Annotated in this window: 44 protein-coding genes and 1 tRNA gene (1 of these 45 running past the window's edge); 34 read left to right on the top strand and 11 right to left on the bottom strand. The window is 59.7% G+C overall.

Going from position 1 to position 57,671, the window contains the following annotated elements; all coding sequences use genetic code 11:
• Nucleotides 1–301 precede the first annotated feature (301 nt).
• The 20 genes from RWL87_RS03915 to RWL87_RS04010 all read left to right on the top strand — a co-directional run bounded on the left by RWL87_RS03915 (nt 302) and on the right by RWL87_RS04010 (nt 24,240).
• Nucleotides 302–1,417, top strand: coding sequence for a hypothetical protein (locus RWL87_RS03915; protein WP_313968984.1), 1,116 nt, complete (start codon nt 302–304; stop codon nt 1,415–1,417).
• 182 nt (nt 1,418–1,599) lie between these two features.
• Nucleotides 1,600–2,637 (top strand): HAD-IIA family hydrolase, encoded by a 1,038-nt coding sequence (locus RWL87_RS03920; RefSeq protein WP_313968985.1) that lies wholly within the window; start codon nt 1,600–1,602, stop codon nt 2,635–2,637.
• Entirely contained in the window at nt 2,630–2,797 is a 168-nt protein-coding gene (locus RWL87_RS03925) for a GTPase (RefSeq protein ID WP_313968986.1), read from the top strand. The genes RWL87_RS03920 and RWL87_RS03925 overlap by 8 nt, the downstream gene beginning before the upstream one ends.
• 96 nt (nt 2,798–2,893) lie before the next feature.
• Nucleotides 2,894–3,622, top strand: a complete 729-nt coding sequence (locus RWL87_RS03930; protein ID WP_313968987.1) for a TlyA family RNA methyltransferase — start codon at nt 2,894–2,896, stop codon at nt 3,620–3,622.
• Nucleotides 3,623–3,867: 245 nt separating this feature from the next.
• Nucleotides 3,868–4,872, top strand: a complete 1,005-nt coding sequence (locus RWL87_RS03935; protein ID WP_313968988.1) for an NAD kinase — start codon at nt 3,868–3,870, stop codon at nt 4,870–4,872.
• 19 nt (nt 4,873–4,891) lie between these two features.
• Nucleotides 4,892–6,610 (top strand): DNA repair protein RecN, encoded by a 1,719-nt coding sequence (gene recN, locus RWL87_RS03940; RefSeq protein WP_313968989.1) that lies wholly within the window; start codon nt 4,892–4,894, stop codon nt 6,608–6,610.
• Nucleotides 6,611–6,928: 318 nt separating this feature from the next.
• Nucleotides 6,929–8,623, top strand: coding sequence for a CTP synthase (locus tag RWL87_RS03945; protein ID WP_313968990.1), 1,695 nt, complete (start codon nt 6,929–6,931; stop codon nt 8,621–8,623).
• A 146-nt stretch (nt 8,624–8,769) separates the two neighbouring features.
• Nucleotides 8,770–9,444 carry an NUDIX hydrolase gene (locus tag RWL87_RS03950; protein ID WP_313968991.1) on the top strand — a complete coding sequence of 225 codons (675 nt, stop codon included), beginning with the start codon at nt 8,770–8,772 and terminating at the stop codon, nt 9,442–9,444.
• A 102-nt stretch (nt 9,445–9,546) separates the two neighbouring features.
• The gene (locus tag RWL87_RS03955) at nt 9,547–10,866 is read left to right on the top strand and encodes a tyrosine recombinase (protein WP_313968992.1); all 1,320 of its coding nucleotides are present in this window, start codon (nt 9,547–9,549) and stop codon (nt 10,864–10,866) included.
• 94 nt (nt 10,867–10,960) lie between these two features.
• A complete protein-coding gene (locus RWL87_RS03960) occupies nt 10,961–11,821 on the top strand; it encodes a ParA family protein (RefSeq protein ID WP_049345304.1) in 861 nt (286 codons plus the stop codon).
• Nucleotides 11,822–12,013: 192 nt separating this feature from the next.
• Nucleotides 12,014–13,036, top strand: coding sequence for a ScpA family protein (locus tag RWL87_RS03965; RefSeq protein ID WP_298699649.1), 1,023 nt, complete (start codon nt 12,014–12,016; stop codon nt 13,034–13,036).
• Entirely contained in the window at nt 13,029–14,066 is a 1,038-nt protein-coding gene (scpB, locus tag RWL87_RS03970) for an SMC-Scp complex subunit ScpB (RefSeq protein WP_313968993.1), read from the top strand. Before RWL87_RS03965 ends, scpB begins: the two co-directional genes overlap by 8 nt.
• A gap of 87 nt (nt 14,067–14,153) precedes the next feature.
• Entirely contained in the window at nt 14,154–15,314 is a 1,161-nt protein-coding gene (locus tag RWL87_RS03975) for a pseudouridine synthase (protein WP_005507699.1), read from the top strand.
• A gap of 18 nt (nt 15,315–15,332) precedes the next feature.
• Complete coding sequence (locus tag RWL87_RS03980) at nt 15,333–16,502, top strand: prephenate dehydrogenase (RefSeq protein ID WP_298699644.1); 1,170 nt, start codon at nt 15,333–15,335, stop codon at nt 16,500–16,502.
• Between the two features lie 54 nt (nt 16,503–16,556).
• A complete protein-coding gene (cmk, locus tag RWL87_RS03985) occupies nt 16,557–17,249 on the top strand; it encodes a (d)CMP kinase (protein ID WP_313968994.1) in 693 nt (230 codons plus the stop codon).
• A 111-nt stretch (nt 17,250–17,360) separates the two neighbouring features.
• Complete coding sequence (gene der / locus RWL87_RS03990; RefSeq protein ID WP_049361980.1) at nt 17,361–18,941, top strand: ribosome biogenesis GTPase Der; 1,581 nt, start codon at nt 17,361–17,363, stop codon at nt 18,939–18,941.
• Between the two features lie 240 nt (nt 18,942–19,181).
• Nucleotides 19,182–19,255: transfer RNA gene (locus RWL87_RS03995), tRNA-Pro, on the top strand.
• Between the two features lie 595 nt (nt 19,256–19,850).
• Nucleotides 19,851–21,488 carry an L-lactate permease gene (locus tag RWL87_RS04000; RefSeq protein ID WP_313968995.1) on the top strand — a complete coding sequence of 546 codons (1,638 nt, stop codon included), beginning with the start codon at nt 19,851–19,853 and terminating at the stop codon, nt 21,486–21,488.
• Between the two features lie 494 nt (nt 21,489–21,982).
• The gene (locus tag RWL87_RS04005; protein WP_313968996.1) at nt 21,983–23,605 is read left to right on the top strand and encodes an L-lactate permease; all 1,623 of its coding nucleotides are present in this window, start codon (nt 21,983–21,985) and stop codon (nt 23,603–23,605) included.
• 245 nt (nt 23,606–23,850) lie between these two features.
• Nucleotides 23,851–24,240 (top strand): DUF1304 domain-containing protein, encoded by a 390-nt coding sequence (locus RWL87_RS04010; RefSeq protein ID WP_313968997.1) that lies wholly within the window; start codon nt 23,851–23,853, stop codon nt 24,238–24,240.
• 121 nt (nt 24,241–24,361) lie between these two features.
• Here RWL87_RS04010 and RWL87_RS04015 read toward each other — a convergent pair whose 3' ends face one another.
• The gene (locus tag RWL87_RS04015) at nt 24,362–25,150 is read right to left on the bottom strand and encodes a DNA-3-methyladenine glycosylase I (RefSeq protein ID WP_311450479.1); all 789 of its coding nucleotides are present in this window, start codon (nt 25,148–25,150) and stop codon (nt 24,362–24,364) included.
• Between the two features lie 214 nt (nt 25,151–25,364).
• Entirely contained in the window at nt 25,365–25,976 is a 612-nt protein-coding gene (locus RWL87_RS04020; protein ID WP_311648061.1) for a methylated-DNA--[protein]-cysteine S-methyltransferase, read from the bottom strand.
• 323 nt (nt 25,977–26,299) lie between these two features.
• Between RWL87_RS04020 and RWL87_RS04025 the strand changes: the two genes are divergently transcribed.
• Nucleotides 26,300–26,908 (top strand): hypothetical protein, encoded by a 609-nt coding sequence (locus tag RWL87_RS04025; protein WP_311648059.1) that lies wholly within the window; start codon nt 26,300–26,302, stop codon nt 26,906–26,908.
• Nucleotides 26,909–27,035: 127 nt separating this feature from the next.
• Here RWL87_RS04025 and RWL87_RS04030 read toward each other — a convergent pair whose 3' ends face one another.
• The 4 genes from RWL87_RS04030 to RWL87_RS04045 all read right to left on the bottom strand — a co-directional run bounded on the left by RWL87_RS04030 (nt 27,036) and on the right by RWL87_RS04045 (nt 32,496).
• The gene (locus tag RWL87_RS04030) at nt 27,036–27,341 is read right to left on the bottom strand and encodes an N-acyl-D-glutamate deacylase (RefSeq protein WP_311648057.1); all 306 of its coding nucleotides are present in this window, start codon (nt 27,339–27,341) and stop codon (nt 27,036–27,038) included.
• A 666-nt stretch (nt 27,342–28,007) separates the two neighbouring features.
• Nucleotides 28,008–29,564: a glycerol kinase GlpK gene (gene glpK / locus RWL87_RS04035; RefSeq protein WP_070629538.1), complete on the bottom strand. Its 1,557-nt coding sequence runs from the start codon at nt 29,562–29,564 to the stop codon at nt 28,008–28,010.
• A gap of 42 nt (nt 29,565–29,606) precedes the next feature.
• Nucleotides 29,607–30,404, bottom strand: coding sequence for an MIP/aquaporin family protein (locus tag RWL87_RS04040; protein WP_005507711.1), 798 nt, complete (start codon nt 30,402–30,404; stop codon nt 29,607–29,609).
• A gap of 346 nt (nt 30,405–30,750) precedes the next feature.
• Nucleotides 30,751–32,496 carry a glycerol-3-phosphate dehydrogenase/oxidase gene (locus RWL87_RS04045; protein ID WP_313968998.1) on the bottom strand — a complete coding sequence of 582 codons (1,746 nt, stop codon included), beginning with the start codon at nt 32,494–32,496 and terminating at the stop codon, nt 30,751–30,753.
• A gap of 122 nt (nt 32,497–32,618) precedes the next feature.
• Between RWL87_RS04045 and RWL87_RS04050 the strand changes: the two genes are divergently transcribed.
• The 3 genes from RWL87_RS04050 (at nt 32,619) to RWL87_RS04060 (ending at nt 36,007) form a co-directional block, all read left to right on the top strand.
• Nucleotides 32,619–33,566, top strand: a complete 948-nt coding sequence (locus RWL87_RS04050) for a sugar-binding transcriptional regulator (RefSeq protein ID WP_049359844.1) — start codon at nt 32,619–32,621, stop codon at nt 33,564–33,566.
• Between the two features lie 252 nt (nt 33,567–33,818).
• Nucleotides 33,819–35,195: a hypothetical protein gene (locus RWL87_RS04055; protein WP_049326872.1), complete on the top strand. Its 1,377-nt coding sequence runs from the start codon at nt 33,819–33,821 to the stop codon at nt 35,193–35,195.
• 11 nt (nt 35,196–35,206) lie between these two features.
• Nucleotides 35,207–36,007: a transcriptional initiation protein Tat gene (locus tag RWL87_RS04060; protein WP_313968999.1), complete on the top strand. Its 801-nt coding sequence runs from the start codon at nt 35,207–35,209 to the stop codon at nt 36,005–36,007.
• Nucleotides 36,008–36,190: 183 nt separating this feature from the next.
• Here the strand turns inward: RWL87_RS04060 and RWL87_RS04065 are convergent, their stop codons facing one another.
• Nucleotides 36,191–37,117, bottom strand: a complete 927-nt coding sequence (locus RWL87_RS04065) for a LysR family transcriptional regulator (RefSeq protein ID WP_105360686.1) — start codon at nt 37,115–37,117, stop codon at nt 36,191–36,193.
• 511 nt (nt 37,118–37,628) lie between these two features.
• Here RWL87_RS04065 and RWL87_RS04070 point away from each other — a divergent pair.
• The 6 genes from RWL87_RS04070 (at nt 37,629) to RWL87_RS04095 (ending at nt 47,323) form a co-directional block, all read left to right on the top strand.
• Nucleotides 37,629–41,120, top strand: coding sequence for a bifunctional proline dehydrogenase/L-glutamate gamma-semialdehyde dehydrogenase (locus tag RWL87_RS04070; RefSeq protein ID WP_313969000.1), 3,492 nt, complete (start codon nt 37,629–37,631; stop codon nt 41,118–41,120).
• A 361-nt stretch (nt 41,121–41,481) separates the two neighbouring features.
• Nucleotides 41,482–41,874, top strand: a complete 393-nt coding sequence (gene gcvH, locus RWL87_RS04075; RefSeq protein WP_294627101.1) for a glycine cleavage system protein GcvH — start codon at nt 41,482–41,484, stop codon at nt 41,872–41,874.
• Between the two features lie 595 nt (nt 41,875–42,469).
• On the top strand, nt 42,470–43,243 hold the full coding sequence (locus RWL87_RS04080) for a MerR family transcriptional regulator (protein ID WP_070830439.1): 774 nt from the start codon (nt 42,470–42,472) through the stop codon (nt 43,241–43,243).
• A 714-nt stretch (nt 43,244–43,957) separates the two neighbouring features.
• Nucleotides 43,958–44,602 (top strand): MerR family transcriptional regulator, encoded by a 645-nt coding sequence (locus RWL87_RS04085; RefSeq protein ID WP_294627099.1) that lies wholly within the window; start codon nt 43,958–43,960, stop codon nt 44,600–44,602.
• A 191-nt stretch (nt 44,603–44,793) separates the two neighbouring features.
• Nucleotides 44,794–45,606 carry a ParA family protein gene (locus RWL87_RS04090; protein WP_313969001.1) on the top strand — a complete coding sequence of 271 codons (813 nt, stop codon included), beginning with the start codon at nt 44,794–44,796 and terminating at the stop codon, nt 45,604–45,606.
• 259 nt (nt 45,607–45,865) lie between these two features.
• Entirely contained in the window at nt 45,866–47,323 is a 1,458-nt protein-coding gene (locus RWL87_RS04095) for a mycothione reductase (protein ID WP_313969002.1), read from the top strand.
• An 85-nt stretch (nt 47,324–47,408) separates the two neighbouring features.
• Here the strand turns inward: RWL87_RS04095 and RWL87_RS04100 are convergent, their stop codons facing one another.
• Both RWL87_RS04100 and RWL87_RS04105 read right to left on the bottom strand, forming a co-directional pair.
• A complete protein-coding gene (locus RWL87_RS04100; protein WP_313969003.1) occupies nt 47,409–49,577 on the bottom strand; it encodes an AMP-binding protein in 2,169 nt (722 codons plus the stop codon).
• Between the two features lie 152 nt (nt 49,578–49,729).
• Complete coding sequence (locus RWL87_RS04105) at nt 49,730–50,596, bottom strand: alpha/beta fold hydrolase (protein ID WP_313969004.1); 867 nt, start codon at nt 50,594–50,596, stop codon at nt 49,730–49,732.
• A 224-nt stretch (nt 50,597–50,820) separates the two neighbouring features.
• Here RWL87_RS04105 and RWL87_RS04110 point away from each other — a divergent pair, with 224 nt between their 5' ends.
• The gene (locus RWL87_RS04110; protein ID WP_313969005.1) at nt 50,821–51,570 is read left to right on the top strand and encodes a lysophospholipid acyltransferase family protein; all 750 of its coding nucleotides are present in this window, start codon (nt 50,821–50,823) and stop codon (nt 51,568–51,570) included.
• 355 nt (nt 51,571–51,925) lie between these two features.
• Nucleotides 51,926–53,290, top strand: a complete 1,365-nt coding sequence (locus RWL87_RS04115; RefSeq protein ID WP_313969006.1) for a class II 3-deoxy-7-phosphoheptulonate synthase — start codon at nt 51,926–51,928, stop codon at nt 53,288–53,290.
• Nucleotides 53,291–53,459: 169 nt separating this feature from the next.
• Here the strand turns inward: RWL87_RS04115 and RWL87_RS04120 are convergent, their stop codons facing one another.
• Entirely contained in the window at nt 53,460–55,160 is a 1,701-nt protein-coding gene (locus RWL87_RS04120; protein WP_313969007.1) for a serine/threonine-protein kinase, read from the bottom strand.
• A gap of 248 nt (nt 55,161–55,408) precedes the next feature.
• On the opposite strand from RWL87_RS04120, the gene RWL87_RS04125 reads away from it, so the two are divergent.
• Nucleotides 55,409–55,777, top strand: coding sequence for an Rv2175c family DNA-binding protein (locus RWL87_RS04125; RefSeq protein WP_070616602.1), 369 nt, complete (start codon nt 55,409–55,411; stop codon nt 55,775–55,777).
• A 126-nt stretch (nt 55,778–55,903) separates the two neighbouring features.
• Here the strand turns inward: RWL87_RS04125 and RWL87_RS04130 are convergent, their stop codons facing one another.
• A complete protein-coding gene (locus tag RWL87_RS04130) occupies nt 55,904–57,136 on the bottom strand; it encodes a polyprenyl synthetase family protein (protein WP_313969008.1) in 1,233 nt (410 codons plus the stop codon).
• A gap of 185 nt (nt 57,137–57,321) precedes the next feature.
• Here RWL87_RS04130 and dinB point away from each other — a divergent pair, with 185 nt between their 5' ends.
• Nucleotides 57,322–57,671: the start of a DNA polymerase IV gene (gene dinB, locus RWL87_RS04135; protein ID WP_313969009.1), read on the top strand. It continues 1,045 nt past the right edge of the window; the window shows 350 of its 1,395 coding nt (coding positions 1–350); its start codon is at nt 57,322–57,324; its stop codon lies beyond the right edge, outside the window.

Raw genomic sequence — 57,671 nt, forward strand, 5'->3', positions numbered from 1 at the left:
GGTACTGCACTTTTGTGGGTGTGGGAGAGTAGGTCACCGCGGGTTTTTTATTCAATAGCCCCGGCTTCGCCGGGGCTATTTTTGTTTGGGGAGGTCGTTAGACCTCCCCATTTGTCTTTAACATCCCATCAGTACGGGTGCACGGAAGGTGTTCTCTATACTAAAATGGTATGGCTTATGTTTAGGCATTAGCGGGTGTATCTAAGCACCCCTCATAGAGTTGATGCCTCAGGCAGCGGTTCGCCCGAATCGACTGCATACCCTACCCGCCCACACTGGCGGATACCTCCCAAGGAGATTCATGTCTGAGACCCCCCGTCACGAGTCTAACGGCTCCGGCCCCCGCCAGCACCGCAAGAACAGCGGAGGAAAGGACTTCCGCTCCAAGAAGGGCGGCAAGAACTTTGGCGGCAAGGGCGGTTTCAATCGTAACGACCGCGGAGGCAAGAAGTTCGACGGCCGTCGCTCCGACTCCCGTTCCAAGGCACCTCGCTCCAACGGTCCCGAGGCTGAAGCACCTCGCGAAGAAGTACGCAGCATCGGTGGCCGTGCAGGCTACCGCCCCACAAAGCCCAAGGCACCGGAAATTGACGACGACATCACCGGTCGCGAGCTGGACGGCGCAACCTTCCGTCAGCTGCGCGCCCTGGAGCCGCGCAACGCAGAAACTGTTGCAAAGCACCTCGCCATGGCTGGTCGCTACCTCGACATCGACCCCGAATTCGCACTGGAACACGCGGTTGCTGCATCCCGCAGCGCAGGCCGTATTGCGGCAGTACGCGAAGCAGTCGGCGTAGCCGCATACGTGGCAGAAGACTTTGAACTGGCGCTGCGCGAACTGCGCACCCACCGCCGTATCAGTGGCTCCGTAGACCACCTGGCACTGCTGGTGGACTGCGAACGTGCGCTCGGCCGCCTGCCCAAGGCAATGGAAATGATTGCTGAATTCAAGAAGGAAGAGCTGCCCGCCAACGTGCGCGTAGAGCTTGCCATCGTTGAATCCGGTATCCTCAGCGATCAGGGCAAGAAGTCTGAAGCTGTTGTAGCGCTGCAGATTCCTCAGCTGAACCCTAAGCGTGCCTTCGAGTACAGCCCCCGCCTGTTCAGCGCATACTCCGACGCGCTGGCTAACGCAGGCCGTAACCAGGAAGCAGAACGCTGGGCACGCCTCGCGTTCATGGCGGAAGCAGCACTGGGCCAGGGCAACTTCGCAGAACCCGAAATCTTCGATATGTTCGGTGAAGCAGGCCTCTTCGAAAAGGAAGAGAAGTCTGTAGAAATCACTGAGCCTGCAGAAGAGACTGCTGAAGCTTCCGCAGAAGAAGCGCCTGAGGCTCAGGAAGAGGTAGCTGAGGCTGAGAAGACCGAAGCCGCTGAGTCCGAGGCTGAAGAAGCAGAGGAAACTTCCGTAGAATAAGACGGCAGAGAATCTAAGGATTCTGAATACTTGACCTCAGTGTCAGCAACCGCTGGACGCACCCCTGAACGGGGGAGGCGTCCAGCGGTTTTGCACATAATCGCCGGAAGGCACCAACGCTGGAGTGTCTAACAGGTACGATTAATAGCGACAACCGCCAGAGACCCCGAGAGGAACACTCTATGACCACGAATGCACTCCTATCCCGCTACGATGCCCTCCTCTCCGACCTGGACGGCGTAGTCTACGCAGGCCCCTTCGCAATCGAAGGTGCGCCCGAAGCCCTCAACCGCGCCGAAGAAGAACTCAACGTACCGGTCATCTTCGTCACCAACAACGCATCGCGCTCCGTAGAGTCCGTTGCAGAACACCTACGTGAACTGGGTGTGCATACCCGCGCAGAACGAGTCGTCAGCTCCGCACAGGCAGGCGCCGCACTGCTCGCACAGCACGTACCCGCAGGCTCCAAGGTGCTCATCACCGGCACCGATGCCCTTGCCGACTGCGTTCGTGCGGTAGGCCTCGAAACCGTACTCAAGGAAGAAGAAGGTCCCGTAGCCGTCATCCAGGGCTTCAACCCGAAGATCGGCTGGGAAGACCTTGCGGAAGCCGCCTACACCCTCGCAAACCCTGAGGTACTGTGGATTGCCACCAACACCGACCAGACCATCCCCAAGGAACGCGGCCAGGCACCCGGTAACGGAACCCTCGTAGCTGCCGTAGCAACCGCCTCCCGTCGTACCCCGCTTGTTGCTGGCAAGCCCGAAGCGCCCATCTTCCACACCGCGGCAAAGGCCGTGAACTCCAGCCGCCCCGTCATCGTGGGTGACCGCCTGGACACCGACATCCTCGGCGCCAACAACGCAAAGATGGACGGTGCACTCGTCCTCACCGGCGTACAGACCTACCAGGACGTCATCGAGGCTGTGCCGGACCAGCGTCCGACCTATATTCTGCGTACCCTCGAGGACTTCTTCGCACCCTACCCCGAAATTGAGGTGCTCTACGAAGGCTACGAAGTCACCGCAACCGGCCCCACCTGGCAGGCACGAGTCCGCGGTGAAAACCTGAGCCTGACCGGCCCCGAGGTTGAAGACGCCGAAGCATTCGCGGGCAGCGAGAGCGAAGCCGAAGCATGGCGTGTAGCCTGCGCAGCATGGTGGGCGGCAAACCCCGAACAGGGCGCACGCCCCAACATCCAGGGGATTCCCGGTGCCTAAAGACCAGGACACTAACAACAAAGCGGCGGAAACCACTGAGCTTGACGCAGAATTCGAGCGTCAGCTGGCGGCGACCCTCGCCATGGACCCTGTAGAGCGCGTCAAGCGCCTCGAAACGATGAGCGAGCAACTGGAAAAGGACCTCGAAAACCTCTCCTAGCTTGCGGCGGTGAACCCTCAGAACGTTATCGTCTGAGGGTTCACCGTTACTAGATAACCCCGTCACCAGACGACGACAGAAAGAAGACAAGGATACGTGCGCCTCGATAAATACCTGGTCGAAGCCGGATTCGTGAGCTCCCGAACCCTCGCCGCAAAACTCATCGCGGCAGGAGACGTGCAAGTCAACGGCAAGGTTGCACGCAAGGCATCTATGATCGTGGGCCCGGAGGACACCCTCTACGTGCGCCAGAGCGAGCTGACCGAATACGTCAGCCGCGCAGGCCACAAGCTCGCCGGTGCCCTTGATGCGTTCCCCGATATTGAGGTGGAAGGCAAGCGTTGCCTGGATGCGGGCGCATCTACGGGAGGCTTTACCGACGTGCTACTTCGCCGAGGAGCCGCCCATGTGGCCGCTGTGGACGTGGGACACGGACAGCTCGTGGATGCACTACGCGAAGAACCACGAGTCGGCGTGTACGAGGGGCTCAACGTTCGTTACATGAAGCCCGAAGATATTGGCGGGCAGGTTGAGCTGACGGTCTCCGATCTTTCGTTCATCTCGCTGACCCTGGTCATGGAGGCGCTAGCAAACGCCACCGGAACCGGCGGCGACCTGGTGCTCATGGTCAAGCCGCAGTTCGAGGTCGGTAAGCACCGCATCGGACGCGGGGGAGTGGTCTACGAAGAATCCGCCCGACGTGAAGCTGTGGAGAAAGTGCAGGCCTCTGCGGAGAGTCACGGATTGCGCGTGATGGGTATGGAACCCAGCCCGCTCCCCGGACAGGACGGCAACGTGGAGTACTTCCTCTGGTGCCGAAAATAAATAGTGTTCTAGGCAGTCTGAGAAAAGCCGCCCGGTAACGCAGGAAGCGTTAAGTGTGGGGTTTCTCGGGCTGCCGTGCTATTCACGGGCATTTTAGAGATGTCCAACTGTACGTTATTCGAAATAATTTTCTAAAAATAGGGTAGTTTAGAAAATCTTCGAGAACATATTCGGTATGATAGGTGTAGATACACCATCTCAATACCCCAATATCACCGCCCCAACACTGATGGGAGAGAGTCGTCATGGCAGAACAGGAAAGCCGGGCAGCACAGGAAGCGGTCGCGCAGACGGCCGCTACTGGTGCGCGCCAGGTATCTGAAGGGTCGACGGAACATCACCGTAAAATCCTCGTCTTTGCCCACGTGGGACGCAAAGAAGCACGAGACGCCGCCCGCCAGGCGTGCACCCAGCTCTATGAAGCGGGACTTGCGCCCGTCATGACTCGCTCCGATCTGGAGACTCTGAGCGAAAACTGGGACGAGCCCGTCCCCGTGCAGGTCGTGCACGAATCCGTGGCGCTCATCGATATTGAACTCGGCGTGGTGCTCGGTGGTGACGGCTCGATTCTTCGCGCCGCCGAAATGGTGCGCCGAACCAGCATTCCGCTCATTGGCGTGAACTTGGGACACGTCGGCTTCCTTGCCGAATCCGAAGAGAGCGACCTGAACGAAACCGTTCGCTGCATCGTCAACAACGAATACACCGTTGAAGAACGCATGGCAATCGACGTGGAAGTCTGGAACGACGGTAAGCGCGTGCACAGCGATTGGGCGCTGAATGAAGCCAGCGTCGAAAAGGGCAACCGCGAAAAAATGATTGAAGTCATTATCGAGGTGGACTGCCGCCCGCTCAGTAGCTTCGGCTGCGATGGCGTGGTCATGGGAACCCCCACCGGTTCGACCGCCTACGCTTTCTCCGGTGGCGGCCCGGTCGTCTGGCCCGAAGTTGAAGCGATTCTCATGGTGCCGCTCTCGGCTCACGCGCTCTTCGCGCGCCCGCTAGTGGCAGCGCCGACCTCCACCCTGGCGGTAGAAATGATGCCCGGAAACGGTGCCTCCGGCGTGCTCTGGTGCGATGGTCGCCGAACCGTGGAACTGGACCCCGGCTCCCGTATTGAGGTGCGACGCTCTGAAAAGTCGGTGCTGCTCGCCCGTATTCACCCGGCTCCCTTCTCGGAGCGACTGGTGCGTAAATTTGAGCTTCCGATCCGTGGCTGGCGAGGTCCGCAGGATACTGAGAAGCACTAAAGAAAAGGAATGAACGTTCGTGATTGAGGAAATCCATATTCGAGACCTCGGCATCATCACCGATGCGAGGCTCCCCCTCGAACCCGGATTCTCCGTGCTGACGGGCGAGACCGGCGCAGGTAAAACCATGGTCGTCACCGCCCTCGGCATGCTCCTGGGCGCCCGCTCCGACGCATCCAGCGTGCGCAACGGTGCCAAGAGCGCCCTCGCCGAAGCAGTGATTCGCCTGCCCCACGGGCACCGCGCCCTCGAACTTGCCGAAGAAGCCGGCGGCACCGCTGAGGATATCGACGAACAGACCTCCGAACTGCTTCTGGCACGCACCGTCAACGCCTCGGGACGCTCCCGCGCCCACGTCGGCGGTTGCTCCGCACCCATCGGAACCCTGGCACAGATTGGTCAGACTCTTGTCGCAGTCCACGGCCAGTCCGATCAGTTGCGCCTCAAGTCTGCGGCGGAGCAGCGCCAGTCCCTCGACCTGTATGCCGGCGAAGAGCTCGCCAACCTGCTTGAGAAGTACCGCGAAAACTACGAGCGATACCGTGCTGCCGCTGCGGAGCTGAAGGAGGTGCGCGAAAATTCTCGGGCACGCGCCCTCGAAGCGCAGACTCTGCAGGGCGCCCTCGAAGAAATCAGTGCCGTCAACCCGCAGGCAGGGGAAGAAGAAGAGCTCAAGGCCGAAATGGTGAAGCTCATGAACGTGGAAGCGTTGCGTATTGCTTCTGCGACCGCTTCCGCGGCACTGAGCGGTAGCGAATACTCCACCGGCGATGAGCAGAGCGTCATGAGCCTGCTCGATGCAAGCCGCTCCGCACTACAGGCACAGGCAGATGCTGACGAGGAGCTTGCCTCCCTCGCGGCACGCGTCAACGAACTGCTGATTCTGACCACCGACATCTCCTCGGACTTGTCCTCCTACATGGCTTCCCTGGATGTTGAGGGTCCAGAGCGTCTGGCACAGGTACAGACTCGTCGCGCCCAGCTGGCGACTCTCACCCGCAAGTACGGTGCCGATATTGCCGAGGTCCTCGAATGGGCTGAAGAATCCCGCGCACGCCTGGAGACCCTGGTGGACGATCCGCAACGACAGGAGACTCTCGAAACCGAACTGGTGCAGCTACGCAAGGTACTCGGCGCCCAGGCAGAAGAGCTGACCGCCCTGCGCCGTGCCGCAGCGCAGAAGCTGGCAGATGCCGTCAGTGAAGAGCTCACCGCTCTTGCTATGCCGAACGCATCCCTGGTTGTGGAAGTTGCCGAAGCTGAAAAGTTCTCGGTGCACGGTCGAGATACCGTGACCTTCATGTTGGCACCGCACCGAACCGCCGTGCCGCGCCCGCTCGGTAAGGGTGCCTCCGGCGGTGAGCTCTCCCGCGTGATGCTCGCTCTGGAAGTAGTGCTTGCCGAAGTGGACCCCGTACCCACCTTCATCTTCGACGAGGTGGACTCCGGTGTGGGCGGTAAGGCAGCTATCGAAATCGGTCGCCGCCTCGCCATGCTTGCCCGGCACGTGCAGGTTCTGGTGGTTACCCACCTGCCGCAGGTTGCCGCCTTCGCGGATCAGCACATCCTCGTGCTGAAGAATGATGACGCGTCCCTCTCGAAGGTCAAGGTGCTTTCCGAAGAGGAACGCGTGGTGGAGCTGGCGCGAATGCTCTCCGGTCACGACCAATCAGAATCGGCGCGAGAACACGCCCGAGAGCTGCTGGCAGCCGGTCGAGAAGTGCCGCAAGGACGCTAAACCTCGGCGAATAATAGCGACGACCGAATGCTCGGAAGAGGTACCTTTCGGCGAATAGACCACTAAAGATATTGAGGAGCGCGCAAACGCCTCAGAAAGTTGTCGGTGCATCCCACACCGGTGACCGATAGCGACGCATGGAGCGCAGAGGATGTGAGATACTCTGTGAATGCTCCTACACGTGCTTCTACACGGCGCGGCGGGAATATTAAAGCCCCCGCTCCGTTTACAGTGGTGATAAGGACAAATAGGGGAGGGATAGCCGCCTGAGAGAATCCTCTCGCGGCATAACCCTCTGCTTGGATAGCAGACAAGAAAATGGTAGGCTTAAATTCCGTGGTGAATGAAAAAAATAACGCTCTGAACGCGTCCTCTAACGACAAGGTAACCCGCCAGATTTTCGTGACCGGCGGCGTTGCATCTTCTCTCGGTAAGGGCCTATCGGCCTCTTCCCTCGGTCAGCTTCTTCGCGCACGTGGCCTCTCTGTGACCATGCAGAAGTTCGACCCCTACCTGAACGTCGACCCCGGTACGATGAACCCCTTCCAGCACGGTGAAGTCTTTGTCACCGACGACGGTGCTGAAACCGACCTCGACATCGGACACTACGAGCGCTTCCTGGACGAGAACCTCGACCAGTCCGCTAACGTGACCACCGGCCAGGTCTACTCCTCCGTCATCGCAAAGGAACGCCGCGGCGAATACCTCGGCGACACCGTCCAGGTTATCCCTCACATTACTGACGAAATCAAGGCCCGCATGCGTCACGCAGCGGAAATTGAAAACGCACCCGACATCATCATCACCGAAATCGGTGGTACCGTCGGCGATATCGAGTCCCTGCCCTTCATGGAAGCAGCACGCCAGGTACGCCGCGATGTCGGTCGCAAGAACGTCTTCTTCCTGCACGTCTCCCTGGTGCCCTTCATCGGCCCCTCCGGCGAGCTCAAGACCAAGCCGACCCAGCACTCCGTCGCAGCACTGCGCGGCCTGGGCATCCAGCCTGACGGTCTGATTCTGCGCTGTGAGCGTGAGGTCCCCGCATCGCACCGCTCCAAGATCGGTAACGCATGCGACGTGGACACCGACGCAGTCATCTCCTGTGCCGACGCACCCAGCATCTACGACATCCCCAAGACCCTGCACAGCCGGAAGCTCGACGACTACATCCTCGACTACTTCGGCATTGAAGCTCCCGCACCGGACTTCACCCAGTGGGACCGCCTGCTCGACGCAGTGCACCGCCCCGCAGCAGAGGTCAACGTTGGTCTGGTCGGTAAGTACATCGACCTGCCCGACGCATACCTGTCTGTCTCCGAAGCTCTGCGTGCCGGCGGCTTCGCAAACAACGTGAAGGTCAACATCAAGTGGGTTGCGGCCGACCTGTGCGCAACCGACGAAGATGCAGACCACCAGCTGCGCAACATGGACGCAATCCTCGTGCCCGGCGGCTTCGGCATCCGCGGCCTGGACGGCAAGATTGGCGCCCTCAAGTACGCACGTGAGCACAAGATCCCGACCCTGGGTATCTGCCTCGGCCTGCAGTCCATGGTCATCGAGTACGCACGCAACGTACTGGGCCTGCGCGAAGCATCTTCCACCGAGTTCGACCCGGAAACCTCCGTACCGGTCATCGCAACTATCGAAGAGCAGAAGCAGTTCGTCGAAGGTGCAGGCGACCTGGGCGGCACCATGCGCCTGGGCCTGTACAAGGCAAACCTCGTGCCCGGCTCTCAGGTTGCTAAGGCATACGGTGCAACCGAGGTGGCAGAACGTCACCGCCACCGCTACGAGGTGAACAACGAGTACCGCGAGCAGCTTGAAGAAGCAGGCCTGCTCATCTCCGGTACCTCCCCGGACTCCTCGCTGGTCGAGTACGTGGAACTGCCCGCAGAGGCACACCCCTACTACGTGGCAACTCAGGCACACCCCGAGTACCGTTCGCGTCCGACCCGCCCGCACCCGCTCTTTGCGGGCCTGATTAAGGCTGCTCTGGAGCGCCGCGGCGCCTAATATCTAGGCACAAACGTTCAGCATCCCGCTCACCCCGTAACTGGGGAGAGCGGGATGCTTTCGTTTAAACGTGAGTGTGGTCTACTCTGCGCCCATACCTGACGCGCCAAACGTAACCGAGCAAAGAAGCCGCCTACAATGAAAGAATGAGCAACAATCAGCAGATTATTGATGCACCCTCCGAACGCACCATCCGTACTCGCACCGTGAAGTACAGCGGCTACGTGATCGAAACGACCGTTGAAGAGTACGAACTCAACGAAAACACCGTGCTGACCCGCGACGTCGTGGAAATGCCCGGCGCCGTTGCCGTAGCGGTTCTCAACGAGAACAACGAACTGCTGATGCTCAACCAGTACCGCCACCCGGTGCGCATGAACCTCTGGGAAGTACCCGCCGGACTGCTCGACATCGACGGTGAAGACCCCCTGGTCGCCGCGCAGCGCGAACTCGCTGAAGAAGCCGACCTGCAGGCTAAGACTTGGAACGCTCTGACCGACTACTTCAGCAGCCCCGGCGCAACCAGCGAAGCAGGTCGCGTCTACCTGGCGCGCGACCTTTCGGAGCTGCCCGCCGAAGAACGCAGCGAACGCACCGAAGAAGAAGCCGAAATGACCTACTGCTGGGTGCCCCTCACGGAGGCGGTACAGCTGGTACTGGGCGGAAAGGTGCACAACGCGCTCGCTATCCAGGCTGTGCTTGCCACCTACGCGGCGGCGCAGAACAACTTCGAGGGCCTGCGCAAGGCTGAGGACGGCTGGGAGTTCCACCCCTACATGGGCAAGCGTCGCGAAAAGCCGCAGAGCTTCCGCAACCACTAAGAACGGAACACGGGGCAGAACACAGCGCAGGGGAGTAGCCCTGCCTACGGCAAGCCCAAACATCAAGCCCGAGCATTAGAGAGAACCGACAGAGGAGATAGCGTGAAGCAGGCAAAAAGCACGGTGAGCAAGGCGCCCCGTGGCGCGGGTCTGCTTGGCGTGCCTTCTTCTGCCGGTTCCTCCGTGCTGGGTTCTTCTAATCGGGGTTCTTCTGCCCTGGGTGCTTCCCACCAGGAGGCGCAGACCCCGCTCCAGAGAGCAATCGAGCAGTACCTCATCCACCTGCGAGTGGAGCGAGGAAGCAGCGAACACACCATCGCCTCCTACGCGCGCGACCTGCGACGATACAGTGCCTACATGGCAACTCTCGGCGTGATTGATCCCGAACGCATTACCACCGCGCAGGTGCGTTCCTTCATGCGGGAACTCGCCGCGCCCACCGTGCCCCTCGCCGGATTCGAAGCGGGGGAGAAGAACAACCAGAACGCTCAGGAAGCTCGGGAAGCACAGGAAGAAGCCGCAGAATCGCTGGCGCTGATGATCGCTTCCGAATCGGGGCGAGGTGCTGGAAATGGGCCTGCAGGAAACGGGCGCGCCGGGCAGCCGGAAAAAGCCGGGGAGCCGGAAAAAGAAACGCCAACCGCAGAAGGCGCGCCGAGCCTGCCCCTGCCGCTGGGACCGAACTCCATCGCCCGCACCATGGCGGCAGTCCGCGGAGCGCACGCCTTCTGGGTCTCCGCTCTCATAGTGCCCACCGACCCGGCGGCACCGGTCACCCCGCCTAAGAACGTCAAGCGCCTACCCAAAGCGGTTAGCGTAGAAGATATCCAGCGGCTACTCGCCGTACCCGACCGCGAAACCGCCACCGGGCTACGCAACCGAGCCATGCTCGAATTTCTCTACGCCACCGGCGCACGCGTGAGCGAAATGCTCAACGCCGATATTGACGACGTGCACTTTGAAGGAACCCTCACCGACGAAGACGGCATCCAAATCACCCTGCCTGGGTACGTTCGACTCTTCGGTAAAGGAAACAAAGAACGGCTCGTGCCCATCGGTAGCTACGCTCAAAAAGCAATCCAAGACTACCTGGTGCGCGGCCGCCCCTCCCTCGTCGCCCACGGTAAAGGTACAGCCGCGCTCTTCGTCAACGGACGAGGCGGTAGGCTGGGGCGCCAGGGCGCGTGGCTCATCCTCAAAGAAGCCGCCGAAGCCGCTGGGCTCAGCTCCGACTTCTCACCGCACTCCATGCGCCACAGCTTCGCAACGCACCTGCTACAGGGCGGCGCCGATATTCGTGTGGTGCAGGAACTGCTCGGGCATGCCTCCATCGCCACCACGCAGGTGTACACCAAGGTCACGCCCGAGGGGCTCATGGAGGTGTACCGCATGGCGCATCCGCGTGCTCACGAGAGGGGATAAAACCCCGTCAATCCGCGGAACAGCCGCTCTTGAGGTAACCTTATAGACAACGCTTAAACTTTAAAACTTCGAATTCATTGATGAAGGTGAACCATTGACTGAAGCTCAGGCTCAAGAACTCGGCCCCACCGGCCGACCCCTGCGCGTATACCCCGACCCGGCTCCGCTGAGCAACCACGGTCCCGCCCGCATTATCTCTATGGTGAATCAGAAGGGCGGCGTGGGTAAGACCACCTCCACCATTAACCTGGGCGCGGCACTGGCAGAATGCGGCCGTAAGGTGCTGCTGGTCGACTTTGACCCGCAGGGTGCTCTCTCCGCCGGTTTCGGCGCGAACCCGCACGAACTGGACCTGACCGTCTACAACGTCATGATGGACCGCAAAGTCGACATCAAGGACGTCATCCTGCCCACCGGTGTGGAGAACATCGACCTGCTGCCCGCCAACATCGACCTCTCCGCAGCTGAAGTTCAGCTGGTCAACGAAGTGGCTCGCGAGCAGGTTCTCGCCTCGGCACTGCGCAAAGTCCGCGACGAATACGACGTCATCCTCATCGACTGCCAGCCCTCCCTGGGCTTGCTGACCGTCAACGCACTGACCGCCTCCGAAGGTGTCATTATTCCGCTGATTTGTGAGTTCTTCGCACTGCGCGCCGTCGCACTGCTGGTCGACTCCATCGAGAAGGTTCAGGATCGACTGAACCCCGACCTCGAAATCTCCGGCGTACTTGCCACCATGTTCGATGCGCGCACCATCCACTCCAAGGAAGTTCTGGCACGCATCGTGGACGCATTCGGCGACAAGGTCTTCGACACCGTCATCAAGCGCACCGTGAAGTTCCCGGACGCATCGGTGTCTGCTGAGCCGATTCTCAGCTACGCCTCCAGCCACCCCGGCGCAGAAGCATACCGCCAGGTGGCACGCGAACTGATTTACAAGGGTGGCGCACGCTAAAGCCCCCACACCTATACGCCCTCTGCTGAGGTGACTCTCACCCTTGAGTCGCACCGGTAGAGGGCGTATAATTGTGTGGATTCTAAAGACCCCCGCACACTACTCGCGCCGAAAATAGGCGAAGTAGAAGCCACATCTGAGACGGCACCAACAAAAGCCGGGGAGAATAAACCTAAGGAGAATAGGTCGTTTATGACCACGAACGTCGCTGCCGTGAGGGTACCGACACCGAACGCAGACACCGCCGCGAACGCCCGGACTGAGGGCCGCGGCCTGCAGAACCCGGAACGCGGTTTCACCCTCACCCTCAGTAATTTTGAGGGTCCCTTTGATCTTCTACTGACCCTGATTTCGCGCCGCAAACTCGACATTACCGAGGTGGCGCTCGCAGAGGTCACCGACGAGTTCCTCGCATACCTGCACGCCCTCTACGCTGAAGGCACCGAACGCGCACTCGACGAAGCCAGTGAATTTCTGGTCACCGCCGCAACCCTGCTGGAACTCAAAACCGCACGCCTGCTCCCGCAGCATCGTGAACCTCTCGAAGAGGATGTTGCACTGTTGGAAGCACGCGACCTGCTTTTCGCCCGTCTGCTGCAATACCGCGCCTACCGCGAAGTCGCCGATATTTTTGCTGAACGCTGGGCGCAAGAAGCACAGCGTTTTCCCCGCGCGGTAGCCCTCGAAGAACGATTCGCCCAGGCGCTTCCCGAGCTGGTCTTTACCGGAGGCGCCGAAGAGTTCGCCCGCATCGCCGCAACAGCGCTGAGCCGAACCCCCAAAGAGCCTGAACCGGAACCCGAAGAAATCGTTGAAGAACTCAACGAGCACCTGCACGTTCCGCTAACCACCATCGCGGCTGAAGAACACTACATTCTGCACAGCCTGCTCGATACGGCGGCGCGGGAACTGAGCTTCGCCGAACTGGTTCAAGGATCCGGCGAACTAGAAATCGCGGTGGTTCGTTTTCTCGCCCTGCTCGAGCTCTACAAAGAAGGTGCCCTGCACGTGGAACAGGACGCACCGCTCGGAGTCATTCGGGTACTTGCGAGCGCGGCACAGTTCGTGATCCGTGAAGAAACTGCAGACACCGCAGGCACACAGGATGCGCACGAAACCAGCGAAGCACCTGAACCACCAGAATCACCCCAAGTGAACGAATCTGCGAACGAATCTGAAGCTAACACGGGATCGGTAGAGGAGGATTATGAGTAATCACGGCTCACGCTTTGACCGTGAATTCACCCCCGACGACCTTGCGATCGTGAACATGGGCTACTGGGATCCGAACGCAGACGAGGATTCGGAACAGGCAGACTCGGCGCCGGCAGAGGCTGAAATCTCAAAGCCTGCTGAGGCGGACGCTGAGCCGGCTGAGCACGAGGTAGCGGCAGCTCCTCTGGATGAGGTGACCGAAGAAGCTGAGGTTACCGAAGAAGCTGAGGAAGCTGAAGCCGCTGAAACGGTAGAGGACTCCGACGGTTCCGACATTTCCGACGGCTCCGAGGAATCGCAGGAAACCGCACCCCGCGAGTCGAAGAAATCTGCAACGAAATCGGCAGCGAAATCGGCAAAGATTCCGGCGGGAGGCCCCTCCACCGCACCCAGTGTGGCGGTCGATGCCGAAGCCGAATTTTCCAAGGTCGAGGCAATCCCCGGCGGCGTCAAAAGCGCCATCGAAGCAATCCTCGCCGTTGCCGAAGCACCCGTGAGCGTGCGTGAACTCTCCGCCGCGCTCATCGTCAGCGAACGAGCTGTTGAGCACGCGCTCGACCAGCTGTACCGCGAGTACAACGGCGAAGAAAGCGGCTACGGAGAAGACGAAAACCGGGTGGCGCCCGAACCGCGCGGATTCCAGTTGCGGAACATCGCAGGAGGCTGGAAGCTCTACGCCCGCGACGACTTCGCCCCCTGGGTGGCACGCTTCGTGACCCGCTCCAAGAGCGCAACCCTCAGCAAACCCGCCTACGAGACGCTCGCCGTGATTGCCTACCAGCAGCCGGTGACCAGGGCGAGGGTAGCCTCCATTCGAGGCGTAAACGCGGACGCGGCAATCCGTCAGCTACTGCAACGGCAGCTGATTCGTGAGGCCGGTCGTGAAGCCGGAAGCGGCGCGACCCTCTACGAAACCACGGAGCTGCTGCTGGTAAAGCTCGGGTTGAACTCCCTGGAGGAGCTGCCGGCGCTCGCGCCCTTCCTGCCCGATGACACGGAAGCCGCAGTGCTTGCCGAAGGCAACGACTAAGACAACGACAACGAATCAATAAGACGAAGGAACGTTCGGGAAAAGCCTGAAACGTTCGCACTATACGACAGAAAAGAGAAGAACACCATGGCATATGGAAACTCCTCCCGCGGCGGCCGCTCTGCATCCGGTCGCCCCCAGAACTCCCGCGGTGGCCGTCCCGGCGCTGCTCGTCCCGGTCAGGGCGGTAAGCCCGGTGCTAAGGGCGCATCCGCACGCGGCGGTCGCCCCGGCGCACCGAAGAGTGGCGCAGGCAAGGGCGGCGCAAAGGGCTTCGGCGAGAAGAAATTCGGTGACAAGAAGTTTGGCGAGAAGAAGTTCGGCGCAGGCCGCGCAGGTTCCGGCCGAGGCCGCGGTACCGAACTGCCCAAGCGCGAACGCCGCGCACCGGGCCGCCCCTACCGCTCCGGCGAAGCCTTCGCAAACGAGCGTGGCGAATACCGCGTCAGCAACTACGCTGGTCCGCACCGCCCCCGCCGCCCCCGCAACGCCCCGGTAGACCACTACGAGTTCTACGACCACGACGGCGTGCGCCTGCAGAAGCTGCTGGCTCAGGCCGGTGTGGCATCCCGCCGCGTCTGCGAAGAAATGATTACCGAAGGCCGCGTCACCGTCAACGGTGAAGTCGTGACCGAGCTGGGCGTGCGCGTGGACCCCTCCAAGGTGACCGTGCAGGTGGACGGCATGACCGTTCAGACCAACGACAAACTCGTCTACATGGCATTCAACAAGCCCGCCGGCGTGGTCTCCACCATGGAAGATCCCGAAGGTCGCCCCTGCATCTCTGACTTCCTGCGTTCCTCCATGAGCGAGCGCGTGTTCCACGTGGGCCGCCTGGACGTCGAAACTGAGGGTCTGCTGCTGCTGACCAACGACGGTGAACTGGCGAACCGCCTCACCCACCCCTCCTACGAGGTGCCCAAGACCTACCTGGTGCAGGTTCCCGGCCCGATGGAGCCCGGCGTCGGCGCAGCCATGAAGAAGGGCATTCGCCTGGAAGACGGCGTGACCCGCGTTGACGAGTTCAAGCTGGTGGACTCCACCCCCGGCCACGTGCTCGTTGAGGTGACCATCCACTCCGGTAAGAACCGCATCGTGCGCCGCCTCTTCGACGCCGTCGGCTACCCGGTTGAGCGCCTGGTCCGCGTCGAGATGGGCCCGATCCGTATTGGTTCGCAGAAGCAGGGTACCGTCCGTAACCTCTCCAAGGTCGAGATCGGTCACCTGCTCGCTTCGGTGGACATGTAATAACGCTAAGGAGTTGTCATGAGCTCGCCCGCTGAGCTTTCCGCATCTGAGCTGCCCATGGACTCAACACTGACCGGGCCGGTGCTCATTATCGGCTCGGGTCTGCTGGGTGCCTCCATTGGTTTGGGGTTGCGTGCGGCAGGATGCGAGGACGTGTACGTCCAAGATATTTCACCCACCGCCGAGGCTGTGGCGCAGGATATCGGTGCCGGTACAAGCATCTCCACACTGTCGGAGGAGGAGCGCGCCGCCCTCGCCCCGCAGCTGGTGGTGGTGGCTGCGCCTCCGGATAGTGCCGGTGCCGTGTGCGCTCGCGCGTTGAACACCTATGCGCCTCGACCGGAGGCGGGCTACCCCGGCGCCGTGGTGACGGATGTTGCCTCGGTGAAGGTGCAGCCGCTGGCTGATGTGCTTGCCTCGGGTGCGGATGCGTCCCGTTACGTGGGTTCGCATCCGATGGCTGGGCGTGAGAAGTCTGGCCCGGTGGCTGCTCGCGGTGAGCTGTTCCAGGCGCGTCCGTGGATTATCTGCGAGCACGATTCGGTTCGCCCCGAGTGTGTGCGTCTGGTGCGTTCTGTGGCGGTGGAGCTGGGTGCGATTGTGACTTCTCTGGGCGTTGAGGAGCATGATCAGACGGTCGCTCTGATTTCTCATGTGCCGCAGGCGATGAGTTCGCTGTTGGCTTCGCGTCTGCAGGACACTCCGCTGTATGCGCTGTCCCTGGCGGGTCAGGGTTTGCGCGATACGGTGCGTATTGCGGCTTCGGATCCGACGCTGTGGGTGCAGATTTTTGCGGCGAACGCTGACCCGATTGTGAAGACCCTCTACGGGGTGCGTGATGACCTGAACCGTCTCATCGCGACGCTGGAGAACCCGACGGCATCCGGCGCTCGCCTGGATTTGGCGCAGCTGATGAGCGAAGGCAACGCGGGTGTGAGCCGTATTCCGGGTAAGCACGGTACGGCGCCCGCCGCGTTCGCGAAGATGACGGTGCTGGTGGACGACACCCCCGGCACGCTGGCTCGTTTGCTTGCCGAGATTGGTGAGCTGGGCGCGAACCTTGAGGATTTGCGGCTGGAGCACTCAACGGGTGCCCCGGTGGGTATGGCTGAAATCTCGGTCAATCCGTCTATTCATGAGGCGCTGGTCCGCGATTTGTCGGCTCGCGGTTGGCGTGTTGTGAAGTAGAGTTAAAGCTGTATTTTCCGGCATAAAGTTTGAGACGAATTTGAAGGAGTGCTGATGCACGAGAACCCTAAACTGACGATTGCTATTGACGGTCCCTCCGGTTCCGGTAAGTCGTCTGTGTCTAAGGAAGTTGCGCGCCACTTTGGTCTGGCGTACCTGGACACCGGTGCAATGTACCGTGCCGCAACCTACCGTGTGCTGGAACTTGGCGTTGACCTGAACGACGCTGAGGCGATTGCGAAGGCTGTCGAGGAGATGCCCCTGGTGTTCGGTACGAACATTAAGGAAGAAGAGATTCTGATGGGCTCGGCCGATATCCGTGAGGAGATTCGTAGCGAGCGCATTTCTTCGGCTGTGTCTGCTGTGGCTTCGGTTCCGGCGGTTCGTGAGCACCTGATTGGCCTGCAGCGTTGGATGATTAACCACGCTATTAACGGCATGGTCGCTGAGGGCCGCGACATCACCACCGTGGTTGCTCCCGACGCTGATGCGCGCATCCTGCTGACTGCTTCTGAGGAGGTGCGCATGGCGCGCCGTGGCCTGGAGAATGCGGAGAAGTCCGGCGCTTCGGGTGACTTGAGCAAGCAGATTGCTGAGCGTGATGCGAAGGATTCGAAGGTCAATAACTTTATGGAAGCTGCCGAGGGCGTGACCCTGGTGGACAGCTCGAATCTTGATTTTAATGCGACGGTCTCTGCAGTGATTAACGCTGTGAATGACCAGTTGAAGGCGAAGCGCGCGGGTTAGGCCCCGCCGAAACGCTGGGGGAGTGGTGCATCCGCTCCCGATAAGACGTTGAGCCGCGCTCGCGTGCTGACCTACGGGTTGGGCGCGGGGCGGGTAGAGAAAGGAATGCGCATGGCTGAGGACGCTATCCGCGACGATTACGAAGAGAAGTACCTGGGCGGTGGCGAGGACGACGTTACCGAGCGCCTCGCTGAGATTGATGATGAGACCGCTGACCAGCGTGCTCAGGCTCTGCTTGAGGGTCTTGAGGATTACGACCTGGATGAAGAGGACCGCGCCCTGCTGGGCGCCTGGGGCTTCGACATTGAGGAAGAGGAAGAGCAGCTCGCTGACCCGGTAGTGGCGATTGTTGGCCGCCCGAACGTGGGTAAGTCGACCATCATTAACCGTATTCTGGGCCGCCGTGAAGCGGTGGTTGAGGATAAGCCGGGTGTGACTCGTGACCGCGTGTCTTATAAGGCTGAGTGGCTGGGTAAGAGCTTCACCCTGGTTGATACCGGTGGTTGGGAGTCTGACGCCCGCGGTATTGATGCTCAGGTTGCTGAGCAGGCTGAGATTGCTGTGGAGCAGGCCGATGTTGTGGTCCTGGTAGTTGACGCCCGCGTGGGCGTGACCGCTTCGGACGAGCAGATTGTGCGTATGCTGCGCCGCGTGAAGAAGCCGATCATTCTGATTGCTAACAAGATTGATGACGCTCACCTGGAGCCGGAGATTTATAACCTCTGGTCGCTGGGTATGGGTCAGCCGTTCCCGGTGTCGGGTCTGCACGGCCGCGGCCTGGCGGATGCCCTGGACGAGATCCTTGAGGTCATGCCGGAGCACTCGCAGTTCGCTCAGCCGGAGGCGCTGGGCGGCCCGCGTCGTGTGGCCCTGGTGGGTCGCCCGAACGTGGGTAAGTCCTCGCTGCTGAACAAGCTGGCGGGTTCTGAGCGTGCCGTGGTGAACGACCTGGCTGGTACGACTCGTGACCCGATTGACGAGATTATTGAGCTGGGCGGCTACCCCTGGCGTTTTGTGGATACCGCGGGTATTCGCCGTCGCCAGCACATGGCTAAGGGCGCGGAGTTCTACTCTTCGCTGCGTACCCAGACTGCTCTGGAGCGTTCTGAGGTTGCCGTGGTGCTGCTGGATGTTTCCGAGCCGATCTCTGAGCAGGATGTGCGCATCGTGCAGACCGTGATTGATTCGGGTCGCGCGATGGTTCTGGCGTTCAACAAGTGGGATACCCTCGATGAGGATCGCCGCTACATGCTCGAGCGTGAGATTGAGCGCGACCTGGCGCACGTGCAGTGGGCTCCTCGCGTGAACATTTCGGCGAAGACCGGCTGGCACAAGGACAAGCTGGTGCCCGCCCTGGAGCACTCGCTGGAGTCGTGGGATTCGCGCATCCCCACCGGTCGCCTGAACGCATTCCTCGGTGAGATTGTGGCCGCGCATCCGCACCCGCTGCGTGGTGGCAAGCAGCCGCGTATTCTCTTCGGTACTCAGGTATCTTCGCGCCCGCCGAAGTTCGTGCTGTTTACTACCGGCTTCTTGGATCCGGGTTACCGCCGCTTCATTATGCGTCGTCTGCGCGAGACTTTTGATTTCACGGGTACTCCGATTGAGATTTCGATGCGTGTGCGTGAGCGCCGCTCCCTGGGTGAGCGTCAGAGCGCGAAGGCTAAGAAGGGTAAGGGCGGCCGCCGCTAGTAGCGGGGTGTCTGCTTGATGCCGTGTTGCTGGGCTGGCCCCTTGCTAGGCTGGCTCTTGTTAGGTTTGGCCCCCGCGCGCTGGATTCTGTACGGAAAATCTGCAAGGAAATCCGTGAGGAAAAGATTTTTAAGATTTTTTCTAAAAATGGTGAATCTGGCTTGCGCGGGGGTTAAAAGCCCGGTATAGTTATTCGAGTGTTCAGGGGAAACCTTGAAAACAATATCGTGAATAACGAATCGGGTTGTGGCGCAGCTTGGTAGCGCACTTGACTGGGGGTCAAGGGGTCGCAGGTTCAAATCCTGTCAACCCGACAGATAAAGCTCCGGAAGGTTTTTCCTTCCGGAGCTTTTTTGTATGCCGTTTAGGGGTTTGCGGGGATTGATGGTGCGGGGCTGGGTTGTGTCGGTTTGAATGTTCCCGAGGCACTGCATGCTCTGGCAGGGCTTTGGCGGGCCCTTGTTCCCTTGTAATAGCGGGGGAGGGAGGCTGGGTAAGCCCTCAAACCGGGGTGGGCTTTAGGTTAGTGTGCAATTATGAGCTTCGATCTAAATGTTGGAATATGCCCGATTTTGTGGGTGTTCAGTGGTACATTGGGTACACAAGGAATCACGTTTTAGCGGTCAGAAATTTTAGCTTTGGCACTGAATTTCCCTTGACAAATCAAGGAATATTTAGGTTTCTGTGACTAAAACACGACTTCATACACACTGAATTTCATAGCCGCAAAACCAACATGAACCCAAGTGAAGGCATATATCCCCAGAGGATAGCGCCCATAACGCATAAAACAGCTAGGTGCACGCACCTGCAACACACGGCACACACGCCGCCACAAGCGTCGCTGGGAAGGTTTTACGGCACAACTCGATCCCGCCCCCGTGGGCGTGGAAAGGAACACAATAAACCATGTGGCAGCAAGTCTACGACCCGCTGAACTCGAGCGCACTCTCCGCACTCGTAGCAGCAGTCCCGATTATTTTCTTCCTTCTGGGCCTCACCGTCCTGAAGCTCAGCGGTATTAAATCTGCCGTTATCTCCCTCGTTCTAGCTCTCCTCATCGGTTGCGCTATCTTCGGTATGCCCGTCACTGCAGGTGCCGGCTCCATCCTCTACGGTTTCCTCTCGGGCATGTGGCCCATCGGCTGGATCGTTCTCATGGCAGTGTGGCTCTACCGCATTTCCGTGCGTTCCGGCGGCTTCGAAATCGTTCGTTCCTCCATCTCCTCCATCTCTACCGACCAGCGCATCCAGATGCTGCTGATTGCATTCTGCTTCGGCGGCTTCCTTGAAGGTGCTGCAGGCTTCGGTATCCCGATTGCTATCTGTGCTGCACTGCTCGTGTCCCTGGGCTTCAACCCGCTCAAGGCTGCAATGTTCGCTCTGATTGCTAACGTGAGCTCCGGCGCATATGGCGCTATCGGTATCCCCGTGACCACCGCAGCAACCCGCGGCGGCGTGGACCTGCACGGTCTGTCCATCGAAATGGTCCTGGTTATCCAGATCATGGCAGGCCTGATTCCCCTGGTGCTCGTCGCTATTCAGGACGGTCTGCGCGGTATCCGCGAAGTCGGTCTGGTAGCTCTCATGGTTGGCGTTATCTACTCCGGCGGCCAGTCCGTTCTGCTCGCAACCCTGGGTAACCCCGAGCTCGTTGACATCATCCCGCCGCTGCTGGCACTGGTCGCTCTGGCACTGGTCATGCAGAAGTGGCAGCCCAAGCACATCTTCCGCGAGCCCACCGCTCCCTCCCTGGAAGAAGTCCAGGCGCAGCAGAGCGTCAAGCACACCGGTGGCGAAATCCTCAAGGCTTGGAGCCCCTTCGTCTACCTGTCCGTCGTGATTCTGCTCTGGTCCACCGTTCTGAAGCCCCTCTTCGCTGCTAAGGGCGCGCTCGGCTTCACCAACATCTCCTTCCCCCTGCCCTGGCTGCACCAGAGCATCTCGCAGGCGGCACCGATTGTTGCAACCCCCAAGCCTATCGACGTGACCTACACCTGGAACATTGTGGGCGCATCCGGTACCGCAATTCTGGTGGCTACCATCATCACCATCCTGACCTCCTCCATCAGCTGGGGTGAGGCTATCGAGGAGCTCGGCGGCACCTGGAAGCAGCTGCAGACCCCGATCCTCATGATCTGCCTGGTCATGTCCGTTGCTAACGTCATGAACTACGCAGGTATGATTACCTCTATCGCGCTGGCTGTTGCCGCTGTGGGCGCAATCTTCCCGCTGCTGTCCCCGATCATCGGTTGGATTGGCGTGTTCGTGACCGGCTCTGTGGTGAACAACAACATCCTCTTCGCTGGCCTGCAGGCTACCACCGCACAGCAGATTGGCGTCAGCCAGACCCTGCTGGTTGCATCTAACACCGCCGGTGGTGTGATGGCGAAGATCGTGTCCCCGCAGTCCATCGCAATTGCAGCTGCTGCTGTGAACAGCGCAGGCGAGGAATCCAAGATTACCTCCATGGCAATCAAGTACAGTGCAGCTCTGCTGGCTATCACCTGTGTTTGGGTTTACGTCCTGTCCCTGGTCGGCCTGTAAACAGTGTGAGTACCTGATGCGTGTAACCTACCTTCTTTGAAGGTAAGGTGCCCGCGACACGGTTGAGCGAAAGCCCCTTCTACTTCGGTAGGAGGGGCTTTTGCGTTATCTAGGATTGCTAGGGAGGCGCAGTTGGTGGTTCGAAGGGGAGCGGTGAGGAGCGAATACCAAGGAGTGTAAATATGCACATAAATATCGTTTGTGCACACTTAAGGTTATCCTATCCTGAACTCCACTAGGAGACCTGCTAGCTTAGACAGATAAAGTCATGAGCACCTAGTTAGCGGGAATAATCCCGCTTTCTTTCAGTTAAAACCAGGGAACAACTTCAGCCCCTGAGAACTGATGACCATAACGCTTCACCGATGGGCCACTCCGCCACATAGCGGAGGAACCCATCGGTTTTATGCGGCCTAGCGCTTCCATACAGCACGGGAGCCGTATCGGAAGAAGCGACCGCTAATACACACAGACCGAAAGGAACACCCGCCCCAATGTGGCAGCAAACCTACGACCCGCTGAACTCACCGGTGCTCTCCGCACTGGTTGCCGCAGCGCCCATCGTCCTCTTCCTGCTGGGCCTGACCGTCCTGAAACTCAGCGGCCTCAAATCAGCACTGCTGACCCTCGTCACCACCCTCATCATCGGTTGTGCCATCTTCGGCCTGCCCATCACCGCAGGTGCCGGTTCCATCCTCTCCGGCTTCCTCTCGGGCGCATGGCCCATCGGCTGGATCGTGCTCATGGCGGTGTGGCTCTACCGCATCGCCGTACGCGCCGGTAACTTCGACATCGTGCGTTCCTCCGTCTCCTCCATCTCGAATGACCAGCGCATCCAGGTGCTGCTGATCGCATTCTGCTTCGGCGGCTTCATCGAAGGCGCAGCAGGCTTCGGCATCCCGATCGCTATCTCTGCGGCACTGCTGGTATCCCTGGGCTTCAACCCCCTCAAGGCATCCATGCTGGCGTTGGTAGCTAACGCCGCGTCCGGCGCATACGGTGCTATCGGTATCCCCGTGACCACCGCAGCTAAGGTCGGCGGCCTGGACACCGCACACCTGTCCGCAGGCATGGTTCCGGTACTGCAGATCTTCGTCGCCTTCGTGCCGCTGCTGATGGTCGCAATCCAGGACGGTCTGCGCGGCATCCGCGAAGTCGGCCTGGTCGCACTCATGACCGGCGTCATCTTCTCCGGCGGTCAGGTGGCTATCCTGATGCTGCTCGGCTCGCCCGAACTGGTCGACATCATCCCGCCGCTGCTGTCCCTGGTAGCCCTGGCACTCGTGATGCAGAAGTGGCAGCCCAAGCACATCTACCGCGAACCCACCGCACCCAGCCTTGAAGAAGCCCAGGCTCAGCAGAACGTCAAGCACACCGGCGGCGAGATCGTTAAGGCGTGGAGCCCCTTCATCTTCCTCTCCGCAACCATCCTGCTCTGGTCCACCGCGCTCAAGCCCGTGTTCGCAACCACCGGGCCGCTCGGTGCTGCAACCCTGGCATTCCCCATCCCCGGCATTCACGAAGCCATCACCACCGGTGCCGGCAAGACCGTGACCGCGATGTTCTCCTGGAACACCCTGGGCGCATCCGGCACCGCAATTCTGGTAGCGGCACTCATCACCATCCTGACCTCGAATATCAGCTGGGGTGAAGCCTTCGAAGAACTCGGCGGCACCTGGAACCAGCTGAAGATGCCGATCCTCATGATCTGCCTGGTCATGTCCGTCGCAAACGTCATGAACTATGCCGGTATGACCACCTCCATCGCTCTGGCGCTCGCGGCAGCCGGCCCGGTCTTCCCGCTGCTGTCCCCGATTATCGGTTGGATTGGTGTGTTTGTGACCGGCTCCGTGACGAACGCTAACGTGCTCTTTGCGGGCCTGCAGTCCACCACCGCAGCCCAGATCGCTGTTGACCCGACCCTGCTCGTGGCCGCAAACACCGCCGGTGGCGTGATGGGTAAGATTGTTTCCCCGCAGTCCATTGCGATTGCGGCGGCGGCTGTGAACAGCGCCGGCGAGGAATCGAAGATCACCTCCATGTCCATTAAGTACAGCGCTATTCTGCTGGGCCTGGTCTGTGCGTGGTCCTTCGCTCTGTCACTCATGGCTGGCTAAAGACCGATACCGGATTCGGCGTAACCCCGCGTAGAAACCCCTCGATGAGAACCCTGCAATTTTCTCTGCAGACGACGAATCGAGGGGTTTTATGCATATTCAGGGAAGTTCCGATAAGCCCGGAAGAAGCGTAGAATTACTTCTTGTGCTTGCTCCTGCATGATTCTGAACATCACCACAGGTTGTGCTCCAGAATAAAGAACGGGCAGGTGCCTAATAGAACACCTACTGCTTAAGGAGAAACAATGCAGGCACTCGCAACGGTCACCACCGTTTTTGCCTTCGTAGCAATCGCTATTCACGTGTACATCTGGATCATCGAGTCCTTCCTCTGGACTAAGCCCAAGGGTCGCGAAACCTTCGGAATGACCGAAGAATTTGCCGAGTCCACCAAGGAGATGGCAGCAAACCAGGGTCTGTACAACCTGATGCTCGCCTGGATCGCCGCAACCGGTCTACTTGCCTTCTGGTTCGGCTCCCCGCAGGTGGGCGTGGCGCTCATGTTCGCAGGCCTGGGTTCCATGGCGATTGCAGGTATCTACCTGTTCCTCACCTCCCCGGCAAAGCGTAAGCCGGCGCTGATCCAGCTGACCCCGCCGCTGCTGTCCCTGATTTTCCTCTTCGTGATGATCTAACCCTGTGACAATCTAATTCAGAGCGGAACCTCTCAACGTATAGAAGCCGCGTGCTTACTCCACTGAAGTAACACGCGGCTTTTCTGCGCCCTTGGACGCGAGTACGCCAAGCGAGGGGAGCTTAGGCGAAGAGACTCGAACAGCCGCGCCGATGCGAACCCACCAGGTGAGCGTCCACCATGCCGATCGCACACATGAGTGCGTAGGCGGTCACCGGCCCCAAGAATACTCCACCTAATGCCTTAAAAGATTTGGCAAGAAGCGCGGACTCAGCGGTATCGGTCGGAATATCCTCCAAAGTATGCGGAGTGATAGTCTCGCTGGGCGCGAAAGACCACAGCCACGCCGGTAGCCCGCCCGGTATGCGCGTGCCGTCAGATAGGGTGCGCTCACGCATCCGGTCCAAGTCTTCGCGGCTTAGCGTCCGAATTCGACGGCGGCGAGTGTTTGCCGCCTCGGTGCTATCCTCTTTGGCCGGGGTAGAAGAGAGGGCGATAAGAGGAAGGCGAATATCCTCCGTGGAGGCGTCACGGGGCGTTGCGGCAAGCTCACGCATCCGAAGGGTCAGGCGTGCGTTGGAAATGACCGCGCGAATCTTCCGCTCGTTACGGATAATATCTTCGTCCTGGAGAAGCCGGGCAACGTCCTGGTCGGTGAACGCTGCTACGCGTTCGGGGTCGAACCCCTCGAAAGCGCGACGGAATGCCTCACGGCGGGCAAGAATAGTTCGCCAGGAGAGCCCCACCTGGAAAGCTTCGAGGCTTAGGGCTTCGAAGAGTTCACGCTCGTCGGTGATGGGCATGCCCCACTCGGTGTCGTAGTAATCGCGCAGAAGCTCATCGGTCACCCACGTGGGGTAGCTCGGGGTGTTTTCGAGGGGGTCGGCGGGAATAGTAGGTTGCGAGGTCACGGTTTCTCCTCTCTGAGAAGTCTGTATCTGATTCGAAGTCTTAGGAATCATGTTCTACTTAAACACTAACCCCAACGTGAAATAATCGCAACTATATTCGATTTTGTGTCGTGTTGTAGGGCAAAGAAACTGAAAACAGGTACGAAAAAGGGCGGGATACGCACCCGATGCATACCCCACCCTGTCATGAGCTTCGAAGACTAGCCGGTAGGCGCTAGAAGAGCCGCGCCTCCCGCACCTCTTCCGGCTCCTCCAAATCGAGGAGGAACTGCTTACGCTCGACACCACCGGCGTAGCCGGTCAGGCTACCGTCAGCACCAATAACGCGGTGACAAGGGATCATGATAGAAACCTTATTGCGGCCGACCGCCTGACCCACCGCCTGCGCCGGAGCGCCCGGCCCAACCGCACGCGAAATCTCGCCGTAGGTCGTGGTGTACCCGGCAGGAACAGTCTTCAGATGCTCCCACACAATCAGCTGAAAATCGGTGCCCTCAGGATCTAGGGGTAACGTAAAAGAAGTGCGCTTGCGCTCAAAGTACTCGGAAAGCTCTGCCTCAGCGCGAGACAGCAACTGCGCCGCAGCATACTCGCCGGTAGGCTCTTCGTCTTCCGCCGTGCCGTGCTCCCGCAGATAGGTTCCGGGATTCTCAATCAGCTCACCGAGCTCATGGGGGAGCGGAAAATGCGCCTGATCCTCGTACCAGATGCCCACAACCGCATCCGCGCGGGCGGCAATGTAGAGCACGCCGATGGGGCTCGAGTAGCGAGTGTACCAGCGCGTGAACGCTTCCGGCGGCTGCGGCGAATCGGTCGCTTTGGTCATGCTCTTCCTTGTTGGCTCGTGGGCGTGTACTGCAGATGGTATTAGGGGCAAATATCCCTTTCAACCATCATAGGGGAGGGGCGCCTCCGTACCGTACCCGCAGCGGGTTTTGTCTATAACTGACCGCAATGTATGAGATATATGCGCCACCGTTTGTACCGCCGTTGAAATATCTCAGGATACCCGCCAATTTTGCTTGAGCCCGAAGAGCTGGCATTCTGTGAAGTACACACCGATACACCGCAATTCAATACTCCGGCTTCTCCACCCCGCACCGGGTGGGGGTGACCTGTGTTTCTCGTGCCTTACCGATGGGTTCAACGATGACTGAAATTGCAAGGAGAAACATGGAAGACCTGAAAGATATCCGCCGGCAGCTCAAGGAAAACCCGCAGAGCCGAGAGCTCAATAACCGTTACGCGCAGGCGTGCCTCGACATCGCGAAAGAATATACCGTTATGTCCCAGGGGCATATCTATATTTGTGCGCCCTCTGATTTGGAAGCCGTGCAGTACGTTATCGCCAAGATTCCTGATGCTTCGCTTCTAGACGGCGAAACCTTAGAAGAATACAAACGCCTGAAGAGAGCCGTTACCCAAGCTCGTATGAATAGAGGTAACCCCGGTAGCAAGATGGGCAATTACTATGCCTTGATCCTTTTTATCGTGATGCCTTTGATGGGTGCGCCAATCCTTATGCTGTGGGAGTTAAGCGCACTTAGCACCTCAGACCACAACCGCAACCCGAGCATCCTCATCTACCTGATTCCTGTCGCTCTCATTACCGCGGCGCTCCTCTGGATAGGATGGCTTGTTGAAAGAATCCCCGGCTGGAAATATAACGCTCTTGTAGTTCAAGAGAACGAAAAGGCAGAACTAGCCAAAGCCGAAGCTGCAGCGCGTCGAAGTGCTGAATCAACCGTTGAGAAATAATCGTTGGTTTGGACTCTGAACCGTGATTTTAATGTAAATGTGCCGCCTCACTGATACCGGTGAGGCGGCACATTTACGCTGTATAGGGGGTAGTGAAGCTTGCTACTTAGCGGCTGCGCTGTCAGAATTACGCGCGGTCAGCGTTGCCCTCCGTGTGGTGCAGGTGCGGCAGGTGGGTTGAGTGCAGGTCGTGACCGAGCACATCGTGCGCATCCGGGTCCTCGTTCGGGAGCACATGCGAGTACTTTGAGTAGTAGCGGTACAGCGCGTAGATACCAATCACAGTCAGCACGATAGCAATACCCAGCGCCCACGGCACAGCGGCGGCAGAATACATAACGGAGAAGAGCACCAACAGCCAGGAGAGAGCAGCTGCAAGAACCGAAATGTTCATAGCAATAATTGCAAGCTTGCGGCGACGGACATCAACCATAATCGGTGCGGGAAACCCGCTCCCTCCTTCCAACGGAGCCTCTCTCCGTTCTCACGACCACCGGAAGGTGCCAGATGCGTAACTAACCGCCATCTTCGGTGGTCAGAATAGAATCAATAAGCCTATATATCTATGATACGGCGCTTGAAGTAGACATCAAAGGTTTACAAACACCATTAGAGCAACCCCACATAACAGGTGAACGGGTATCTCAACAAGGGGCATAAAACCAGTGATTTTTACAGCGAGAACTGCAACACGAAAAGCGAACCCCACTCATCGTTAACGCAGAGAACCCAGTAACAAGAGATAAAAGTCCGTCCGCCGCGGTACGTGAAGCACCACGGCGGACGGGAGCGTAAATAAAGTATCAGCGCGAACCGTCGGCTCCTGTCAGGACAGCGCATGAATATGTCGCGTACGCGTCCTGTGCGGTATTGACACCTCACGAACAATACCGCGCCAGGTGATCGGCGGAAGATACCAAATTTACAAAAACCAACGGTACCCCAGCACTAATTTTTGTAGAAATTACGCCGCAATAAACGCTGAATTGAGCGTCATAAAACAGCGAAAAGCCCCGGCTGCTTCAACCCCATAGCGGGGGAGAAGTAGCCGGAGCTTCGCTAGTACGCGGGCTGTGCCGTTAGGCAACGGGTGCTGCGATTAGGCGGTCGGAACGTCCTCGTCAACCCACTCGAGGGTGCGGGAGACAGCCTTCTTCCACAGGCGGTACTGGCGGTCAACCTCTGCGGGCTCCATGGAGGGTAGCCAGCGCTTATCTTCAACCCAGTTGTCCACAACGTCCTGCTCGCCGGTCCAGAAACCAACAGCGATACCTGCAGCGTATGCTGCGCCCAGAGCGGTGGTCTCAACAACCTTCGGGCGGATCACGGGAACGCCGAGGATGTCAGCCTGGAACTGCATTAGGAACTCGTTAGCGGTCATGCCGCCGTCCACGCGCAGCTCGGAGAGCTCAACACCGGAGTCAGCGTTCATTGCGTCCAGAACCTCGCGGGTCTGGAATGCGGTTGCCTCCAGTGCCGCACGCACGATGTGTGCACGGTTCACGTAGCGGGTCAGACCAACGATGACGCCGCGAGCGTCGGAACGCCAGTGAGGTGCGAACAGGCCGGAGAATGCGGGAACAACGTAGCAGCCGCCGGAGTCCTTGACGGAGGTCGCCAGTTCCTCAGACTCTGCAGCGTGCTCAATCATGCGCAGGTTGTCGCGCAGCCACTGGATTAGGGAGCCGCTCATTGCGACCGAGCCTTCCAGAGCGTAGACGGGTGCTGCATCGCCAATCTTGTATGCGACGGTGGTCAGCAGACCGTTGTTGGAGAAGACGGGCTCGTTGCCGGTGTTCATGAGCATGAAGTTACCGGTACCGTAGGTGTTCTTCGCCATGCCCTTCTCGAAGCAAGCCTGACCGAAGGTTGCAGCCTGCTGGTCACCGAGGATACCCGCGATGGGGGTGCCGCTGAGCAGACCGGTTGCGCGGCCGAAGCCGTACACCTCGGAGGAGGACTTGATTTCGGGCAGCATGCTCATGGGGATACCCATGTCTGCAGCAATCTGCGGATCCCATTCGAGGGTGCGGATGTTCATCAGCAGGGTACGGGACGCGTTGGTTACGTCGGTGACGTGAACACCGCCGTCAACACCACCGGTCAGGTTCCAGACCAGCCAGGTGTCGGTGTTGCCGAAGAGCAGGTCGCCGCGCTCTGCGCGCTCGCGTGCGCCTTCAACGTTGTCCAGGATCCACTTGATCTTGGGGCCGGAGAAGTAGGTGGAGAGGTTCAGGCCGACGATGTCGTGGTACTTGCCAACACCCTCTTCGCCTGCGAGCTCTTCAACGATTTCCTGGGTGCGGGTGTCCTGCCAGACGATTGCGTTGTAGACGGGCTCACCGGTGTTCTTGTCCCACACGACGGTGGTTTCGCGCTGGTTGGTGATGCCGACTGCAGCGATTTCGTGGTGGTTGACTTCGCCGTTTGCCATAGCCATTGCTACGACCTTACGGACGTTCTGCCAAATTTCGGTTGCGTTGTGCTCGACCCAGCCGGCCTTGGGGAAGATCTGCTCGTGCTCGAGCTGGCCCTGAGCCACGTTTTCGCCCGCCTTGTTGAACAGGATTGCGCGGGAGCTGGTGGTGCCCTGGTCGATGGAGAGGATGTACTTGCGTTCGACGTTGAGGGTTGCGGAGTGCAGAGAAGTCGTCATTGATTTTTCCTTAGAACAAAAGAACGGGGGTATTAGAGAGGTTTAGAGGGGCAGAACTGCCGGAACGATCAGGCCTGCGAGGATAGCGCCGATGATTGGGCCAACAACCGGAACCCAAGCGTAAGACCAGTTGGAACCGGTCTTACCGGGGATAGGCAGGAAGGTGTAGGCGATACGGGGGCCGAGGTCACGTGCGGGGTTGATAGCGTAACCGGTTGCGCCACCAAGGCTCATACCGATAGAAACAACGACCAGGGCAACAGCCAAGGGGCCAATCTGGGCGGGGGTCTTACCGGATGCGATGATCCAGCCAATCAGGACGAAGGTGCCGATAATCTCGGTGAGCAAGTTCCAGCCGTAGGACTTGATGGCGGGGCCGGTTGCGAAGATGCCGAGGCGGTCGCCTGGGTCCTCATCGAAGTGCTTCTTGTAAGTCAGGTAGGCTGCGGTTGCACCAGCCATTGCGCCGAGCATCTGAGCGACGATGTACAGGGTGATGTTCAGTGGGGTTGCGGGAACGCCAGTTGCCAGGTCGCGGCCTGCAGTTGCCAGGCCAACGGTCACAGCGGGGCTCAGATGTGCACCGGAGTGGAAGGAGAGGTATACGGCGGTGAACACTGCCAGACCCCAACCGAAGGTGATAACAACCCAGCCTGCGTCCTTAGCATAGGACTTCTTGAGGGTCACTGCGGCGCATACGCCGGCACCGAGCAGAATCAGGATGAAGGTGCCGAAGAACTCGGAAAGTACAAAACCAAGAGTGGTGGGGGCACCGGATGCATCCACGAGTGCGGATGAGCCGGCTGCAAGTACAGTTCCTGCGGAAGCAAGAAGAGACATTGATGCTCCTTGAAGACGAAGCGTCTGGAAGGCAAGCGAACCGATGCTTGTTTGTTCCTGTGCCGTCCTCCCCGCAATGCGGTTTTGGGGGCACAACGCTGTGCTGAAATGTGTAGCGGATTGCTACGAAAAATTGATAGATGTTTTTGGATGAGAAGCAGATCGTACCAGTGGGTTAACCCTGTATTTAGCTCGCTGCTTCTTATGCAGGGGATTATCGTAAACGGTTATTTAACCTCTCGTCCACCCCTCACCGAAAATATGAGATAACCCATGCTCGGTGAGGGGCGAACGGTCGGTTCGTACCGGATAACCGGTCACGAAAGGTGCGTGGAATCTCTAAGGATTAGAGCTTTACGCGGGGTGCCACGGGGGTGACAGCCTCAATCTTTGCCGATGCCTCAGCGTCGGTGGAAGTGGACTCTGCCTCGCGGATAGCCTGTACGCGTGCGGTGTAGAGGTCGAGTTCCTCCTTGACCTTCTTGTCGTCCCAGCCGAGCTCGGCACGCAGGATGTCGAGGATCTCGTCTGCTGCTGCCAGGCCGCGGTCGCGCTGCTCAAGGTCGAGGCGTACGCGGCGGACCAGAACGTCCTCCAGGTGCAGTGCACCTTCGTAGCGGACAGCGAAGACGACGTCTGCACGCAGGAACTGGGGTGCCTTAGCCAGGGGAGCACCGAGGGAGGGGTCAGCGTCGATGAGAGCGCCGAGGTCCTCAATCTGCGCGCCGTAACGCTCGAGCAGGTGGGTGATACGGTCCTCATCCCAGCCGTAACGCTCTGCGTAGCGTGCACGGTTAGCAGCGATTGCGTGGTAGCCGTCTGCACCGACCAGGCCGATGGTTGCGGTTACGGAGGGGTTCTGCTTAGCCTGCTCGCCCAGCGCGAAGTCGACAGCGTCGGCAGCCATGACACGGTAGGTGGTGAGCTTGCCGCCTGCGATGGCGCTCATGCCGGGTGCAACCTCGGTCACGGTGTGCTCGCGGGAAACCTTGGTGGATGCTGCGCCGTCCTTGACCTTGGGCTGCAGCAGCGGGCGCAGGCCGGTGTAGGTGCCGATGATATCCTCGCGGGTCAGCGGGTTAGCGATCAGCTTGTTAGCCTGCATCAGCACGTAGTCGATGTCCTTGCTGGTTGCGACGGGGCGCTCGCGGTCCTCGGAGTAGGGGGTGTCGGTGGTGCCGATGATCCAGTAACGCTGCCAGGGGATGATGAAGAGAACGGACTTCTCAGTCTTGGTGAAGATACCGCTGGTTGCGTTGATGCGGTCGCGGGGAACCACGATGTGGATACCCTTGGAAGCCAGAACCTCCAGGCCTGCATCGGGGTTAGCCAGGGACTCAGACTCTTCGGTCCACACGCCGGTTGCGTTGATGACGTGCTTTGCGCGCACGTGCAGGCGCTCGCCGGTTTCCAGGTCTGCCAGCTCTGCGCCGATGACGCGGCCGGATGCGTCCTTGGTGAAGCCGACAACCTGGGTGCGGGATGCAGCCAGTGCGCCGTAGCCTGCAGCGGTGCGGACGACGTCGATGACGAGGCGTGCGTCGTCAACGCGTGCGTCGTAGAACTGGATTGCGCCGCTGAATGCGGAGTCCTTGATGTCGGGGAAGACGGTCTTGGTGCCGGCCTTGGTGAAGTGACGCTGGGAGGGGACGCCCTTGTTGCCGCGGGAGCCGAGGAATGCCAGGGTGTCGTACATGCCGATGCCGATTGCGGAGTATGCGCGCTCGATGACGGGCATCTTCAGGGGCCACAGGAAGGGCTGTGCGTGCACGAGGTGGGGTGCAATCTTGTTCAGCAGCAGGCCGCGCTCGGTGAGAGCTTCGGTCACGAGCTTGAAGTCGAGGTTGTAGAGGTAGCGCAGGCCGCCGTGAACGAGCTTGGAGGACCATGCACTGGTGCCTGCAGCCCAGTCACCTGCTTCGACGATACCGGTGCGCAGACCGCGGGTTGCTGCGTCGAGGGCAATACCTGCACCGGTAATGCCGCCGCCCACAACCAGGATGTCGAGTTCTTCGTTGACCATGCTCTTGAGTGCCTTGGCGCGGGACTCAGCGGTCAGCTGGGACTGCTGTGCAATGTGCTGGGAGCTCATGTAGTGCTCTTTCTTGTCGTGCCGCGTGCGCGGCGTGGGGTTTCATCTTGCAAATAGTAAAACCCAATGGTGAAATAATAACCAAGTAGTTTGAACGGATTTTCACTGGGGGTCTGGGGTCGATGAACGAACGCGCTAACCACACTTACGAGGCGGCACAGCTGTACTACATCCACAACATGACGATGGACGCTATCGCGGCTCGTCTGGGGGTTTCTCGAGCCACTGTGTCGCGTCTGCTTAAAAGTGCTCGTGAGAGCGGCATGGTGCAGATCCGTCTAGATGATTCCTTCCGTGCCCGCAGCGAGCTTGAGCGCCGCATCGGTGAGCGCTATAAGGTGCGCGTTACTCTCGTGAATGTCCGTTCGGACGCCACCCCCATCGCCCGCATGAGCCAGGTATCCCGTACTGCGGCGGCTCTACTTGATTCCCTGATTGATAATGGAACGAGCCTGGGTGTGGCGTGGGGTTCAACGATGACCGAGATTTCTCGTCATCTGCCGCGCCGCCCTCTGAAGGGCGTGACTGTGGTGCAGATGAATGGTGCCGGTAACGCGCACCATTCGGGCATTCCGTACCTGGGTTCCCTGCTGGGGCAGTTGGTGAATGCCTATGATGCGCAGACTATCCATTTTCCGGTTCCCGCGTTCTTTGACTATGCGGACACGAAGACCGCCATGTGGCGTGAGCGTAGCGTGCAGAAGAATCTGCATGCCCAGCAGAATGTTGACCTCGCTATTTTTGGCGTGGGTGCTTTTGGTGGACCTATTCCTTCTCACGTGTATTCGGGTGGCTATTTTGAGGTGCAGGAGCAGCGTCAGTTGCGTGAGCTGGGCGTTGTGGGGGATATGTGCACGATTCTTCTGCGTGAGGACGGCTCGTGGGCTGATCTTGAGTTGAATAAGCGTGCGTCCGGTCCGACTCCGAAGGAGCTTGCCCGCATTCCGCGCCGTATTTGCGTTGCGTCCGGTACTCACCGTGTGCGTGCTTTGCGCGGCGCGTTGCGTACGGGCGCAATTACTGACTTGGTTCTTGATGATGCCCTGGCAAAGGCGCTCATGGAGAAATAGCTAAAAATAATCGCCGCGGGTATGAGAGTCCGTGGTGATGGGGTAAAGGGGCGCCTTGAATCTGAAAGGTAGTGCTTGAGAGCTTTCCAGGTGAAGATCTCAAGCGTCGCCTGAACAATGTTTCAAGGTGTCCTTTAGTGTCGTCAAAAACTGCTTTCTGACCCTACAATGTGAAACGTTTGCGCATGTGAAAGCGCATATTTGTGCACTCCATTGAAGGTGTGCGCCACTCACCGTTAGAAAGAACCAACCATGACCCCCACCTATAACGCCCAGGCGAATCCGCACCTGGGCGCTCCCGGCATTACCACCATGCACGGTGATGCCCAGTCTTCCGACGCTACTCCTCTTGCCGGCCCCGGCGCCGGTGACTGGAAGATTACCGGCACGAAGCTCGGCGGCGCCTGCCCGACGATTCTTGCCGGACGTGACGGCTTCATTCAGGTGCTCTGCACCCAGGTCTTCGCCCACGGCGAGTTCATCACCCCGAAGCTCTCTATCCTTGACCCGCATACCGGCCGCGAGCTCTCCCACCTGGACATCCCGAAGGGCGCGCTGCTCGGTGGTGTGTACGCCTACCTTGACGCGCAGGACCGCATGGTTCTGGTGGATGGCTCTCAGTGCCTGCTGCGCCTCTCCCACTCTGCTGACGGACGCAGCATCCGCGTTGATGAGCGTATTGACCTGAGCCGCATGCTCGCCCAGAGTGCCAATGACGCTGTGGTTGGTCTGGTGCCCGACTGGTCCGGTCGCATTTGGGTTGCGACGAAGAACGGCTACATCGCGGTGATTGATTCTGCCCGCGGCACGATTCGCTCGATGCGCCTGAATAAGGCGTCGATTGCGGGTGAGCGTATTGATAACTCGATTTCGGCGTGCCCGCAGGGCGTGAGCGTGGTGACTTCTCACGCTATTTATATGCTGAACGCTACTGCAACCGGCGCGCCCACCCTCAAATGGTGGCATGCGTACGACCGCGGTAGCGCCCGCAAGCCGGGTAAGCTCGCGTGGGGTTCCGGTGCCTCCCCGACGTTCTTTGGCCCGAACGGTTCGGATTACGTGATGCTGACCGATAACTCTGATATTCAGGAGTCGGTCATTGTGTACCGCACTGATAACGGTGCGAAGGTCGGTAGCGCCGGCCTGTTTACTGCCGGTACCTCTGGCACTGAGAACTCCATGATCGGTGTGGGTAACACGATGGTCGGTGCAAGCACCTACGGCTACCCCTACCCGAAGTACCCTGAGGGCGCCGGCCCGTCGGTTCCTGCGAATGCGCTTTTTGCCCCCGGTATGGAGCGTTGGGATATTACCAACCGTGGTCTGCGTAAGATTTGGGACCGTAAGGACGTGTACTCTTCGGCTGTTCCTCGTTACTCCACTGCTGACGGTCTGATTTACACCTGTGAGCGTCGCCGCGGTCCGGCTGGTTTGGCGAATGGCGCCTACGCGTGGGCGGTCGCGCTGGACATGGAAACCGGTAAGACGATGCATGAGCAGCGCCTGCCTCAGCATGTGAGCCTGTTGCTTGGCGGTGGTGACACCCTGCAGATGGTGGGCACGATTGACCGTTACGGCACCTGGTGGCAGGGCACGATTAGTGGCGTGTACCGTATCGCGAAGGCTTAGGGGAGTAGAAAATGACTAAGAATAATCTGATGAATGCTTCTCGCCGTACCGCGTTGAAGGTTGCGGGCGCTTCGGCTGCCCTGGTGGCTGGCGGCGTGAGCGCTGCGGAGGCGGCAACTCGTTCGGGTGGTAAGCGCGCTCGCGTGACCCCGGTGACCCAGCGCCCTGGCGGGCAGCGTGGCGGGCAGCGCGGTGGCCAGCGTGGTCAGCATGGCGGCGCGGCGAGCTCTGCGCTGGTGCAGGTGCCGATGCGATATAACGAGTCGTGCATCCGCCTGGAGTTGAAGGCGGCTACCGGCGTGCAGGCTGTGTCTATGCAGAGCCAGCCGGCGCGTACTGTTGCTTTCCGGAATCTGCCGACTCGTCTGAGCATTATTAATGAGGGCAATTCGACCCTGCCGGTGGGTACTCGCCTGATGGTGCGTGCTCGCGCGCAGGATCCGAAGACTGGTTTGTTGCTGAATCCTGCGGTGACTCTTCGCGTTACTTCGGGTCAGGCTGTGTTGCCTTCGGGCAACTTGGGCGCTTCGGCTCTGGTGGCTCCGGTGGATGCTCTGAATCTTGATGCGGTGCGCCGTAGCGAACAGACCGGTCAGGCTGGTTCCGGCAGTGAGAATGTTCTGGAGTTGCGTACTGCTATTCCTCGCGGTCACCGTCTGGATGTTCAGCTGAATTATCAGGTGGCTTCGGGCGTTGCCGGTTCTGCATTGAAGCAGGTTCATGTGAGCGCTGTGCTGGATATGGCGGCGGCTGGTTTGTCCTCTTCGTTCTATGAGGTGCAGAGCCCTGCTGTGGTGGCTTCGCTGAACTAGCAGTTGAACTGGCGCTTGTGGAGAATGGGCGCGGCGGGGGAGTAGCTCCGCTGCCTGTACTTTTATACCTCTATATATAGGCGCCTGTTCAAAAAGGCACAGTGAAAGGTCGGGGTCGTTCGTGGGAACGGCCCCGACCTTTGCGTTGTCTAGTGTGCCGGGTTGGGCGGCGGCTGAGTTTTCCTATGCGGTTTCGGTCTTTTCATGCTCGCCGAATGCCACCTTGACCGCGTGGTGTAGGGCTTCGCGCACCATGGCGATGGCGGGGTTGGCGGCAGATTCCCGGCGTACGGCGGTAAAGATTTTGCGGGAGGGCTTGCCGGGTAGCTCCACGATGCGTAGCCCCTCGGTGGTGGAGAGCGAGGAGAGGATGAAGCCGGGCACGATGGTGACGGCGAATCCAGCCTTGACGAGGTTGGAGTTCGTGATCATGTCGTTGGCGCTGTAGCGGATGACCGGTTCGAATCCTGCGGTGCGGCATTGGTTGAGTGCCCAGCTGCGGGAGGTGTTCTGCTCCATTTCGAGGACCCAGGGCAGTGCGTGCGCCTCTTCAATGGAGGTGATGGTGGAGGTGCTGGGCACGATGAGGCTGAGCGGGTCTTCGGTGAGTAGTTCGGAGTGTAGCTCGGGGTATTCGGGGATGTGGTGGTGCGGGTAGGCTTCGGAGAGCACCATGTCGTATTCGCGGCTTCGGGTGAGGGAGGTGCCGGTTTCGGGATCGATTTGCAGTACCTGCAGGGTGAGCGAGGGGGCGTGCTCGGCAAGGTAGCTGAGGGTTGCGGGTAGCAGTGCGAAGGCTGCTGACTGGAAGATGGCGAGGCGCACCATGCCTGCGGGTTCGCCGGTGAGGTTGGCGACGGAGGTTTGCATGCGGTCGAGTTCGCGCAGGATGCTGCGGGCGCTGTCGACGATGATGAGTCCGGCGCTGGTGAGCTGTACGCGCCTGCCGATGCGCTGTAGCAGCGGGGTTCCGGTTTCTTTTTCGAGGGTGGCAATCTGCTGGGAGACGGCGGAGGGGGTGAGGCTGAGCGCTTCTGCGGCGGCGATGATGGTGCCGCGTTCTTGGATTTCGAGGAGCATTTGCATGCGTCGGATGTCGTAGATTGACACGTTTTTCCTCCCTGGTGCGCCCGGTTGTTCGGGTGGGTTGCGCTCCCGAACTCTTCCGTGGTGCGTCTCTCATTGTGGACTCTTGTCTATGGTACCGCGTGGGCTTTTGTGTGGCTCTTTTTGAGACGGGGAGGCCTTCGGAGGCGCGTGTTGGCTTGTACGGCGGGTATTCCGGGAGAGTGTGGTGAACCTTAGTTCTATAGATGCTTTTGGGAATGGTTTTGAAGTGTTCGATTGTTACGAAATCGGTTCGGTATTTGCGTTCTGAAAGTGCTAGCCTGAGAAGGATGGATAGCGATGTTGCTATGGTCTTCGTTTCTTCTCTTTGGGCTCGGTGTTCGGAGGGTTACCGGGCGAGAACCACGCTGCACAATCATTTAGAAAAACTAAATGGATTTTGGAAAAAACATTCAGTTTTTCTAATGAGGTATTTATTACCCTTTTGTGGTGAAATAGAGACATCGCCAAACGTGGTGTGCACCGCACACAGTGAGATAGTTAGGAGTCAAGGATGACCCATCCTTTCGCATCTGAGCACTACCAGAAGATGGCTCTGGAAGCTCGTCAGCTTGTTCGTCAGTGGGTAAACGAGTCCCAGTCGATCAAGCCCACCTTCGCGGCTGAGCAGCTCGCCGGTGTTCTGAAGGACCCCAATGGTCTTCCCTTCACCGTCGGCTTTGTTGATGGCGTTATTCGCCCCGAAGACGACAACGTCTCCGGCCGCAACCTTTCCCGTATTTCCGGCCTGGCACCTTCCTTCCTGCCCTGGTACATGAAGTCCGCTGTTGGCTTCGGTGGCAAGCTGGCTGGCAAGGTCGCATGGCCCACCGTTCCCGTTGCACGCCGCGTGCTGCGCGAGATGGTTGGTCACCTGATCGTCGACGCTTCCGAGGAGAAGCTGGGCGACGCAATTGCAGAGCTGACCAAGACCGGTAACCGCCTGAACGTCAACCTGCTCGGTGAGGCAGTTCTGGGTGACAAGGAAGCAGAGCACCGCCTGGCTGAGACCAAGCGCCTGCTGGCACGCGACGACGTTGACTACGTCTCCATTAAGGTGTCCGCTGTTTCCGGCCCCCACCAGCACTGGGCATTCGACGAGGTCGTTGAGACCGCTGTTCGCCGCCTGACCCCGCTGTACGAGCTGGCCGCTTCTTCCTCCCCCAAGAAGTTCATCAACCTGGACATGGAGGAGTACAAGGATCTGGACCTCACCATCGAGGTGTTCACCAAGATTCTGGACCAGCCGCACCTGAAGGACCTGGAAGCCGGTATCGTGCTCCAGGCATACCTGCCCGACACCCTGGCTGCAATGCAGCACCTGCAGGAATGGGCTGCTAAGCGTGTTGAGGCTGGCGGCGCAGGCATCAAGGTCCGCCTGGTTAAGGGTGCAAACCTCTCCATGGAGATCGTGGAAGCTGTTATGCACGGCTGGCCGCTGACCACCTGGGACACCAAGCAGGCTGCTGACACCAACTACAAGCGCGTTCTGGACTACGCACTGCGCCCCGAGCACGTGAAGAACATCCGCCTCGGTATTGCAGGCCACAACCTCTTCGACGTTGCATTCGCACTGCTGCTGTCTGAGGACCGCGGTGTTAAGGACCGCGTCGAGTTCGAGATGCTGATTGGTATGGCTGAGCAGCAGGCTGAGATTATCCGCCGCCGCGTTGGTCACCTGCTGCTGTACGTGCCCGTCGTGAACCCCAAGGAATTCGACGTTGCAATCGCATACCTGATCCGTCGTCTCGAGGAGAACGCTTCCTCCGAGAACTTCATGTCCGGTATCTTCGACCTGGCAACCGACGAGTCCATCTTCAAGCGCGAAGAGGACCGCTTCATGCGTGCACTGAACTCCGTCACTGACGAGGTTCCCGCATCCAAGCGCACCCAGAACCGTCTGACCGAGAACGAGGACAACGTCTTCGTACCGGCTGGCCGCTTTGAGAACACCCCCGACACCGACCCCGCACTGGCGGGCAACCGTGAGTGGGGCCGCGCAATCCTCGAGCGTTCCAAGACCACCAAGCTGGGCATCGAAACCCTCAAGGCTAACGAGCTGACCAGCGAAGCTGACGCAGAGAAGCTGATCAAGGAAACCGAAGAGGCTGGCAAGGCATGGGGTAAGCTCTCCGGTCACGAGCGTGCAGAGATTCTGCGCAAGGTCGGTAAGGCTATCGCACTGCGCCGCGGTGACCTGCTGGAGGTCATGGCAGCTGAGGCTGGCAAGACCCTGGAGCAGGGCGACACCGAGGTCTCCGAGGCAATCGACTTCGCATACTACTACGCAATGCTGGCTGAGGACCTCGAGAAGATCGACGGCGCAAAGCCCAAGTCCGTTGACCTGACCCTGGTTGTTCCCCCGTGGAACTTCCCGACCGCTATCCCCGCCGGTGGTGTTCTGGCTGGTCTGGCTGCAGGTTCTGCTGTCATCTTCAAGCCCGCAACCATCACCGCTCGCACCGGTGCACTGATCGCAGAGATCATGTGGGATGCAGGCGTTCCCAAGGAAGTTCTGAAGCTCGTCAAGGTTGTTGACCGCGCTGCAGGTAAGCTGCTCATCTCGCACCCCGAGGTTGACCGCCTGATCCTGACCGGTGGTTACGAGACCGCTGAGCTCTTCCGCTCCTGGCGTGATGATCTGCCCCTGTTCGGTGAGACCTCGGGTAAGAACTCCATCATCGTCACCCCGAACGCTGACATCGACCTGGCTGTCAAGGACGTCGTCTACTCGGCATTCGGCCACGCAGGTCAGAAGTGCTCCGCTGGTTCGACCGTCATCCTGGTTGGCTCCGTGGCACAGTCCGAGCGTTTCCGCCGTCAGCTGCTTGACTCCGTCAACTCGCTGCACGTGGCACACCCGCAGGACATTGAGTCCCAGATGGGCCCCGTTGTTCAGAAGCCGGAAGAGAAGCTGCTGCGCGGTCTGACCACCCTCGGCCCGGGTGAGCGCTGGCTCGTTCAGCCCAAGGAACTGGACGAGACCGGTCGCCTCTGGAGCCCCGGTGTTCGCGAAGGCGTCAAGCCCGGTTCCGAGTACCACATGACCGAGTACTTCGGCCCCATCCTGGGCATCATGACCGCTGACACCCTGGAAGAGGCAATCGAGCTGCAGAACGCACCCGACTACGGTCTGACCGCAGGCCTGCACTCGCTGGATGCTGACGAGCTCGAGCTGTGGCTCTCCAAGGTCCAGGCAGGTAACCTGTACGTCAACCGTGCAATTACCGGTGCAATCGTTCAGCGTCAGCCCTTCGGTGGTTGGAAGAAGTCCACCGTGGGTTCTGGTACCAAGGCTGGTGGCCCCAGCTACCTGATCGCTTTGTCCGATTGGGAGCCCGCACAGGCAACCGCGACCGCAACCACCCAGTCGGTGACCGTCCGCGAGACCCTGGCTACCATCGAGAACTCCGAGCTGGGCAAGCGCGAGGACTTCGCATTCATCAAGCGCGGTGTCTCCTCTGACGCACACGCTTGGGACACCGAGTTCGGCTTCGGCCACGATCCCTCGAAGCTGGGCGTCGAGCGCAACATCCTGCGCTACGTACCCACCCAGGTTCTGGTTCGTGCAGACGAGTCCGCATCGCCCGCAGAGACCCTGCGCGTTGTGCTCGCCGGTCTGGCAGCTAACGCACCGGTCGCTCTGTCCGTCGGTAAGGACCTGCCGGTCGACGTCCGCGGCGTCCTGGAGAACAAGGGCATCAAGTACGAGGTCAAGTCGGACGCTCAGTTCCGCGAGTACCTGGCTTCGAACGCTAAGACCCCGGTTCGCGCACTGGCTGGTACCCCGCTGGAAGGCACCCGTATCCGCTACATCGGTAACGACGTGAAGTCCATCTACTCGGCACTGGGTGGTCGCCCGGATGTTGCAGTGTACTTCGCACCGGTCACCGAGGCTGGCCGTATCGAGATGCTGCCCTTCCTCCGCGAGCAGGCTGTTTCGATTACCGCACACCGTTTCGGTAACCCGAACCGCTTCTCCGAGCGCGTCATTTCTTCCCGCTAAGGGGCTGTGAGAGTTTAGCTCTCTAGCCTAAGGCTCAGGGCCCTGCACCTTCATGGTGTGGGGTCCTGAGCTTTTTGCGTATCTGCCGCTCCCCGATATAGGGGAGTGGGCGCCCAGAGGGCGAGCGTGAAGGTGATTACTAGAGAGGCGCCTAGAGGTCGATAAGAGACGGATGCTTAGGTGCACGGGTAAGAAGAGGAAAAATAGCGTCATAGAAATGGTACGGGGGTGTTTAGACGTGCCCCGCGTTACTTCTTATGTGATAATTGGTGTAGGACGTTTCGCAATCCCACACGCGGAACGGAACCGTGCGCGGGAAGGTCCGCGCTACGCAAGAACACACTGAAAGGACACCGCTGCTATGAGCAACGTTCCCGCAGAACTCTCTTACACTTCTGAGCACGAGTGGGTTTCCGCTCTCACCGCTGAGGGCACCGTCCGTGTTGGTATTACCGACCACGCTCAGGATGCACTGGGTGACGTCGTCTACGTCGACCTTCCCTCCGTTGGCGACTCTGTAGCTGCTGAGGATAGCTTCGGTGAGATTGAATCCACCAAGTCTGTCTCTGACCTCTTTGCTCCCATCTCCGGTGAGATTGTTGCTGTCAACGAGGGTCTGGAGGATGACCCCGCACTGGTCAACTCCGATCCCTACGGCGAGGGCTGGATTGTTGAGATTCGCCCCGAGAACGCTGACGACCTGGCTAACCTGCTGGATGCAGAGGCGTACAAGGCTGAGCTGGCTAAGCTCTAAGTCGATAGACTCTATAGCTTTGGCGTTCCTCAGCATGAGAGGTACGTATTGATGAAACGGCGAGACCGATTGGTCTCGCCGTTTTTCATTTAAAGTGCACACAAACGCAAATAAACGGGCGTGGGTAAGGTTCATCTTGAGGGTATTTGAACCTGCTGTAGGGGCTTGAAGGATAGCTAAACCCCTAGTGGGAGGCTCTTTCAGGTTAAATGTGATGAAAACTTCAACTATCGCGAGAAGATAAAATTTTCCCCGTAAAGCAGTCCAATATGAGACGCGGATGCTCGCAATATTGGAAATTTGCTAAAATTGGTATTGTCTCTACTGGATTGTGTTTGATTGCGTGGCTATTTTTGGGTTCAAAAAGCCTCTGAAAAGGGCGAACTGAATAGCAAAATGCCTTGTGAGGCTATAAGATTGTCTCGAAGGTTTGCGGTTTATCATTTCGTGATAAACAACCGAACTTATCTATCACACTCTCAACACTAAGCAAAGATGTTCGGCGCGAAGCGAGACTCCCGACCGGGGGAACGAGCCACTCACTCAAATTTCGGCTCGTATCGACATCGGCTGAACAAGTACCCGAAAGACATAGATGACCTCACGCATCGATGAAAACCTCACTAACGCTGAGGTTGAACTAGAGGACGTGGAGAACGGCGATTCTGACCGTAACCCGCGTGACGTTAAGAGCCGGACCATTGGTCAGGTTCTTAGCCAGCTCGACCTGGAGTTCCCCGGTATTAGCGCATCCAAGATTCGTTTCTTGGAGGAGCGCGGTCTGGTGCACCCCAGCCGTACCGAAACCGGTTACCGCAAGTACTCCCAGACGGACATTGAGCGCCTGCGCTACATTCTCACCATGCAGCGTGATCACTACATGCCGCTCAAGGTCATCCGTCAGCATCTGGAGGACCTGGAAGCTGGTCGCGTGCTGAACTCCATGCCTGCCACCGTTAGCGAAGACGTCCTGGACAGCGTCCTCGGACCGGATGAGCAGGAAGGTCGCACCTACACCCTGCGCGAGCTGGCAGAGTACGCTAACACCACCCCCGAGCTGATCCGTGAACTGATTGATTTCGGACTGCTCGAAGATGGCTCGGATGTTGAATACACCGACTACGACGTGCTGATTGCCCGCGTGAGCGCAGAGCTGACCCAGCACGGCATTCAGCCCCGCCACCTGCGCGCATTCAAGTCTGCGGCAGACCGCGAAATCTCCCTCGTGGAAATCGCAGTGGCTCCGCTGGCATCGCGCCGCGACGCAGCCTCCCAGGCTCAGGCGCAGGAACGTGCCGACAAGATTCGCAAGTTGTGCCTGCAGCTGCACGCAACTCTCGTTGAATCGGCAATGCCTACCTACGAGTAGGCACACGAAGACGCAGGCTACCGGACAGTCTGCCGCTCGTAAACCCTGAGCGGTTCTACCGCTCTCCCCAAACGGGGATTTCCCTCGGGAATCACCGCTGACCATGGTGATTCCCTCTATAGTCCCTACCCCTTACCAACGGGTAGCGGCCTCTAGACTTGGACGAAGCCGACGCTGGCACGCTCGGAACTTCTACCCCTTCGTCCAACACGAAGAGCTTTCTCACCAGGGGGCTCCCGGCCTGCCAAGGCTATTCACTCAACTCAGCTGTAAATGCGTACGGACTACCTATCCGTACGCATTTACTTTTTAAACTCCCGCCACGCAGCGGAGATGGGGGAAAGCGAATCGAATGGCGGGGGAGGGGCACCTCATACGGTGTTAATGCTGGAGAATGAATCTGAAAAGATCATTTGCTCCGGTGGGTTCAATTTTAAGTAGAGCCCTCTATCAGTTAAAATAGATTGAACAACCGCGCCTATCGCGCATCGGTCGCACTATCGAGACGTGTTCCGCGAATCGTATTGTCGAACCAATGTGTAGCATTGAAAACCGCGCAGGACTCGAGAGGGACCACGCGAGTCATAGACGCAGATTCTAGATCTCAACCCTAGAATCTCCCCCCGACAATCGGGGCTACACCGGAACGATATCGACCGCATTTGATAGGGCGCGGTGAAGCACTTAAAAGGGTTTAACGAAAAAGGAGGGACCGTGCTAGAGCAACATGTAGCCGAAAATGCAGGCGAGGCCGCAACCACGCACGCACCCCAGGGCTTTGACCAGCCCCTGGACGGCTTCGATACCCTCTTCCCCGTAGCACCGCCTCCGCGCGGTGAACAGGGCGTACTCTTCACCGACCCTGTCTCCGTGGTCGAGGAAAACCTCGGCTACCGTGGCGCCGTCGCCTGCAAGGCAGCCGGCATCACCTATCGTCAGCTCGACTACTGGGCACGTACCGACCTGGTTGTACCCACCGTGCGTGGCGCCTCCGGATCCGGCACCCAGCGTCTCTACAGCTTCCGCGACGTGCTCGTACTCAAGATTGTGAAGCGTCTGCTCGACACCGGCGTGTCCCTGCAGCAGATTCGTACCTCCATTGAGCACCTGCGTACCCGCGGCATTGACGACCTCGCGAACATCACCCTGATGAGTGACGGCACCACCGTCTACGAGTGCACCTCCCCGAGCGAGGTTATTGACCTGGTTCAGGCGGGTCAGGGTGTCTTTGGTATCGCTATCGGTCGCGTCTGGCGTGAAATCGAAATGAACCTCAACGGTCAGCCCGGCGAAGAAATGCACGAAAACTTCGAGGGCGACGAACTCGCCGCCCGCCGTGCCCGCCGCGCACAGGCATAAAACATAAAACGTAGATCAGCCCGCGTTTACCACCTGTCAGGTGGCGAGCGCGGGCTGAAGCTTTAAGCCCGAGGGAATATTCAATGCCCACTTGAGAAAAAACTCAAGATACACCCCTGTCAGAGCCGGAAGAAAAGCGAAGATTCGCTAAAATAAAGGGGCATTACACCTCACTCATAAAAGGGACCTGCATGCCCCGCATCGTCAGTATCAGCAGCCTCAAAGGTGGCGTCGGCAAAACGTCCATCACTTTGGGGCTTGCCTCCGCGGCATTACACAGCGGACTCTCCACACTCGTTATTGACCTCGACCCCCACGGCGACGCCAGCACCGGCCTGGCGGTGGATGAAACCATCCCCGACGTCGCCTCCCTAATCGCCAGCTCCAATGAGCGCGCCTTCGCGGAGGAAGCCGGTAGCTCCTCTTGGAACGCGCTCGTCGGCAAACCCACCCTGCTGACCAATAACCCCGTGACCACCGGTAGCGTGAAGGTGGCGCGCGGTTCGGCGCGATCCACTCTCGTGGACCGCCAGGACGCCGCGCCGTTCATCCGCCGATTCAAGCGTATGGTGGAAGCGGCAGCGGACGCCTATGACGTCATCCTGATTGACTGCCCACCATTCCTCGGCACCCTATCTTCGATGGGCTGGGCGGTCAGCCAGCGTATCCTCTCGGTCGCAGAGCCTTCCCTCTTCTCCGTGGCGGGCACCGAACGAACCCTGCGTGCCATCGTACGTTTTCAGCAGGAAAGCGGCATCAGCATTGATGGTGCAGGCGTCATCATTAACAAGATGCGCCCCAACGATAGTGAACACCGCTACCGCCGTGACGAAATGCGCTCCCTCTTTGGCGAGCTCGTGGCAGAACCGGTGCTCGCCGAAAGCCCCGTGCTGCAGCGTGCCCAGGGTGCCGCGTACCCGATTCATTTTTGGCCCGACGAAGAGTCGGTCGACCCCGCCATTGACTTCACCCGCCTGTTGGCTGGGCTCATGGCTGATCTCTAATCGCAGACATCTAAGCCTTGCTAATCCGCGGGCTCGAGTAGTCTCAATGCATGAGTGCGTCTTCTCAAGAAACAGCCGTGTTCTCAGCGCTGTGTTCTTTGGGACGGCGCACTTTTGCGTATCAACAGGCAATGAGATGAGATCTTGGGAATAGTCCAGACCCTCCACGCGTTATAGTGGCAGTAACAGAAATAAGCCCGTCATCGAGGGGCACGCTGGGGGAGGAGCCCAGCCTCAACACCTTAAACGAGAGGACCACATGAGCATCGAGAACGTAGAACGCATTGACGGCGTAGCACAGTACGACCTCATCGTCATCGGCTCCGGATCCGGCAACACCCTCATCGGCCCCGAATGGGACGACAAGAAGGTCGCCCTGGTCGACGGCGGTATCTTTGGCGGCACCTGTCTGAACGTTGGCTGCATCCCCACCAAGATGTACGTCTACCCGGCAACCATCGCGCAGAAGACCCGCGAGGTCAAGCACCTGGGCGTCGACGCACACGTGGACGCCGTGCACTGGGCACAGATTCGTGACCGTATCTTCGCCTCCCGCATTGACCAGATTTCTGAAGGCGGCCGTGATTGGCGCGCCGGCCTGCCCAATGTCGACTTCTACGACCAGTATGCGCGCTTCGTCGGCTCCCACACCATCGAGCTGACCGACGGCACCCGCCTGCAGGGCCGCCAGATTGTGATTGCCGCGGGTTCCCGCGCTGTGCTGCCTCCCGTGCCCGGCATTGACTCCTCCAAGGTCTACACCAACGACAACGTCATGCGCATGGACGAGCTGCCCGCACGCATGGTCGTCATCGGCGGCGGCGTGATTGCGGCAGAGTTCTCCCATGTCTTCTCCGCATTCGGCACCGAGGTAACCCAGCTGAACCGCTCCTCCCGCCTGTTGCGCGGCGTGGACGAAGAGGTCGTGGCACGCTTCGAAGAAGCCGCAAGCAAGCAGTGGAACATCGTCAAGGATGCGGGTCTCTCCGAAATCCGCGAGAACGCCGACGGCAGCGTAACCGTCGTAGCGAAGCGCACCACCGAGAACGGTGAAGAGCTGCTCGAAATCCCGGCGGACGCTGTGCTCGTGGCAACCGGTCGCCGCCCCAATACCGACACCCTCAACGCGAAGAACTACTTCGACGTGCAGGATGGCGGCCAGCTCAGCGTCGATAAGTACCAGCGCGTGCTCTACAACGGCGCACCCGTACCCGGCGTCTACGCCCTCGGCGACGTCTCCAGCCGCTACCAGCTCAAGCACGTGGCAAACCATGAAGCACGCGTCGTGCAGCATAACCTCAGCCACCCCGAAGATCTGCGCGCCAGCGACCACCGCTACGTACCCGGTGCTGTCTTCACCAACCCGCAGATCGCCGTGGTCGGCATGACCGAAGAGCAGGCACGCGAGGCGGCTGAGCGTGAAGGCTTTGAGATTACCGTCAAGGCGCAGAACTTTGGCGACACCGCCTACGGCTGGGCAATGGAAGACAAGGTCGGCCTGTGCAAGCTGATTGCCCGCAAGGATAACGGCGAGCTGCTCGGCGCGCACCTGGTCGGCGAAGAGTCCTCCGTGCTCATCCAGCCGCTGCTACAGGCAATGAGCTTCGGCATGGATGCCCGCACCCTGGCCCGCGGTCAGTACTGGATTCACCCGGCGCTGACCGAAATCGTCGAGAACGCGCTGCTCGGCCTGGAATTTGACGAGCCCGCCAACTAACGATGGCTAGATAAAAACATACGAGAGGAGGGGGTTGTACCACTTAGGTACGACCCCCTCCTCTCGTTATGCTAGCCGGAGCCTGTTAGTCGTTGTCGCTTTCAGGCTTCTTCTCAGCCTTCTTAGCTTCTGCCTTCTCAGCAGGAGCTTCAGCGGAAGAATCCTCAGCCTTCTCAGACTTATCGGACTTCTTAGCGTCGTCCTTAGCCTCCGCCTTCTCTTCCTGCGGCTTCTGCATACGCTCAGCCGCCTGCTCACGCAGCTCCTCAAGCTTCTCAGCTGCCTGCTCGCGCAGCTCAGCAAGACGCTCCGTCTGCTGGTCAGCATACTCGTGCAGACGCTCGGCTGCCTGCTCACGCAGTTCAGCGAACTTCTCAGACTGCTCCGCAGCGTACTCCTGCAGGCGAGCCAAGGAATCCGAAGTGCTATCGGAAACCTTGCCGTACATCTCATCCACGTAGGAGGAGAAGTCCTGCAGAATCTTCGCGCGGCGCAGCTTCTGCGAAGGAGTCAGGTAACCATCTTCCTCGGTCAGATCACGGTTCATGATGCGGAACTCGCGAATACCCTCGGCGCGGGAAACCAGCTGGTTCGCCTCGTCCACGAGCTTCTGGATCGCTGCGCGAACTGCCGGGTGAACGGCAGCCTCAGGAATAGTCAGCGAACGCGGCAGACCCAGGTGCTCCAACTGCTCGGGCAGGGTATCCGGATCCAAGGTCACCAGAGCCGCAATGAACGGCTTCTCATCGCCAACCAGCATCGCCTGCGACACCAGGGGAGAGGTGCGCAGATGGTTCTCCGCAATGCCCGGAATCACGTTCTTACCGCCGGCGGTGACGATGATTTCCTTCTTGCGGCCCACAATCTTCAGGTAGCCCCGCTCATCGAAACGAGCCAGGTCACCGGTGCGGAACCAGCCGTCCTCGGTGAACGCCTGAGCGTCCTCTTCGGGGTTCTTGTAGTAGCTGCTAATCACGCCCACGCCGCGGACCAGAAGCTCGCCGTCCTCAGCGATGTAGCCTTCGGAACCGGGGATGAACGGGCCAATCATGCCGATCTGATACGGGTTGATGCGGCCGGCCGCAATCGGGGCGCAGGTCTCGGTCAGGCCGTAACCCTCGACCACCTGCACACCCACCGCGTGGAAGAAGTGCGCCAGGCGCTCGCCGAGGGGGCCGCCACCGGAAACCGCGTAGCGAAGCTCGCCACCCAGGGCGGCACGCAGCTTCGAGTAGACCAGCTTGTCGTAGAGAGCGTACTGTGCCGCCAGCTTGAGAGGCACACGACCCTCAACCTTTGCCTGCGACCAGCGCACCGCAATATCGGTGGAACGCTCAAACAGAGACTTATTGAACTTGCCGCCCTTAGCCGCCTTCGCCATGGCACCTTCGTACACCTTCTCAAAGACGCGGGGCACCACCAGCAGCATGGTCGGCTTGAAGCTGTCCAGGTCAGACGCCAGGTTCTTGATGTTGGGGGAATGACCAATCACCAGGCCGGCATCCAGCGCCAGAACCTGAATCAGGCGCGCCAGAACGTGCGCCAGCGGCAAGAAAAGAATGGAAGAGTTGCGGGAGTTCGCAATCTCGGGCTCGACCAGCCTGGTGTTGGCGCTCAGGTTCAGGAAGTGGCCGTGAGTCAGCGCGCAACCCTTGGGGCGGCCGGTCGTACCGGAGGTGTACACAATGGTCGCGAGGTCGTCACAACCGGCTGCGGAACGCACCTTCTCCAGCTGCTCATCGCTCACCTCGGAGGCGCGAGCGCTCAGAGTGTCAAGGTCGCCGTTCTCGATGACCCAACGGTGCTTCAACTGCATGGGCTCTTCGGTCGTGGAGGCGAACTCCTCAGCCTCGGCAATGCGTGCCAGGAGCTTCTCATCCTCAACGAAGATGGCGGTAGCTTCCGAATGGGCGAGCGCCCACGCAGCCTGCGCGGGCGCGTTGGTCTCGTACACCGGCACGGAGACGGCACCCGCGTACCAAATCGCGAAGTCAATGACGGTCCACTCGAAACGGGTGCGGCTCATAATGCCCACACGGTCACCCGGACGGATACCCGCGGCAATCATGCCCTTCGCCAGATCGGTCACCATCTGGTGGAACTGCTGAGCGCGAACCGGCTGCCAGTTACCCGGAGACATCTGACGGCGGTACAGCACAGGGTTGGAGCTATCGGCTCGGTGGCGCTCAACAATGCTTGTCAGGTTTAGCGAGGGGTCGACAAGAACCTCAGCGGGAGCGGAGAAGACTTTCATAATGCGCCTTTCAAATCAGGGCGTAAGCTCGGGCGGTCCGGTGCCGCGGGCTATCCTCGATTTCTCGAGGTGCCGTGATGGCTTTCTGGGTGTTCTGCGCACCGCGGCGGGTGATGCATTCGCCGGTGTGCAGTGCGTGGAACCTTCAGAATTTAGTGGTTTAGGGATGCGACAAAAGCTTGAACGGTGGAGAGAAGATACTCGGCGTCGTAGTCGAGCGTTGCCACATGGTAGCTGCGGGTCAGCCACCTAAATTCTACAGGAACTGAACAATGTTCGAGAAAATATTTATGGGAGCTATCCGACACAGTATGATCACCCAGTGAACGCAAATACAGCACCGGCGACTTCAACTGCGGAATCAGGGCACGAGTCTCAGCACCCAAAAGATGCAGCTGATGCACCGCCGCCGTCGGAACGATAGAATACGCACCCTCGCTCACGCCAGGAACCGCAATATCGGAACCGATCGCCTTGAGCATCGGCAGAACCTTAGAGACCTTGCCCGCGTGGCGCATCATCGGGTTCACATCCACCATGTAGGGGTTGATGAGTACCGTACCCGCCACCGGCAGACGCGCCGACAGATGAGTTGCCACCGTGCCGCCCATCGACATGCCAATGACCACCACACGCAGACCCTGATCGGTCAGGCGGCGGTACCCCTGCTCGGCAGAAGCCAGCCACTGCTCATAGGTGCTATCGCGCAAATCTTTCCAATGAGTACCGTGACCGGTCAGCAACGGCATCTCTACCGCATAACCAAGCTTCATAAAACGCTGAGCCAGGGGGCGCATACTGTGCGGCGAACCCGTAAAACCGTGCACCAGCAAAATACCCACAGAATGCTGCGCAGGGTTAGGCCTAAAGGAAACGGGGGAGTGATCGAATGCTTCATGATCGCCCTCGAGGCGACGCGCCAGGGAGTCCTTAACATTTTGGGTTGCTAGAAGCCGGCGCTCGCGAGCCTTGCGGTGCATCCGCTTGAGCGGCTCCAGCGAGTTATCAAAAATGCTCATGGTCCTCCTTCGCCAACCTGCGAGAATATGAACGCAGGTGAGGCTCTATAGCGTACCCCGACCGGCTACCGCGGGCACAGCACCGATGCCGGTATATCGCCTCCAGCGCACCCAATACACCGGTGCGCAGAAAAATCGTTCTCTTTTCTTTAATTATCGCGCGTTCTCTCGCGGCTCTCCAGACACGCTAGAATTGAGCCGGGAACATTCAGAGAGGAGACCCCATGCCTAACACTGCCCTCTATTCAACGCTCAAGATTCTTGGCTCCCCCCTGCTGCAGGGACTGTACCACCATGACGTGGTGGGTCTAGAGAATCTGCCCGAGGGTCCCTACATCGTTGCCAGCAACCACCTGGCGTTCTGCGACTCCATTTTCATTCCTCTCGCCATGCCTCGCACCGTGAACTTCCTCGCCAAGAGCGACTACTTCACCACCCCCGGCGTTAAGGGCCGTGCCATGGCGGCGTTCTTCCGCGGCGTCGGTCAGCTGCCCATGGACCGTTCGGGTGGCCAGAAGAGCCAGGAATCCCTCAACGCTGGCGCGCAGGTCCTCAAGGACGGCGGCGTTATTGGTATCTATCCCGAAGGCACCCGCAGCCCCGACGGACGCGGCTACCGCCCCAAGGTTGGTGTCGCCCGCCTCGCCCTGGAAACCGGCGCGCCCGTGGTACCCGTTGGCCAGATCGGCACCGACCTGATTCAGCCCTCCGGCTCGAACCGTGTCCGCCTGCGCCACGACGGCAAGCCCATCCAGGTGCGCACCATTATTGGCAAGCCTCTCACCTTCGAGGAATACACCGACGGTGCAGATATGAGCCACCGCGTTCAGCGTGAAATCGCCGACCGTATCGGCTCCGAGATTCGCGCCCTGAGCGGTCAGGTATACGTGGACGTGTACGCCGACCGCGTCAAGAAGCTCATGGCTGATAAGAACATGAGCGCTGACGAAGCTGTCGCGCACCTGCAGCACTAAACCTGCAGCACTAGACATTGAGACAGCACCCCAAACGGGTGCGCACATACGCCAGAGGGCGGGATGCGGTAGACGCCGCTTCCCGCCCTTTCGTATGCCCTTCTGCAATGGCGCTCATCAACCCGCTGCGCATAAACCCCCTGCTCATCAACCCACTTATCGCCGATACCGGGTGGCGCTATCTAAACATGTGAGATGTACCTGACTGCGGGGTTAGGTGTTGAAGCAAGCAAGAGTACAATTAGGTCTATTCGGCCTGAAGAATCGCAAGCCAGCACGCCGCACAGGGCGCGCCGAGCACCCCGAAACGGCGGCTGAATCAGAAAACGCACAAGACCATCCCGATGGAGTGAAGATGAGCAATCAAAACCTCAGCACCTCGCAGACCCCCGACCACGGCCTGGACAACTGGCGTCAGCTGCACATTGACCAGCAGCCCACCTGGAGCGAGCACGAAGATTTTGAAAGCACCATCGCCGAGCTGAACTCGGTACCGCCGCTCGTCTTCGCCGGTGAGGTCGACGCTATGCGCCAGGCACTCGGCGAGGTAGCTGAAGGCCGCGCATTCCTCCTGCAGGGCGGCGACTGTGCAGAAACCTTCGCGGGCGCAACCGCCGACAAGATTTCCGGCCGCGTCAAGACCATCCTGCAGATGTCTGCAGTGCTTACCTACGGCGCCTCCATGCCCGTGGTGAAGATGGGTCGTATGGCGGGTCAGTTCTCCAAGCCGCGTTCGGCAGATATGGAAACCCGCGGCGATGTCACCCTGCCCTCCTTCCGCGGTGAGACCGTCAACGGCTTCGACTTCACCCCCGAAGCACGCGTGCACGACCCCAAGCGCATGCTGCGCGGCTACCACACCAGCGCCTCCACCCTGAACCTGGTGCGCGCCTTCACCAAGGGCGGCTTCGCAGACCTGCGCGCCGTGCACCAGTGGAACCGCGGCTTCACCTCCAACCCCGCGCACGAGCGCTACGAGAAGACCGCTAATGAAATCGGTCGCGCCCTCAAGTTCATGGAAGCCTGCGGCGTGAACTTCGAAGCTCTCAAGACCACCGACTTGTACGTCGGCCACGAGGCACTGGTTCTGGACTACGAGCGTGCTCTGACCCGCATCGACTCGCGCACCCAGCTGCCCTACGACACCTCCGCACACTTCCTGTGGATTGGCGAGCGCACCCGCGGCGTCGACGATGCACACGTGGACTTCCTCTCGAAGGTCCGCAACCCCATCGGCGTAAAGCTGGGCCCGACCACCACCGCAGAGGACGCACTCGCACTGATCGACAAGCTCGACCCGAACCGCGAGCCCGGCCGCCTGACCTTCATCACCCGCATGGGCGCGAAGAACATTCGCGAGAAGCTGCCCTCGATTGTTGAGGGCGTGCAGGCTGAAGGCGCGAAGGTCGTGTGGGTCACCGACCCGATGCACGGCAACACCATCTCCGTGCCCTCCGGCTACAAGACCCGCCGCTTCGACGACGTGCTCGACGAGGTTCGCGGCTTCTTCGAGGTGCACGAGGCTCTGGGCTCGTTCCCCGGCGGTATCCACGTGGAAATGACCGGCGACGACGTGACCGAATGCCTGGGTGGCTCCGACGCTATCGACGAGGCAGCACTGGCTGACCGCTACGAGTCCCTGTGCGACCCGCGCCTGAACCACTCGCAGTCCCTGGAAATCGCGTTCCTGGTCTCCGAGTACCTCAAGAACCGCGCATAAAACGTTCATGCGCCTCGCCGTACTAGTCGGTGAGAAATAGCAGAAAAAACAATGCCCGGGTCTTCATTCATCGTGAATGAAGACCCGGGCATTGCGTTTAACCTGCGCGCTGCAAATACGAGGACAGAGTGCACAGACGAGGACGGAGTGCTCGAGTAGGGGAGCACTACTAGAAGGTCAGGAACGCCTCAATATTGCGCCACCACTGCGACTGCACGAGCGAGGTTGCAAGCCACCAGCCGGTGAAGCTCGACCCCATACCCAGCAGAATGAGCGCGAGAGCCCAGCCGCCCACCGCCATACCAGAGGGCGGAGTCCTAAACTGCTTAGCCGGAAGGCGAGGATCCTTCTGCGACAACTGCTCGGAATCCTGGGAAGAAACGGTCTCCTCAGTCGGTGAAGCCTCAGCGGTGCTCGCCGACCCCTTAGACTTCGGGCGGCGTGCACCCGAGGGGCTCAGCGAACGCTCCGCATGAATCGGGGCGTACTCGCCATGAGCTGAGATGAACTCCTGCTCCGTCTGCGGGCCAATGCCAACAGATTGAGTGAGCGGGCCCTTCGTCGCGGCGGTACGGCGGCTCATGAATGAGCCCAGACCACGCTTGCTGGATTTGCCCTTTGAGCCTTCCTGCTCCTGATCAGGGTCAGATTCGTCATTATCGGAGGCGGAACGCACCAGCGGCGGAATGCCCTGGCGGTTTAGCACGGAGTCCTCAGCATCCACGTCGGCAAGGTGCACACCCTGACCTGCCGTCGAGGCATCGTACACGAGGCTGTCGGGGGAGTAGACATCGTAGGCGAGCAGATCGCGGGCATCGCTAAATGCGCTAATCGGGGTGTTACGCACCATCTGCGCGGCACCGCTACGCTCCGCAATATCGGCAACAGCCTCCCATAGAGGAAGCTCCGGCTCCGGGCACGAGGGGGCACGCCAAGCACGCTCAGACTCACCCAACGACTCAGAAATCTCCAGCAGGGCCGTAAACAGCTCGGTCGCATCCTCCGGGCGGGCGTGAGGCTGCTTGCGGGTACACCACGAAATCAGCCCCGCAATATCGCGGTCCGCACCCGGCGCGACATCGGTCAGCGCGGGCATCTCAATGTTGGCGTTGTGGTAGAGCACCTGCTGGTCATTCTCCAGACCCACAAAGGGCAGACGACCTGAAAGCATGCGGTACATCATCACGCCGAGTGCAAAAATATCAGCCTGAGCTCCGACCTTCACCTTCGGATCAAGAACCTCCGGCGCTACGTAGGCGGGGGTGCCCATGGGGGCGCCCGCATCCACCTGATCGTCACGGCGGGAGAGACCGAAGTCCGTGAGCTTCACCTGGCCGTTAGCGTCGAGAAGAATATTGCCCGGCTTAATATCGCCGTGCAGGTAGCGGTTTGCGTGAACCTCCGAGAGCGCCTCCACGACCGGAATGAGGATATCCAGAGCCTCACCCAGGGACAGCGCATTACGCACACGTAGCAGCTGGCTCAGCGTACAACCGTGCACGTACTCGAGCACGATATACATGACCATCTGACCCGAAAAATATTCGGTACCCGATGAAATCACGCCCACCGTATGCCCGCCGCCACCCACCTGGCGCATCGAGCGCTCCTCACGGTGGAACTTCTGACGGTTCGCTGCATCCTCAGCCAGAGCGGGGGAGAGAACCTTGAGCGCGACCGGGTTATTCGACCACAGGTCCAGCGCATAATACACCTCGCTCATGCCGCCGCGGCCAATAAGCGAACCCACCTGGTAGTGACCCTCAATAATGGCGCCACTGAGCCACTGCGAAGAACCAATAGCGGTATCCGGGGCAGCGGGACGAGTGGCGGGAGGAACAGAAGTATTTGCAGAAGAACGAGGGGTCACAGGAGAAATCCGGCGTGGGCTGGGAGTATTCATACGTCTCAACATTTTAGCCCGCCCACCTGGGCAGAAGCGATACCAGAGGGCGCCGGGCAGGTGAACACTCAGCGAATTCTTACAAAGTGCCGGTGGACCCGACTCCAACGCAAGAACAACGGGCAGGGCACAAGAACGAAAGAACCCGGGAGGGGCAGCGAACCTGCGGCGGGTCAAAAGTGGTAAATACGTGCCAGCTCTGGCACTCTTAAAAGGTGACTAACGAAAATATTGCTCAGACCTTCGCCCTCGTCGGCGATTGGGTAACTATCCCTGAAATTGCGCAGGCCCTCGACCTGAAGGTGACCCGCGTTCACAACCTGATTTCTGACGGTACGCTCATCGCGCTGCGCGACCCGGAAACCAACGTGCGCAAGGTACCCGCACTATTCCTGAACGGTTCGCGAGTACTCGAATCCCTCAAGGGCACCCTCGCTGTCCTGAAGGATTCCGGCTTCAGCGATGAAGAAGCTATCGTGTGGCTGTACACCAGCGACGACTCCCTGCCCGGCCGCCCCATCGACGCACTGATTGACGGTCGTAAGACCGAGATCCGTCGCCGTGCGCAGGCACTGGCTTGGTAATCTGGCTTGGTAATAGCGGCTCAGAACTATAGCTAAATAGGTTGAGGCGGCATACTTCGGTATGCCGCCTCAACTTGTTTAACGTTCTAACTGTGTTGAACCTCTACGCCTTACGACGCAGGGCATCTATGCCTTGCGACGCAGTGCACGGCCCACGATATCGGTCAGTGCCGCATGCGTCAGCTCGTCCAGGTTCATCGCCTCCAGCGCCTCAAACACAGCCTGAGACTTCTGCTCAATCAGCTGCTCATGCTTGGCGAAAGCGCCCGAAGAAACCATCAGCTCACGGATGCGCTCCACCTGCTCATCGCTCAGCTCGGGGTCGCCCAAGCTATTGTGCAGAAGCGCCGCGTCCTTCTCGTCGAGGGCGGCGGAGGTGAGCGCCACCAGCACGGTACGCTTACCCTCACGCAGGTCATCGCCAGCAGGCTTGCCGGTCACCTCGGGCTGGCCGAAGACGCCCAGCTCGTCATCACGCAGCTGGAAGCCCTCACCCAGCGGCAGACCGAACGCACGGTAACCGGCAAGTACCGGGTGCTGCTCGCTCACGGCACCGGCACCGCTCTCCAGCGCGGCAGCCTGCAGAGCCAGAGCACCACCAATCGTGAAGGGGTGCTCGCACGAGTACTTGGCGGACTTGAAACGAATCACGTTCAGGGCACGCTGCAGAGCCGCCTGAGCGTCCTCGGTTTCAAGAACCTCGGAGTAGACGTCCAGGTACTGACCCGCCAGAACTTCGGTGCGCATCCGGTCAAAAATAGTGCGCGCAGGGGCGCCATAGATTGCTCCCTCACCCAGGGACGCGAAAACCTCGGCAGACCACGCCAGGGTCAGATCGCCGGCAAGAATGCCGCCGGTCAGACCGTAGTTGAAAGCATCACCGCGCCAACCATTCTGCTCGTGCGCCGCCTCGAAACGCTTGTGCACGGAGGGAGCGCCGCGGCGGGTATTGGAGCGGTCGATAATGTCGTCGTGAATCAGTGCGGAGGTCTGGAACAGCTCCACCGCCATGCCGGCCTTCACAATAGACCAGGATGCGCGGTTCTCGGTTACGGGTGCGCCGCCCGCACCTCGCCAACCCCAGTAGCTCAGCAGGGCACGCAGGCGCTTGCCGCCGGTGGAGAGAGACTCAATAGCCTCCAGCAGGGGTAGAGTCTCAGAAGAAATGCCCTCAAGTAGCTCGCGCTGGCGGGTAAAAAACTCCGCCATGAGAGTGTCAAAAGCGTGCAGGTAGGCTCGCTGCTCTTCAGCAATACGCTCAGCGAGGTGCGCAGAAGCCGCCGGGATATTCGGTGCCGCTACGGTGAGGCTCTCGGTCGCCTGGGGAGTGGGTGCTCCGGAAGGAGAAGGGGGAGTCATACTATCCTCGCTGATGGTCGCTATGTACGGTCCTGATGCCGTGCGGTGTGCACTTCTTCTAGCTTAGTGGAGAAAAGCCCAAGAGAACGCATTTACGAATACATTTACGATATATTACCCCTATCATTCGTAGAAATGTGCTATATTTTTGGTAGGTGGGCGTAGAAGCTATGAGAGGAGGCGACATGGGGCAGACGCGAACCAGCAAGAACAGCGGCGCAAGGAACGGCCGCGTCATTATGCACCTGGACATGGACGCCTTCTTCGTCAATGTCGAACTCCTCGAAAACCCCGCTCTGCGCGGCGAGCCCATTATCGTGGCGCCTCTGGGCCCCCGCTCGGTCGTATGCTCCGCCTCCTACGAGGCGCGCGCCCACGGAGTGCGCTCCGGAATGCCGCTCAGTCGTGCCCGGAACCTCAGCCCCAACGCCACCGTCCTGCCGCTGCGCGGCGACTACCGGCACTACTCGCGCGCCGTCATGGCAATCCTTCACGATCTGAGCCCCTACGTTGAGCAGGTCAGCGTGGATGAAGC

The sequence above is a fragment of the uncultured Rothia sp. genome (assembly GCF_963555405.1).
Lineage (GTDB): Bacteria > Actinomycetota > Actinomycetes > Actinomycetales > Micrococcaceae > Rothia.

What these genes read in the sequence shown, in the direction of transcription:
- RWL87_RS03920 (WP_313968985.1), top strand. Translation starts at nt 1,600, where the DNA reads ATGACCACGAATGCACTCCTATCCCGCTACGATGCCCTCCTCTCCGAC.
- RWL87_RS04090 (WP_313969001.1), top strand. Translation starts at nt 44,794, where the DNA reads ATGCCCCGCATCGTCAGTATCAGCAGCCTCAAAGGTGGCGTCGGCAAA.
- RWL87_RS03945 (WP_313968990.1), top strand. Translation starts at nt 6,929, where the DNA reads ATGGTAGGCTTAAATTCCGTGGTGAATGAAAAAAATAACGCTCTGAAC.
- RWL87_RS04095 (WP_313969002.1), top strand. Translation starts at nt 45,866, where the DNA reads ATGAGCATCGAGAACGTAGAACGCATTGACGGCGTAGCACAGTACGAC.
- RWL87_RS03975 (WP_005507699.1), top strand. Translation starts at nt 14,154, where the DNA reads ATGGCATATGGAAACTCCTCCCGCGGCGGCCGCTCTGCATCCGGTCGC.
- glpK (WP_070629538.1), bottom strand. Translation starts at nt 29,564, where the DNA reads ATGACGACTTCTCTGCACTCCGCAACCCTCAACGTCGAACGCAAGTAC.
- RWL87_RS03965 (WP_298699649.1), top strand. Translation starts at nt 12,014, where the DNA reads ATGACCACGAACGTCGCTGCCGTGAGGGTACCGACACCGAACGCAGAC.
- RWL87_RS04025 (WP_311648059.1), top strand. Translation starts at nt 26,300, where the DNA reads ATGACTGAAATTGCAAGGAGAAACATGGAAGACCTGAAAGATATCCGC.
- der (WP_049361980.1), top strand. Translation starts at nt 17,361, where the DNA reads ATGGCTGAGGACGCTATCCGCGACGATTACGAAGAGAAGTACCTGGGC.
- RWL87_RS04030 (WP_311648057.1), bottom strand. Translation starts at nt 27,341, where the DNA reads ATGGTTGATGTCCGTCGCCGCAAGCTTGCAATTATTGCTATGAACATT.
- RWL87_RS04000 (WP_313968995.1), top strand. Translation starts at nt 19,851, where the DNA reads ATGTGGCAGCAAGTCTACGACCCGCTGAACTCGAGCGCACTCTCCGCA.
- RWL87_RS04040 (WP_005507711.1), bottom strand. Translation starts at nt 30,404, where the DNA reads ATGTCTCTTCTTGCTTCCGCAGGAACTGTACTTGCAGCCGGCTCATCC.
- RWL87_RS04110 (WP_313969005.1), top strand. Translation starts at nt 50,821, where the DNA reads ATGCCTAACACTGCCCTCTATTCAACGCTCAAGATTCTTGGCTCCCCC.
- RWL87_RS04130 (WP_313969008.1), bottom strand. Translation starts at nt 57,136, where the DNA reads ATGACTCCCCCTTCTCCTTCCGGAGCACCCACTCCCCAGGCGACCGAG.
- RWL87_RS04005 (WP_313968996.1), top strand. Translation starts at nt 21,983, where the DNA reads ATGTGGCAGCAAACCTACGACCCGCTGAACTCACCGGTGCTCTCCGCA.
- RWL87_RS04060 (WP_313968999.1), top strand. Translation starts at nt 35,207, where the DNA reads ATGACTAAGAATAATCTGATGAATGCTTCTCGCCGTACCGCGTTGAAG.
- RWL87_RS04105 (WP_313969004.1), bottom strand. Translation starts at nt 50,596, where the DNA reads ATGAGCATTTTTGATAACTCGCTGGAGCCGCTCAAGCGGATGCACCGC.
- RWL87_RS04100 (WP_313969003.1), bottom strand. Translation starts at nt 49,577, where the DNA reads ATGAAAGTCTTCTCCGCTCCCGCTGAGGTTCTTGTCGACCCCTCGCTA.
- RWL87_RS03980 (WP_298699644.1), top strand. Translation starts at nt 15,333, where the DNA reads ATGAGCTCGCCCGCTGAGCTTTCCGCATCTGAGCTGCCCATGGACTCA.
- RWL87_RS04010 (WP_313968997.1), top strand. Translation starts at nt 23,851, where the DNA reads ATGCAGGCACTCGCAACGGTCACCACCGTTTTTGCCTTCGTAGCAATC.
- RWL87_RS04055 (WP_049326872.1), top strand. Translation starts at nt 33,819, where the DNA reads ATGACCCCCACCTATAACGCCCAGGCGAATCCGCACCTGGGCGCTCCC.
- cmk (WP_313968994.1), top strand. Translation starts at nt 16,557, where the DNA reads ATGCACGAGAACCCTAAACTGACGATTGCTATTGACGGTCCCTCCGGT.
- RWL87_RS04080 (WP_070830439.1), top strand. Translation starts at nt 42,470, where the DNA reads ATGACCTCACGCATCGATGAAAACCTCACTAACGCTGAGGTTGAACTA.
- scpB (WP_313968993.1), top strand. Translation starts at nt 13,029, where the DNA reads ATGAGTAATCACGGCTCACGCTTTGACCGTGAATTCACCCCCGACGAC.
- RWL87_RS04050 (WP_049359844.1), top strand. Translation starts at nt 32,619, where the DNA reads ATGAACGAACGCGCTAACCACACTTACGAGGCGGCACAGCTGTACTAC.
- gcvH (WP_294627101.1), top strand. Translation starts at nt 41,482, where the DNA reads ATGAGCAACGTTCCCGCAGAACTCTCTTACACTTCTGAGCACGAGTGG.
- RWL87_RS04020 (WP_311648061.1), bottom strand. Translation starts at nt 25,976, where the DNA reads ATGACCAAAGCGACCGATTCGCCGCAGCCGCCGGAAGCGTTCACGCGC.
- RWL87_RS04045 (WP_313968998.1), bottom strand. Translation starts at nt 32,496, where the DNA reads ATGAGCTCCCAGCACATTGCACAGCAGTCCCAGCTGACCGCTGAGTCC.
- RWL87_RS03950 (WP_313968991.1), top strand. Translation starts at nt 8,770, where the DNA reads ATGAGCAACAATCAGCAGATTATTGATGCACCCTCCGAACGCACCATC.
- RWL87_RS03935 (WP_313968988.1), top strand. Translation starts at nt 3,868, where the DNA reads ATGGCAGAACAGGAAAGCCGGGCAGCACAGGAAGCGGTCGCGCAGACG.
- RWL87_RS04070 (WP_313969000.1), top strand. Translation starts at nt 37,629, where the DNA reads ATGACCCATCCTTTCGCATCTGAGCACTACCAGAAGATGGCTCTGGAA.
- RWL87_RS03915 (WP_313968984.1), top strand. Translation starts at nt 302, where the DNA reads ATGTCTGAGACCCCCCGTCACGAGTCTAACGGCTCCGGCCCCCGCCAG.
- RWL87_RS04115 (WP_313969006.1), top strand. Translation starts at nt 51,926, where the DNA reads ATGAGCAATCAAAACCTCAGCACCTCGCAGACCCCCGACCACGGCCTG.